This is a genomic window from Algoriphagus zhangzhouensis, assembly GCF_900148515.1.
Lineage (GTDB): Bacteria > Bacteroidota > Bacteroidia > Cytophagales > Cyclobacteriaceae > Algoriphagus > Algoriphagus zhangzhouensis.
Genome location: NZ_FRXN01000002.1, coordinates 1 through 57,671 on the forward strand (window position 1 = coordinate 1; position 57,671 = coordinate 57,671).

The window sequence follows — 57,671 nt, forward strand, 5'->3', positions numbered from 1 at the left end:
AATCTCGTTCGACTTGCATGTATTAGGCCTGCCGCTAGCGTTCATCCTGAGCCAGGATCAAACTCTCCATTGTAAATTGTCTATTTGTACACGCTTACTCATAAAGTATATAAGCAAGCATCCCTGTCTTCACTCTCAGGTTATTATTTTTTTTCGCCTTACATCACTTCAAAGAACTTGATTCCAGTCGTTCCTGGATTCTGTCAAAAAACCGCCTTCACAGCCTGCTTTTCGTGTTTTTCTGTTTTTGTTTCCCGATCTCTTTCCGATTGGGTTTGCAAAGGTAGTAGAAGTTTTTTCAATCACAAAAACTTTTTGAAATTATTTTTTTCGCCGTTTCTGGATCTTTACCGATTCACTCAAAGCCCCCCAAGACCGCTCATCAGCTCACTCCGCCTTTTCAATCTTTTTCGCCGCCGTTCGCGTCGATTGGGAGTGCAAATATCCGAGAATTATCCGACTCCACAATACCCCAGTAGAAAAATTTTGGAAGTTTTTTGTAACTCACTGAAAACGAATAAAAAAAATATCAAATTAGCCTTTTGGCTTTTTGTACAAAGGAACTGTACTACAAGGTTCGCCATACATAATCGACTTTGCATGCTTTTGAACTAAAGAAATCAATCTTCCATAAGCATACATCGGAATAGGAAAATCACTACAACCTTTGATAACTACTGGGCGGTTTTCAAATACTTCAAAGTCGATTTTTGAAATAAAATCTTCAGAAATAAAATTCTCTAAGTCTTTCAAATCTCCAATCACGTAACCTTTTGCTACATTTTCCAGATAAGTAGCCACCAACATAAATGCCCAATTAGGAATAATGGCATCTGCGGTACAAGTTATTGCAACCCATTTATTAGAATATTCATCCCAAAACAGCTCTTTTAAAGCAGCCCGAAAATCCTTCTCTTTCAATATGAGCTCCTGGAACAAAAAAGGTTTCAAATCAAAAATGATTCTATCCTCCTTTGGATATCCTTCCTCTAGGTTGATTGTTGCTATTGAACTATTTGCTACCCTATTGACGATCTCTGTCATGACAACAATGGATTCTTTTTCGAATGAAGAGCTTTAAACTCCTTTAAATAGTTTGGAACAAAATAAGCTAAGTCCACGAACTCACCTTTTTCGTATTTCTTCCAAGCAATTTCTCCAACAGATTTTGATGAAACTTGGCTCTCCAAGAATATAGCATTTGGATGAGAGATAATAGATTTTGATTTTTCTACCCCATCTCCCACAAATGACACTTTCCCTTTTTCTAAAAATTCCGAATAAAGGTCCTCAGTTAGAATCTCTGATTTAAGCTCACGGACTACTTGCCCATCTATTCCAAAGACCTGACTATAAACTTCCATTCTCCTTGCATCCATCAAGGAAATAATAATAGGCGAATCATTGACCTGCTGAAAAGCCAAAGCTTCTAACGTATTTATAGCAATAAGCGGAATGTCATTAGCAAAGCAAATCCCTTTAGCTGTAGAAACCCCAATTCGAAGCCCAGTATAAGAACCAGGCCCTTCTGAAACAGCGACAGCTTTTAAATCCCTGATCGAAACACTAGATTCAATAATAACTTCCTCAATCAAGCCCATAATCTTTTGAGAATGGGCACCTCGTTCATTCACCTCACGAATGGACAAAAGCTGACCTGACTCATGAATAGCAACCGAGCAAATATCAGTTGCAGTCTCTATCGATAAAATCGGGGTCATTTATTTTGAGGATGCAGTTAATATTTGTGTGACTTTAGAAGGAGCATTCAAGACCTCTACCGCAGCTTTGACATCTGAATCATCATTAAGACTAGCTTCCACCATGCCTTCTTGGAAATAATAACGTGAGACGATCTCTTCCGAAATCACTTTTCTCACCTCGTCGGCATATGTCACCAAGTCTTGTTCTTTGCTATGATGAACTCTTTTTTCTAATGCCTCAATCTGATCTTTGATTTCATCATAATAAGGTGCCTTTTCAGCATTCTCCTTCAACTCATCCATTGACTTTTCCAGATAGGTAGTATAATCATACTCTTTCCCGTCAAGCCAAGCCACAAATTCATCATAGTCTTGATTTGAAATCTTAAATGATCTTGGGTCTGAAATGGATGGATGCCTATAAAAATATTCTGTCGCAAAATCAAAGACATGATTTCTCGCCACCAAACTATAAGTAATCGGAGCATATCTTTTGGACTCAACCTCCTCATCTGGTTCTATCCCAGCCCCATCGAGCACTATTCTCCCATTGGAAGTTTTAAATTCTTTTCTCAAAGAATCCGGAACTGAGACAATTTCTCCATTTTCCCTGCTTTGAGCATAATCGATTGCCTGTATACATCTCCCACTTGGAATGTAATATTTCGCAGTGGTGACTTTCATCTGGGCATTGTAGGTCAAAGGAATTGTAGTTTGCACCAATCCTTTTCCAAAAGATTTTCTACCAATCAAGACCGCCCTATCATAATCTTGTAAAGAACCGGCAACAATTTCAGAGGCAGAAGCACTTCTTTCGTTAATCAATACTACCATTGGAATATCCTTGTCAACTGGAGTCTTGGTTGTTTTATAGGTGAAATTCACATTCTCCAACTTCCCAATTGTCTTCACCACCTCTTTTCCCTTTGGAATAAATAGGTTGACAATCTCAATTGCTTCATTGACCAATCCACCTGGATTATCTCTCAAGTCAAAAACCAATTTCTCGATCCCTTGACTTTTCAAATCAACCAAAGCGTTCCTAACTTCATTAGATGCATTGGTGGTAAAATCACTTAATTTGATGTATCCAGTCTTATCATCCAGCTTTCCATAATAAGGAACATTCTTCAAGAAGATCTTTTTACGCATCAGGTTAAACTCCAAGGTATCTTGATCTCTTTTCACTTTCAGATAAACAGGAGTATTCGCTGGCCCTTTCAACAAATCAGAAACATCTGAAGTGCTTTTCTTAGTCACATCAACAGTATCTACCAAAAGCAATTGGTCGGCGATTTTCAATCCTGAGTTCTGCGCAGGAAAACCAGTATATGGCATGATGATGATGTTTCCTTCACCTCTACCACCAATTAATGCTCCAATCCCAGCGTATTCACCAGTGGTCAACATTCTAAAATCAGCAGACTCTTCTTCTGGAATATACTCGGTATAAGGATCAAGCTCCTCCAGCATTGCATTGATACCAATAGTCACCAATTCATCCGGATCGACGTCATCCACATAATAGGAGTCCAACTCCCTAACTAATGTGGCAAAAATGTCAATATTCTTCGCCAAAGCGAATAGCTTATCATTCTTTTCTTTAAAGGCAAAAAAACCAGTCACTAGCAAAGTGGCTCCTACAAAAACGAGAAGACGATTCTTCATTTTTTTATTCATGACTATCTATAGGTTCGGAAATTTGAGAGTTCAATTTAGAAAGGACTTGGCTTACTTTGGATGAAATCGAAGCATAGTCCATAGGTTCAGAAGCAACATAAACCAGTCCAATGTACAGAGGACCTACGGGATTTTGAAGTGAATGTTTGTTAAGCCTATAGGCTTCACGCATCCTACGCTTTACAAAATTCCTTTTTACGGCGCTTTTGATCTTTTTCTTTGAAACTGAAAACAGTACTTGGGTGGATTCAGTTTCCTCCCCGCCCTTTTTCAGATACAAAACCTTAAAGGGATATAAAAAAAAAGAGGAACCTTCGCTAAAAAGTTCCTTGATAGATTTTTGGGCATGAAGCCGCTCTCTCTTTTGAAGTCTGTAATTCATCGCAAGGACAGGATGCTTACTGCAACTTACGAAAACTACCTCGAAGAATTACTTCTTCAAGGTCTTTTCAGAGGAAACGGACAATTTTTTTCTCCCTTTTGCTCTTCTGGCTTTCAATACTCTTCTACCATTGGCAGTTGACATTCTTTCTCTAAAGCCGTGCTTGTTTTTTCTTTTTCTGCGAGAAGGCTGAAATGTTCTTTTCATGACTTATATCTTTAACTGATTTCTTTCTTTATATACTATTTTGGAATCTGCTCTAAAGGCTTACCCTCCAAAAAGGACTGCAAAGATATGCAGCCTTTTCTGAAATACAAACTACAGCTTTACATTTGTTGAAAGTCAATTGATTAAATAATGTTCGAATTCCACATTTCCACCCCAAATCCATGCTCTCAGTTCCTAGAAATCGAGCTTTCCATTCCAATTTCCTATTCAACAAAAATTTCACTCCAACTTCCTGCTTGGAGAGCAGGACGCTATCAATTGGCAAATTACGCTCAAAATCTCCGAAATCTCACCATCCAAAACCCTCAAGGTGAAACCATTAATTCATTGAAAACAAGTAAGGATTGTTGGGAATTCGCTGCCTCCACACCAGGAACGTACAAAGTCAAGTATAAATATTATGCTGCAAAAATGGATGCGGGCTCCTGTTGGGTAGATGATCAACAGGTCTATATCAACTTTGTCAATTGCTGTTTTGAAGTAAAAGGGGCTCTCAATTTGCCTTATCAAGTTCTTTTTATAGACAAAAACTACCCTAAAACTATTTGTACTCTCGAAAAATCAGACTCAGGCTATTTAGCAAATGACTTCCAATCGCTAGCGGATTCCACATTATTGGCTGCAAAAAAACTTACCAATTGGAAATACGGTGTTAATGAAACTGACTTCCATATTTGGATTCATGGAGAGGTGGCATTTTCTAAAGGTGACTTCTTAAAGGTTTTTCAAAAGTTTACTGAAACACAAATCCGGGATTTTGGAGAATTCCCTGAGAAAGAATACCATTTCATTTTTCAGCTTCTTCCTTATAAACATTATCATGGTGTTGAGCATCGGAAAGGAACAGTCATTACCTATGGTCCTGCCGAAAAACTTTCAGACAAAGAGGCCTTAGCGGACCTAATCGGCGTGAGTTCTCACGAGCTATACCATAGCTGGAATGTCTGCAGAATCCGTCCCATTGAAATCAACCCCTATGACTTTTCCAAAGAAAACTACACAGACGCAGGTTGGATTCTAGAAGGAATCACCACTTATATGGGTGACCTTTATCTATTAAAGTCCGAGTATTTCACGCTGGAAGAATATCTACTAGAAATAGAGAAAATCATCAATCGAGTCAGTATGAATTTTGGATGGAAAAACTCATCTATCCTTGAATCTTCATTTGATCTCTGGCTGGATGGATATCAAGAGGGAATTCCAGATAGAAAACAGAACATCTATGCAAATGGATGCTTGATTGCTTTGGCTTTGGATATTTCATTACTCAACCATGGTTCTTCCCTTTCTGAAATTATGAAAATTGCTTGGTTGAAATTTGGGTTGCCTCAAAAAGGATATCGACAATATTCCTTCTGGAAACTAGTAGAAAGAGTATCCAAAAACTGGGACTCTAAAAGCTTTTTCTCGAAATACATTTCTGGAAATCATTCCATCATTGATTTATTGAAAACCATGGTTTCTGAACTCGGATTTGAATTAACCGAAAAAGAAAATGATTCTGAACTGACCAACTTACTCGGAGTCGTTGAATCCGAAAAAAAGATCAAGAAAATCCATTCAGAAAGCCCTGCTTATTACCAATTAATGGTAGGCGATCAAGTTCTCGAACATGGGGTATCAGGATCAAAAATCAATCTCTCCATCAAAAGAATTAATGGACTTGAACTCAAGCTTTCATTCCCTGTCCAAAAAGAGCGATTTTACCCAAGCTATAAACTAGTAGTTATTCAAGAAACCGAACTTCAAAAAACTTGGAGAGCATAAAAAAAGCGGAGAGTAAACCCTCCGCTTTTCACGATTGTCTTTTTCTAATTATTTAAAATCATCCTCTGTCAAAGCAGGATTGATTTCAACATTGGAAACCTTCCCTTCCAGTGGAACCGGAATCATAGATGATTTGATTGTCCAAGTCATTGGAAGCATAACTCCCCCTTTTTCCTGATAATCTTTATAAAATGTGTCACCTGTTAAAGGATTTTCATTTTTGATTTTCAGACCAGTCTCGGCATCGTAATAATTGATCAATTTTGCTCCAGCAGGAGACTCCATCACCACTTTATAACCAGGTGTTCCATCCACATCTTTCAATCCTTCCAAAGTGGCTTTAAATCCTAGATCTTCTAGCCATGCTTCCGGGAAGAGATAAGAATTTACTTTTGCCTCATTAAATTGATCAGGAGTCAAGTCCATAGATTGTCCTTGAGCACTCACAGATCCGCTTTCTTCCAAAATTGAAGAAGTCTGCATCACATTGCCTGAAACCAAAGTCTTTTGGGCATATTTCCCACCATTGAAGTCATAAACCATCTCAATTGAAAGTGGTGTCCCCATTACGTCCGCATCAATTGACATAGATGCAGTCTTCACTGCTCTTGCATTTTCTTTTCCACCGATCGCATCAAGGTATTTTGCCAAAACGGTCTCTGCAGTTGCATCGGCATCAGCTGTCAATTCCTTCGCTTGAAAGCCCATGTTATCATACATGGTCACTTCACCAAACTGAGCCAATTTATCTTTGATTTCATCGGCATTACCAACTGCGGTGATGTAGAGTTTATTAGGGTCAATCAGCTTTTTCGCTGTTGCATTTACCTCAGCTACGGTAGTTCCATTTAGCTTTTGCAGATAAGTCTTGTAGTAATCAGCAGGCAAATCATATCGTTCAATGTTCAAAGCGAAATTCGCGATGGTAGTAGGACTTTCTAAAGATCTCCCAAATGAACCTGTCAAATAGGCTTTTGCTTTATCCAATTCTTCTTGAGTTACTCCTCCATCTACGATTTTATTGAACTCGTGAATAAATTCCACAACTGCTGAGTCAGTCACCTCAGTTCTAACTGCTGCATTGGCCGAAATCTCGCCTACCAATCGATCAGCTCCGATTGAGGAGTATGCTCCATATGTATAACCTTTGTCTTCTCTCAAATTCATGAACAATCTCGAAGAAGATCCTCCACCAAATATCTGATTCAAAAGACGGCTAGAAATATATTCTCCATCCCCAATAGATAATTCTACTGGCTGAACGATATCGATTACAGTCTGAACTGCCGCGGTACTACGATCAGAAAGACCTACCTCGTTTTTTGCGGGACGAACAGGAAGTTCATATTCAAACTTTGGCACATCTCCCGGCTTCCAAGCTGAGAAATATTCTTTTACCACTTTCTCGGCTTCTTTTTTATCCATATCACCTACAATCGCCAAGTATGCAATATTTGGCTTGAAGAAAGTATTGTAATAATCCTTTACATCCTGAACTGTCACATTCTTCACAGTTGCCTCAGTTTCTACTTCTCCATATGGATGGTCCTTACCATAAACCATAGCAGCGGCCATTCTTCCCGAAATCGCATTCGGATTGTCCTTACTTTGAGCCAAACCAGTTAAAGTTTGCTTTCTCAACTTCTCCAATTCTTCCTCAGGGAAAACTGGATTGTACAGCACGTCCGTCATCAAATCCAAAATCTTGGTTTGATGTTTTTTCAATGCAGATGCAGAAATAGAAGTAGAACTTGCTCCCAAACTAGCTCCTATAAAATCAATTTCTTCATCCAATTGATCTTTGGTACGAGAAGTTGTTCCTGAAGTCATCATCTGTCCTACAAATCCGGTAAGACCGGCTTTATCTCCTTCAAACAAAGGATCCCTGTCCAAAATCAGCGTAAATGCAACTCTTGGGAGTTTGTCATTTTTCACCAAAAAGACTTTCAGACCATTATCCAAGGTGAAAGTTTCGGCATCAGAAATCTTGATCTCTGGCGCTGGACCTGGCTCTGGGAATTTGCTTCTATCAACTTGTGAAAAAGCAAGGGAGGCCACAAAAAAGGCCATGAAATAGGTTAAAATATATCTTTTCATTGATTTGCTATTTTGAAGTTGAAACAATTATTGAGCACCGTCTTTAGGCTTAGGAAGGTAATAAAGCACCACTCTCCCAGTCAGGTTCAAATACTCATTTGCAACACGCTTGATATCAGCTTGGGTTACTTTGCTATAGTTCTCCATGGTTTTGTTGATGTAATCGGTATCACCATAAATCACATGAGCTTCCGCCAAATTCTGACCAATCCCAGACATCGATGAGTTGCTACTTACGATGTTGTTTTCCATGATATTCTGAAGCTTCGCAAAATCCTGATCAGAAATCCCTTCCTCTTGAACCTGCTTAATCAACTTATCGATTTCACTTTCCAAATCTTCAGGAGCCACCCCCATATTGGTGATTCCATACATGATGAATAATCCACCATCTTCCAATTCCAAAGGAATAGCAGCCACTGCTAATGCTTTTTGCTGCTTATCCACCAACTCTTTTGTCATCAAAGAAGAATTCCCACCTGTCAAATAGGTTGAAAGCATATTCATCGCATAAGAATCCGGGCTAGTTTGCTTTGGTAAATTATAAGCTTGAATTACCGCAGGGATCTGAATATTATCATAAATCACATCTCTGATTTCCTCAGTCTTCTTAGGCTCAACAATATTCGGTCTGTAGATTTCTTTGGTTCCTTTCGGAATCTCAGAGAAATACTCTTTCACCCATTTTTCAGTCTGGCCATAATCAATGTCCCCAGCAATGGTCAACGTTGCATTATTAGGCACATAAAAATCTTTGTAAAACTGCTGAAACTCTTCAATCTGAGCAGCATTCAAATCATCTAATGAACCAATTGGAGCCCAACGGTATGGATGTGCCGAATATGCCCTTTTTAAAGTTTCAGGAAGGATGGTACCATAAGGTCTATTTTCATAACTCTGGCGATATTCTTCTTTTACCACCTCACGCTGAGTTTCTACACCTGTCAAATCAACTTTGGAATGTAGCATACGCTCACTTTCCATATAAAGAGCCAATTCCAGTTCATTAGAAGGCAAAGTCTCATAATAGAAAGTAATATCATTAGAGGTAAACGCGTTTAATGTTCCACCTCTTCCTTGGATAATATTCATGTATTGGCCTCGATCAATGTTGTCGGTTCCCTCAAACATCAAATGCTCAAAGAAGTGTGCGAAACCTGTTCTATCAGGCTGTTCATTCTTTGATCCGACATGATATAGAACTGAAGTATTGACAATCGGCGTTGAATTATCCTGATGCATGATCACATGCAATCCATTGTCCAAGGTAAATTCCTTGAACTCAATTTTGTTTTGGGCAAGCACCGGAGTACATAAAACTCCAGCAAGCAAGCCAAAAGCTGCAATTTTTCTCATGGTAAAAATTTAGGGTTTGTTTCTGTAATAGTAGATCGTAATTGGATAGAATTTGTTCAAATGTCCAGTATTGAACGAATGGAAGCAATTTCGAACATTATTGTAGGGACAAGAACAATTTTTCCCTTAAAAAATCATAAATGTCCCGAATAAAAAAATTAGTAGCTAATTTTTAGCAGAAATTATTAGTTCATGGATTGATCTCAATAACCATATTTATCCACCCATTTGGATTTCAAATACCTTCTCAGCTCGTTTTCACGGGCATTATCTCCAGGATCATAAAGTTTAAGTCCTTGGATCTCATCCGGTAGAAATTCCTGATTCACAAAATTCCCGGGGAAATCATGAGAGTATTTGTAAGCTTTTCCATAATTCAAATCCTTCATCAATTTCGTTGGAGCATTTCTCAGGTGAAGAGGAACAGATAAATCTCCAGTCTCTCGAACCAAAGCTTGAGCTTTCCCAATCGCCATATAAGCTGCATTACTTTTCGGAGAGCTCGCCAAATAGGTCACACATTGTGAAAGAATAATTCTCGATTCTGGATAGCCGATCATCTTAACTGCCTCAAAACAGTTAGTAGCCAACAATAATGCATTTGGGTTGGCATTTCCGATATCCTCAGAAGCTAAAATCACCAACCTTCTAGCTATAAACTTCACGTCCTCTCCTCCTTCGATCATTCTTGCCAGCCAATAAACTGCGGCATTTGGATCGGATCCACGAATGGATTTGATGAAAGCAGAAATGATATCGTAATGCTGTTCACCAGATTTATCATAAAGAGCCACTTTTTGCTGTGCAATTTGCATGACCTTTTCATCGGTAATCACACAGGGATTTTCATTGATCCCATCAATTACGATCTCCAGCAAATTCAAAAGCTTTCTCCCGTCCCCACCTGAAATTCTCAGCAAGGCATCGCTTTCTTTCAGTTCAACCTGAATTTTCTTCAAATCCACGTCCTTTTCCAAAGCTTGCTGAATCATAGCTTCCAATTCCGGTTTACCCAATGAATTCAGCGTAAAAACCTGACATCTTGAAAGCAATGCAGCATTAACTTCAAAAGATGGATTTTCAGTTGTAGCACCGATCAATCGGATAATACCTTTCTCTACAGCTCCTAGCAAAGCATCCTGCTGAGATTTATTGAAGCGATGGATTTCATCAATAAAAAGAACCACTCCCTGCTGGAATCGGGCTTTTTCAATTACCTCACGGATATCCTTCACCCCAGAGCTGATTGCACTCAGGGTATAAAAAGGAGCCTTAATTTCGTTGGCAATAATATTGGCAATAGTAGTTTTACCCACTCCTGGAGGTCCCCACAATATCAAGGAAGGGACATTTCCAGATTTGATAGCTTTAAAAAGAAATGAGTTAGGTGAGGACAAATGATCCTGCCCAATAAGATCTTCTAATCGAGTGGGACGCATTCGTTCTGCCAGTGGAGTTGAGTTCATCTATGAATACTCTTATTCAATGGAAATTAATTGAGATTTGCCTCTTAGAAGATACCCTTGATTCTCTTTTCAAACTCAATCAAATGCTCATCTGTGAAATCTAAATGAGTGACAAAGCGAACCAAATCCTTCCCAAATTTGACTGATTTGATATTTTGGTCTGCCAATTTACCCATAAATACTTCCGGACTCAATCCATCCAATCGGGCTATGACAATATTTGTCGTAACAGGGAAGATTTCTGAAACTACCGGTAGTTTCGATAGAATGGTTCCCAAAGTTCTAGCTCTGGTATGATCTTCTTTCAATCGATCTACGTGATGATTCAAGGCATAGATTCCTGCTGCCGCCAAAAATCCAGCTTGTCGCATACCTCCGCCAAATACCTTCCTGACCTTTCTGGCTTTTTTGATAGCAGTTTTAGATCCTAAAAGAACTGATCCAACTGGACAGCCTAAGCCTTTGCTCAAACAAATAGAAATTGTATCAAACTCAGCTCCCCAATCCGCAGGACTTTCTCCAGTCTCAACTAGCGCATTGAAAAGTCTCGCCCCATCCAAATGGAAATTGATTCCATTTTCTTGACAAAGAGCTTGAATCGGTTTGATCTCATCCAAGGTATAAATGCTACCTCCACCTTTGTTCATTGTATTTTCCAGAGAAACCAAGGTAGTCTCAGGTGCATGTACATCATCAGGATTAATTACATCAGCTACTTGAGCCGCAGTGATTTTCCCCAATTTTCCAGGCAAAAGCTTCACCGAAGCCAGTGAATTGGCCATAATCCCCCCTCCTTCATAGAGATAAATATGAGAATGTTCATGACAGACCACTTCCGTCTGAATACCGGTATGAAGACGAATTGCAATCTGATTGGTCATAGTTCCGGAAGGGCAATAAATAGCAGCATCCATACCGAACATCTTAGCAATTTTCTCCTCCAAAGCATTGACGGTCGGATCTTCGCCAAATACGTCATCTCCAATCGGAGCTGAAAACATTGCCTCTTTCATCCCCGGAGTTGGCCGGGTCACAGTATCACTTCTTAAATCAATCAACATGGGTAAAATAGGGTGATTTTGAACTATTAGATGGACTTAAACTTTTTAAAACTTTTGCAGCTTCTATAGGTCTATCGGTGGCTAGGATATCAGCTCCTTTCTGAACAAATGAAGCATAAATTTCATCTCCCCTTCGCTCGGCCATTTTATCCAAGTTACCCAAGACTCCAAGAATTGTAAAAGCTCCTTTTTCATGGATGGCTTTATTAAACTCTGGCTTTCTCTCAGCAATTCCGGTAAAAGCTATCACTCTAGTCCAGGGAATTCCAGTTTCTTCAAATCTTCGAATCTCTTCTTCATTTCGGATAGTCACAGATAGCATCAGCTCAGGAGCCAAATAATGAAGTTTTTTTGCCGCAGGAAATGTGTAAGAAATCAAAGCTGCATAAGACTCCGATTCAGTTTCCCGAACTGCATCAACAACCATTTCAAAAGGAACTGACTTTTTGATATCTACTGTCAAAAGAGCTTTCCCCTTACTCCAGTTCAAAGCTTCTTCCAAAGTCGGAACTTTGAAGCTTGTCTTTTTCCCATCATTATCTTCCAAGAAAAGCCCTTGAATATATTCATAGGTCACATTCTCAACTTTGCCTGTCCCGGTTGTCGTTCGGTCCAATTCATCATCATGCATCAAGACCAAAACAGAATCTTTGGTCATAGCCACATCCAACTCGATAATAGCCGGAGTGTATTTCAGCACATTTTCAAAGGTCTCAATAGCATTTTCTGGGAAACCAGGATAGGGCCCTCCACGATGAGCAGAAACCATCGGGATTCGATCTGAAGTCCAGGTATAAAATTGTCTAGTTTCATCCAGATTGATTAATCGGATATAATGATTTCCCTCGGCTGAAACTGAAGCACTTTCTCCAGATTTGCTTTGGCAGCCAAAGACTAGTAAAAGGGAAAGAATCCCTCCATATATTTTATTCATTCTTTTTATTCTCTTTTTTGAAAAGGAAATCCAGACTTCCCGATCTTTTTTCGAAAATCTCCTCCATATCAGCCAATTCCAGATTCAAGGCTTTGGTAGAAATCTGAATTTCTATCAAAGACAAACCCAAAGCAATCAGCAAAGAAGCCATACTTCCCACAAAGACCCAATTGGCAGCGGATGTAAATCCGTGAAACAACAAATACATACAAACAACACATAATAAGAAGCTAAATACTCCGAAAAGCTGCATGTTTTTGATCAATGAAAGTCGCTTACGGAGATTATGGATCTGCTCGACAATCATTTCCTCATCCGGGTTTTCATTGAATTTGGTATGCAAACCCCGAATCAAACTGGCGATTGCCAAAAAGCGATTGGTGAATGCCAACATCAATAAGGTGATGGCAGAAAAAAGCAAGGCTGGGGTTGAAAGTTGGAGTTCCATTCTGTTGAATTGGTTAAACTTGGTTTGAGCTCTTCTAAGTTCAGAAAAATCACGAAAAAAGCCCGCTTTTTAAAACGGGCTTTCAAATTGTATCTAATGAAGGTCTATTACAAGTGGATCACCTCATCATATGCAGCAGCCGCAGCTTCCATCACCGCTTCTGACATGGTTGGGTGAGGATGAACAGTTTTGATCAATTCATGACCAGTAGTCTCCAATTTACGAACAGCAACGATCTCAGCGATCATTTCAGTTACATTGGCACCGATCATATGAGCACCCAAAAGCTCTCCGTATTTCTTATCGAATACCAATTTCACGAAACCGTCTTTTGCGCCAGCTGCAGAGGCTTTACCTGATGCTGAGAATGGGAACTTACCGATTCTCAACTCATAGCCAGCTTCTTTTGCTTTTGCCTCAGTCATACCCACAGAAGCGATCTCTGGAGAACAGTAAGTACATCCTGGGATGTTGCCATAATCCAAAGGCTCTGGAGTATGACCTGCGATTTTTTCAACGCAAATAATTCCTTCAGCAGAAGCTACGTGTGCCAATGCTGGACCAGGAATTACATCACCAATTGCATAGTAACCTGGCATATTGGTTTTGTAGTATTCGTCTACTTTGATTTTTCCTTTGTCTACCAAAATTCCAACATCTTCCAAGCCGATGTTTTCCAAATTAGAAACAACACCTGCAGCAGAAAGAACTACATCACATTCTAAAGTTTCTTCACCTTTAGCAGTTTTCACAGTCACTTTGCAACCAGTACCTTTGGTATCTACCCCAGTAACTTCAGAAGAAGTCATGATGGTCATACCTGCTTTCTTGTAGATTTTTTCCAAAGTCTTAGAAACCTCTGCATCTTCTACAGGAACGATTCTATCCATGAATTCCACGATAGTTACTTCAGTTCCGATGGAGTTATAGAAATATGCGAATTCTACTCCGATAGCACCAGAACCTACAACCACCATTTTCTTAGGCTGCTTAGCCAAAGTCATTGCTTCACGGTATCCAATGATTTTCTTACCATCCATTTTCATAGAAGGCAATTCTCTAGATCTCGCACCTGTTGCAATGATGATATTGTCAGCGGAATAAACAGTTTTGTTACCGTCTTTATCTGCTACTTCTACCTTTTTGCCAGGCTGAACTTTACCCCAACCAGCGATGATCTCAATTTTGTTTTTCTTCATCAAGAAGTTAACACCTTTGGACATGCCATCAGCAACTCCTCGACTTCTTTTGACCATTCCATCAAAATCAGCTTTGGCATCTTTTACAGTGATTCCGTAATCCGCAGAGTGATTGATGTATTCGAATACCTGAGCACTTTTCAACAAAGCTTTGGTAGGAATACAGCCCCAGTTAAGACAGATACCTCCCAATTCAGCTGCTTCAACGATAGCAGTTTTCAAGCCCAATTGAGATGCACGGATAGCAGCTACATAGCCACCTGGTCCGCTTCCCATTACGATTAGGTCAAATTTGGTAGAAGACATATATTATTTCGGTTTTATAACGATTTGAAACTATGCAAAAATAGACCTTTTGGCTTCAGAAAAAAATTTGGAAAAAGCCCTCCAAATCATTCAAAACCTAGCTTTAATCAGCTCAAGCGAGAATTGACCAAATGAATTTTGGACAGAAATCAATTGACTTGCAAAATATTCTATAATTTCACGCAAGACCAGATTTATCCATTGAAAATCCAGACATTTTGAAATGTAATTTCTACGGAAACGATTCTTCTGGCTTTTTTTCTAATTTTGGCAAAACAAAATTTTAATAATTCATGGGTTTACTTTCAGGAAAAACCGCATTGATCACCGGAGCCTCTAAAGGAATCGGAAGAGCCATTGCTATCAAATATGCTCAGGAAGGAGCAAATGTCGCTTTTACTTATTTGTCCTCTGTTGAAAAAGGACAAGCATTGGAATCTGAATTAGCTGAATTTGGCGTGAAAGCCAAAGGCTACCGCTCCGATGCATCTGATTTCAAAGCTGCTGAAGATTTGGTAAACAGTGTAGTGGCGGACTTTGGTGGGTTGGATATTTTGATCAACAATGCAGGAATCACCCGCGACAACTTGTTGATGAGAATGACTGAAGAGTCTTGGGATGAAATCATGAATGTAAATTTGAAGTCTTGCTTCAACACCGTAAAGGCAGCGACTCGTACCATGATGAAAGCCAAAGCCGGATCTATAATCAATATGACTTCAGTAGTCGGTGCCAAAGGTAATGCCGGACAAGCAAACTATGCAGCTTCTAAAGCAGGCATCATCGGTTTCTCCAAATCCGTTGCTTTGGAATTGGGATCCAGAAACATCCGTTGCAATGCCATCGCACCGGGCTTCATCGAAACTGAAATGACTGAGGTTTTGGATGAGAAAACTGTGCAAGGATGGAGAGAAGCTATTCCAATGAAAAGAGGTGGAAAGCCTGAAGAAATCGCAGATGCATGTGTGTTCTTGGGGTCAGACATGAGTACCTATATCTCTGGTCAAGTGCTTCATGTCAATGGAGCGATGTATACTTAATGATTTGAGATTTGAAATTGAAAATTTGAGATTGGAACGGCTGGGGAAACTCAGTCGTTTTTTCGTATGGATCAAGGAAGCCTTTTCACATTTGGTATTCGCTAAAAATTAAAATGCCCGAAACCATTCGAGGCGATTTTAATTTACAACTTGTATTGGAATGTCAGATAATTTGAGATTTGAAATTGAAAATTTGAGATTGGAACGGCTGGGGAAACTCAGTCGTTTTTTCGTATGGGTCAAGGAGGCCTCTTTACTTTTGGTATTTGCTTAAAATTAAAATAGCCCCGAGATTATTCGAGGCTAATTGGATTTACAACTTGTACTGGAATGTCAGATAAAATCCCCTACCGTCAGAAGGCAGTATCCCGGGGCCAGGATATCCTGTAGCACGGCGGGTAAAATAGGCAGCGTTTGCCAAATTGTTTATGGACCCCTCCAGCTTAAACTTTGACCAGGAATAGCTGGTACTGAAGTCCAGCACTCCGTATGGCCTGATCACCCCGACCACCGCAGAGACACCTCCAGAAGTGGCATTGGTAGCATCGGTAAATTGCTCTGAAAGATAGGCATACTGCAAGGAAGACCTCCATTTTTTATACATCACCGCGGCTCCTGCTTTGAAATTGATTGTGGGTACAAATTCAACTCTATTCCCTTTCACACCAACCACTTCGCTCTTTTTATACTGCGAATCAATCAAGGCTACATTGGAGAAAATGGACATATTCCAAAAATCACTTTTTGGCAAAATCAAATCAGTAAACTTCCACTCTCCATAAAACTCCAATCCCCGAATCAATGCCTGTCCAATATTGGTTCTTTTCCGAAGAACACGATTTGATTCATCATAAAATTGAACCTCCCCGATTCGGTTGTTATAGTTGAGCAGAAATAAACTCAAATCATAATTAAAATTCCCTGCTTTCTCAGACCTGATACCCATATCGATGGAATACCCTTTTTCATCTTCCAGATTTTGATCAATGACGGAGGAAGGATTGGAAATCCTCATATCACTGAAGGTGATGGAGCGGTAGTTTTGTGAAGCATTTGCATAAGCTTCCCATTTGGTATTTGGTTTGAAACTAAACCCTATGCCTCCGATAACGAATTGTCGGGAACTGACCCTGAATTCCTCTTGTCTGTCAAATTCAATGATATTTCCAGCAAGATCCCTGTACACGTTTCCATAATATCCGTCTGCAGTAGTCTTGATTTTTTCAAAGCGCAGTCCGGGCGTAATGGAAAATTTCTCATTGACATAGAGAATATTTTCAATAAATACGGACCCATTTCTATTCGGGAAACGGTAGTCATAAAATATGTTTTCTTCTCCTGCAATATATTCGAAATCCGCATCACTTCCTGTGCTGCCGAAGCCCTGCCTGCTGTGGTTGAATCCATGATAATAGCGAGTTCCTACCAATCCAATAGACTGCATCCCTCCAATCTGGTAGCGATGTAAATAGCGGGCTTCAGCTCCCCAATTTTGAAACTCCCCCTTGATCAGATCACGTTCGCTCCCATCATCAATGGTCGCTACCCTATTGGGACGGAAACCTACCGAATACCTTTTAGCATCCAGTCCAAAAAACCTCAAATTGACAGAATTGGAGACATCAAACTGATGGTCTAAATGAAGTGCCCACAAATTCCAGTCTACATAAAACCAATTCCTTTCGCGGTTGCTTTGTCTTGGATTTTCATCAAACATGTCATCGGATAAGCCACCAGGTTGCTGGGCGAGGTAATTCATTTTCGTCACATCGATTCCAATTTTGGTCTTTTCCGAAATCTGATAGTTCAAATTCAGATAGGCATTGTGATTTTCAAATTCGGAATTCGGTCGCCACCCATCTCCTCTTTTAAATTGATAAAAGGCATAATAGCTCAACTTGTCCACCGTGCCCGATCCGCTAAAGAAACCATTATAAAAGCCAAAGGAGCCTCCAGTTTGGCGGGTTAGAAATTCGAATTTTTTATCCTCCACCGGTTGTTTCATCACAAAATTGATGAGACCTCCGAATTGGGTTCCATATTGAAGAGAAGCTGCCCCTCTGACAATTTGAATCTTTCCAATTGCTTCCATGGGAGGCGTGTAATAGCTCTCCGGATAGCCCAAAGCATCTGCGGAAATATCATATCCATTTTGTCGGGTATTGAAATTGGAGGTTCTATTGGGATCCAGCCCTCTTCCCCCGATACTCAGCTGGATTCCCGCACCGTCATTTTCCCAAATATTTAATCCGGCAACTTTGGAATAAACCTGTCGGGCATTGTTGGTGGCCAGGTTTGCAGTCATATTTTCAGGAATAATAACCTCGGACTTTTTACCCTCGTAGAGCCCCATATTTTCGATTCCCCGCATCCTAGCCAATCCAAAATCCACACCGGATTCTGTGATCACCGCCTCACCCAGCTCCTGCTCCTGAGTTTCCAGATAGATCGTAACAGATTCGTTTTTCCCATTCAGCTGAACTTCCAGATTTTTATACTTGTAAGATTCGCTTGTGAAATGAAGCGTGTATGTGCCGTTTTTCAAATTTTCAAAAACAAACTCTCCTCTGGAATTGAGATCTACCAATTGAGCTCCCTCATTGAGATAGACGATACAATTCTGAACAGGCTTTTGTGATTCTTGAGAAAGCACCTTCCCGCTAATTTTGAATTGCGCCAATAAAGCCATGGGGACAAACAGCAAAGCCAATGTATTAAAGACCTTTAATCTCATCATCTAAATTTTCAATCCAATCTTTGTGTCTCAATGACTCTTTTTCAAGGGCCAAATTGACATCTGGTTTAAGCAATCTTTTACCTCTTCTTCCATTCAGCGAAACATAGGTGTCCGCATAGACTTCTGGGTTTACCCAACCCAAGCTTTCGAAGTGATCTCTTAGAATATGTGCATATTCCAAGATCATATCCGGCTGCGTGGCCATCATTTTTTCCTGAAGGGGAGTTAGAAAATCTTTGTTATTCACCTGGGCAAGGCTGCCTTCTTGATCTTTCACCAAAAATGTCGCTTCTCCATTTTTTTCCATCAGCATGACTCGCCAGGAAAACCGATAGCCCTCCTCAGTCCAAAAGAGCTCTCCGGGATATGCCATGTATCTAAATGGCAAAAGGAATTGAACCAAAAAAAACAGTGAGAAAAGAGAAAGAATCACTTTTCGAGGGAGGCTGGAATATTGAAAAACTCCAACAAAATGATTGCCTTTTCCTCCAAACCAATGCTGGATTTTCTGCAAAACCCTCTCATGAAAACTACCTGAAAAGAAAATCAATCCTGTTCCAATCATGATATAAGGGAACATGCCGATCGGGAACAAAACCGAAGTCATCAAATGAAACAGAACGACCATTGCATAAGCCCAAACTCTTGTTTTCTTTTTCCAAAGCAAAAATCCAATACTCAAATCGTAGAGACAACCTATCCAGCTAAAAGCATAGGCTACCCAGGTTTGATTCAGCAAGGTCCCTATCCAGGGAAGGTCATTTTTGGCGGGCAACCAAATTTTCATGGGAAGTGCTTCAACAAGCCAATCAGAATTGATTTTGGCCAAGCCCGCAAAGAAATATAAAATCAGCACCATGAGCTTGATGCTGTCTGTGGTCCATTGGGGAATCCTATTCACTTGTAGATGGGGATTCCTTTTGGCATCCACTGAATACATGCAATTGGCCGGCAAGAAAATCATCAGAAAACTGATGAGACTGATAAAATAATAATGATTGAGATAAGTAGACTTATCCAATAATTCGATGTAGGTGAAAGTCAGAAAAAAACCGACACTGGCAAGCCTATACCAAAGACCTGCAGCCATCAGGACAGCAAATAGGATGGCAGCGGCAAAAAGCAAATAGGTAAATGAACCCAGGGGTTTGACCCACTCAAATCCATAAAAAGTAAAATGATAAGATGGATTGAGGTATAATTCCTCAATCCATCCCTTGGCCCAAAAGCGGGCAATACTGGCAACCATTAAAACCCCAAACATCATCCTAAAAACCACCAAAGGGGCTGCGGATGATGTTTGACCTAAATAATGGGAAATCGAACCTTTCAGGTTAGTCACCATCATTATCCGTATAGGTGATCGTAATACTCATGGCAGAACTCATATCCACTTTGAGCATTCTAACCAACTTTTGCATCTCAGTATGAACTTCGATCATCGCAGAATTATCTGTGCTAATTTGATCCTTAAGATTTGGATTCAGCGCATTCAATTTGTTTTGAACCAACTCAAATTGAGCCAAGACATCCGAAGACAGCAAAGTTCCCGTACTCGGGTCTTTTGCTTCTATTCCGTTCAAATAAGACTTGAATGATGCTCCGGTCCCGGTGGAAGATTTACCGGAAAAGAAATCCATACTTGCCCGATTGGCAGTGATCGCCAATTCTCTACTGATACTTGGGTAATAAAAGGATTCGATTTTATCAGGATTGACATTTCCGCCCGTTGCGATCGTGGCACCAGAAGGGATTCCAATTTTTCCGGTTCGGACATGTCTTTCATAATATAGGGTGAATGCATTCACCATACCTCCTGTGGAAGAACCTATATCAAGTCCGGTTTTGGAAATAAACTGTTCTCTGTAACCAGATTTCCAGGAAACCAATACCTGAGAAAGAAGCTCATTCATCCGACCCACCAGAGTCATCAGGTAATCCAACCTTTGTTGGCCTTCAGATTCATCCAAGTAAAACGCCAATACATCCCCTTCCTCAGCGGCTACTCCATTGATCAGGTAATCCAGAGCAGGGAAACCCTGTCTGGAATAGGAGGCCGGTAGATTCAAATTGTAGCTTTCCTGACTGATATTGGAAGTGATCCCTTCTATATCCGCAGGGTAAATATTAAAGAAGTTTCTTAAGGTAACTTGTTCTGCTGGTCCAACTTCAAACATTTCAACCTCTTGCCAGGAAATGTAAGCTGCTTTCAAAGCTTCTCTTAAATCCTGTAGACTTTGGGTCGTAGGTTCCTGCTGAAAGTCCCCCGCTTCGGTTTTCAGTACTTGAAATTTTTGATCAAATCTCTCATACCCCGGAATAATAAAGGAATCAGCCCAATTGGCAAGCAAGACCTCACGATCCAAATTAGAATCAGTGGGTTCATCTTTTTCTGAATCTTCCACACATCCAAAGGATAGGAATGAAAGGCTCAGAATAAACAGAAAAGGCTTTAAAATCTGATTTTTCATAAAGTAGAATCTAACGAATCTGACAAGTATGGTTCAACCGATATTCCTGGATTATTGAATATTGAATTTTGCTTTGATAGCAGTTTCTGCGGCACTGATTTTTGCAGCATCCAAATCCCAGAAGCCATTTGCACTACCGACAAGATTCAAAAGGATCAAATCAGAGAAAGTCGCATCTGCATTGAAAGTAGTGGCATAGCGAAGAGAATAAATAAACCCGATCCCTTCGGCAATGGCATGGGCTCTTCTGTCATCAGAATCGGCAGTTCTCCATTTTCCCAAATATCCCAATGCCGCATTGGCCAAAGCCTTTTCCATTTCAGCTTTGATGATGTTGGCTTGCTTTTCTACTTCTGTAAGATCATTGTTGACGATAGCAACACGCCCTCTTAAAAATGCAGGGTAGATCAGGGGATAGCCGGATTTGTTGTATTCCCAAAGGTAGGCTCCAAGACCAAACTCGCTTACTTCACCTTTTTGAGATTCGGTATAGCCGTCCAGATAAATCTCTTTTTTCGTCAGCATTCCATAGGCCACATCCCAATTATGCTCCAATGCAGTAAAATTCTCTGAAGAAACGAGAGTGCTGTTGTCAGCAGAAAGTCCCGTTGTCAACAAGACATTTCCGATATAATCCAATTGATAAGCGCCTATCAATGACTTCTGAAGAACTTGAGCCAATTCAATTCCCTGCTCATCCAATAGATAGTTTCCTAATTTCCCTGCTTGATTGATTTCTGCAGTCATCCCAAGGGACTGACTTGCTGCCTCCAATTTGGCAAACAACAATTCTAAATTCGCCTGGGCAGCCTCTATCTCAGAATTGGAACGGGAAGATGCTACTCTATCCATTATGCTAAAGTCAGCACCCGATAAAGCCGAAAGGTCATAACCGGATCCAGTCAGATCAAGGAATCCATTTCCTGTATTATAGGCAATGGAGGACGCAATGGATGCATCAATAGGCGTTCCTGTACTGACTGAATTGGTAATGTAATAGTTCAAGGCTTGGAACATTTTCAATCCAAGAGTTCCTTCTTCTTTGCTGACGGTTGTATTCCCCTCCACATCAACAAACTGCTCTGAATAGCCTTTGCTTGTCGACACGGCAGAGTACTCCATTGCCGACCTAAGGTTTGGATTTTCATCCTCAGAAGAACATGACATTGTGGTGAACAGCACAGCTGCTCCAACTAGAACTTTTGAAAAATTTAAGCTTTTCATTTAGATAGATATTGTAATTAATCAGGATTTCGGGTGGCAAATATATTTATTTAGACTTATTCAAAACAAGTTATTTAGAAAAAATCCAAATAAAATTTAACTATCAAAAAATAACCTGAACCCAAGTGAAAAAATATTTAAACTGCTGTTAATCAAAACAATCCGACACATTGACTAGTTTCGTATATACTTTTATTCATTTTATTAACCTAAATAACCATCTCATGAAAAATCCTTTTCAAAAATTAATGGGACTGTCATTTTTAGTCCTTTTTGCTTTTGCCTGTCAATCTCTTCCAGAGGAATCACCTTTGGTGAATGAAAATTCAGAGGAAGTCGCATCTGATTTAACTTCGTCTGATCCAAATGCCCGAAAAAGCAATATGCATGAATTCGGGGCATTCTTAATCGGCACTGAGGAAGTTCCCCCAGTCTCCTCCTCAGGTTCTGGAGCTATCAAAATCATGAAAGTGGATGAAAACACGTTGAGCTATGAGCTTCGAGTTGCAAACACTAGTGACATCATAGGAGCTCATTTACATTATGCCCCTTCTGGAACCAATGGGCCTGTAGTTGTTTTTCTATATATGGCCCCTCCAAATGGACTATCCAATGGATTGATAGCTGAAGGCACCATAGATGCATCCAAACTAGTAGGACCATTAGCAGGTATGTCTATTGATGATTTGGTAGAAAAAATGGAAGCTGGAGAAATCTACACAAATGTTCACACAAGCTTAAATCCGTCCGGAGAAATCAGAGGTCAAGTGAGCATGGTTGAAACGAGTGACAACAGGAATTACGGAACCAAACTGAGTGGAGCAAATGAAGTCCCAGCCGCAATAACTGATGCAACTGGAGTGGCTAAATTCCAATTTTCAAAAGATGGTGAATCAGCTTCTTTCCAAGTCAATGTGGATGATATTGAGGATGTGCGATTTGCGCATATCCACTTAGCCAAAGCTGGAAGTAATGGAGGAGTTGTTTTCACTTTGAGAATGGATAAAGTTGAAGGACCGGTTTCAGGGGTTTATGCAAAAGGAGAAATCATGGGTTCCTCCCTTTCCGGACAGATGGAAGGAGGAGATTTAGAAATTTTGAGAGAAGCTTTCCGAACTGGAAATGCATATGTTAACGTTCACTCTGATAATTTCCCTGGTGGTGAATTAAGAGGTCAGATCAATTAATACCAAGCGATTGCAATCAAGAAAGGCTGGATGTTCCAGCCTTTTGCTTTTTTTTCTGAAAATCAAATTTGATTTTAAAAACCTGTGAGAATCTGTATCTTTTTCAGTTGAAATCTGAGGGAATTTAAAAAGCCTCGGAAAAATCCGAGGCTTTTGAATATTGAATTTGTCAATTTGAAATTGATTATTTTTTATCTTCTCCCAAGAATGGGTATCTGTAATCTTTTGGCGAGACAAATGTTTCCTTGATCGTACGTGGAGAAACCCAACGCAACAAGTTGATCATAGATCCAGCTTTGTCATTGGTTCCCGAAGCTCTCGCTCCACCAAATGGCTGCTGACCTACTACTGCTCCAGTTGGCTTGTCATTGATATAGAAGTTTCCAGCTGCATTTCTCAATTTGGTTGTCGCCAATTCAATCGCATAACGATCCTGAGAGAAAATAGCACCAGTCAAGGCATATGGAGATGTCTGATCGACCAATTCTAAAGTCTGCTCAAAGTTTTCTGCATCGTAAACATAAATGGTCAATACAGGACCGAAGATTTCCTCTTGCATGGTAGTATACATTGGATCCTGAACCACTAGGACAGTCGGCTCGATGAAGTATCCTTTGGATTTATCAAAGTTACCACCAGCAATCACTTCTACTCCTTCAGCTTCTTTCGCTCTAGCAATGTAGCCGGAGATTTTATCAAATGCTTTCTCATCAATTACGGCATTGACGAAATTGGTAAAGTCCTCTGTCCCCCCCATTTTCATGGAAGCAAGATCTTCCAGCATGTATTTTTTCACATCTTCCCAAAGGTTCGATGGAATGTAAGCTCTAGATGCAGCAGAACATTTCTGACCCTGGAATTCGAAAGCTCCACGAACCAAACCAGTAGCTACAGCTTTTGCGTCAGCAGACTTATGTGCTACGACAAAGTCTTTACCACCTGTTTCACCCACAATTCTTGGATAGGACTTATAGCTATTGATATTCTCTCCGATAGTTTTCCAAATGTGCTGGAATACTCCTGTAGAACCTGTAAAGTGAATACCAGCAAAATCAGGATGTTTGAAGATCACCTCTCCAGCAACCGGACCATCCACATAGATCAAGTTGATTACTCCATCAGGAACACCCGCTTCTTTGAATACTTCCATCAATATATTTGCAGAATAAATCTGAGTATAGGCAGGCTTCCAAACGATGGTATTCCCCATCATAGCTGCAGATGCAGGTAGATTTCCAGCAATAGCAGTAAAGTTGAATGGAGTCAAAGCGAACACGAAACCTTCCAAAGGACGTTGCTCCACTCTGTTCCATACTCCTCCACCAGAAACTGGCGGTTGCTGAGAATAAATCTCAGTCATGTACTTCACATTGAAACTCAAGAAGTCAATAATTTCACAAGCAGAGTCAATTTCAGCCTGGAAAGCATTTTTTGACTGCCCCAACATGGTAGCAGCATTAATTTTCGCTCTGTAAGGACCTGCGATCAATTCAGCAGCTTTGATGAAAATAGCCGCTCTTTGCTCCCAAGCTAAGTTTTCCCAAGCCTCTTTTGCTCCTAAAGCCGCATTGATTGCCTGCTCTACGTGAGACGCATCACCTTCGTGGAAATATCCCAAAATGTGTTGATGATCATGAGGAGGAGACATCGGATGCTTATTTCCAGTACGAACTTCCTCGCTACCGATATACATTGGCACATCTACTTCTTTGGATCGAAGCTCTGCCAACATCGCCTGCAATTCTTTTCTTTCCGGGCTTCCCGGTGCATAGGACTTAACCGGCTCATTGACTGGAGCAGGTACGTTGAAGAAACCTTTTAACATTTTATCTGAGTTTATATAAATTTCTGAATGGCCAAAGATAAGTTATCCGAGGCGAATGAGCTGTGATTTCCCTTACAAAAGCGACTCTAATTCTTTAAGGTGCTTGATTTCATATGTGGGTTTGAGGGAAATTTCTTTTCCATCTGGATTGAAAAAGACCTGATCAATTTCTGCCCGTTGTGCTCCCAAAATATCCGAATCTGGATTATCCCCAATCATCAGACAATCGTCACTACTAGTCTGAAGTGTTTCCAAAGCATAGTGGAAAATCCTTGGATCTGGCTTTTTATGACCGGTTGTTTCAGAAGTCACCACTAATTCAAAATACCCATCCAAGCCAGAAGACTTCATCTTTTTAGCCTGGGATTCATTAAAACCATTGGTAATGACATGAATCCGATATTTACCTCTTAGGTATTCCAAAATCTCTTTGGAATAGGGAAAAACATGTGGTTTTGATGAAGTTCTATGCATAAAGTCCTCTTCAAAACCAGCTGGAATAGCTTCTGCTACTCCACCTGCATGAGAGAAAATTCTTGGAAAACGTTCTTTTCGAAGATTGTCCTTATCGATTTTTCCTACATTGTACCAATCCCAAAGTTGGAAATTGACAGCATGAAATGACTCGAAAAACTTTTCGAATGAAGGGATTCCCATTTCTACCAAGGAATAAATTTCATACAATTCGGAAAGGGACTCGCTTACATTCCGATCATAATCCCACAAGGTATGGTCTAGATCGAAGAATAAATGTTTGTACTTTTTCAATTGAAATTATCGCCTGTATTGATTGTTCTGGATTTTATTGATTGCCAACTCTCGGTTGGACTTGAGGACTTCAAATGTTTCCTGATCCCGAATCAGATTTGGGTCCTTTTGAATAAACTTAAAAATTGCCTGAAAGATTTCCAGGTACTCCTCCAAAATGTAATAAAACATCCACTGATCCACTCTCCGGCTCCCTAGGAGACCTGCATTTTTCAAATAAATCAAATGCCGACTAGTTTTTGTCTGAGTAAAATCAAGGATATGTTCCAGGTCAGAAATCGTCAGTTCTTTATTCAGCATCAGCAAGTGGATAATCCTCACCCGAGGCTCCTCTCCCAGTGCTTTAAAGATTCTCAGACCATAATTTAAACTGATGTTTTTGAGACGCATTAGTAAGTTTTAACGCTGTTTTCTGGGTGAATTTAAAAAATCACCCGAAATTAGGGTATTATCGCAGATTCAAAGCCAAATTTGGCAAGCCAATAAGATATTTATTTGTGAAGAAATCAATTCTACTCCCATATCTAATCCTATTCATCGGATTCTTTTTTTCAACTCAGCTAGCTCAAGCCCAAGATGAAAAGAAAGTAATTCAGCTTTCTGGTATCATCTTGAATGCAGATAGTACAGATGCCGTTGCTGGTGTGAACGTCTACGTCCCACAAAAAGGTAGAGGTACAAGTAGTGGACGCTTTGGTTACTTTTCTATGCCGGTACTTGAAGGAGACAGTGTTGTTTTCAGTTTCATTGGATTGAAAAAACAAACATTCAAGGTTCCTGAAAAAGTTGACAATGACAAAATCAGCTTGATCTTGACCATGGAAGTGGATGAAATCGCTTTGGCGGAAATCGAAGTAATGCCTTATCCAACCGAAGAGGAGTTCAAGGACGCAGTTCTTGCAATGACTGTCGTAGACCCTATGTCTATAAGCCGTGCCAATATGAGTCCTGAGATGCTATTGAGATGGGCTGAATCCATGCCTGCTTCAGGAAATGAAAATTTCCGAACTTTCCAGCAGGGCATGATGCTACAAAATCAAGATTTGTATGGACCTAGACCATTGAGATTGTTAGATCCATTTGCTTGGTCTCAATTCATTAGATCTATTAAAAGAGGGGACTTAAAGAGTAAGTAAACTCCAACTTGATAAAACAAAAAACACTCGCTGCGTCGTTTCAGCGAGTGTTTTTTTTTGTTACATGCTATTTGCTAAACCCTCTCCCGCAAAGGAGCAAAGAAAATAAGACTTGTTTCAAAGGTTATTGACAACCCTTTCTATATAATAGGTTAGCTTAGACTCTATGAAATTGATGTTTCTCACAGCGTCGCTGTGACGCCGCGAGAAATACTAAATCTTAATGAATTTCAGGCAGAACCCAGTTTTCAAGAACACTAGGTATCTTCATCATTGCCTCGATATCAGCCACCTTTCTTGGAGCGTCCCCAGAAAGATTCACTGGATCTTTGGAAGTAATCAAGATATCATCTTCAATTCTTACCGCAATTCCCCACCATTTTGGATCACAATCGCTTCCCTCTGGGATATAGATTCCTGGCTCGACAGTAATTACAACACCTTCTTTCAGTGCTCCTCTTGTTCCTCTATCATGAACATCAAGACCTAGATGATGACTTGGGCCATGAGGATAGTAACTATGTCTTTGTCCTTCTTTGATTATACCTAATTCCACCAAACCTTCATCGATAATCTTTCTTGTAATTTGAGAGATTTCAGAAAACTCAGTTCCTGGCTTACATAGAGCAATTCCAGCATCCTGTGCTTTTAAAACCAATTCATAGATCACTTTTTCCTCAGAGTTAAATTGGCCTGATACAGGAATAGTTCGAGTGACATCAGCTGTATAGCCTCTCCATTCAGCGCCCAAATCCATTAATAAAAGTCGGTCATTTACATGCTTCATGTCATTCTCAATGTAATGAAGGATACATCCATTATTTCCTCCACCAACAATCGATGGGTATCCTAAATCTTCCGCACCATATCTTTTGTAGATAAACTCGTGAATCCCCTGAATTTCTCTTTCAGACATCCCAACTTTGGCAGCCTTCATCACTTCTATCTGACCGATTGCTGAAATTTTAGCCGCAGAGGCAAGAAGTGCAATTTCTTCTTCAGTTTTCACCTCACGTAAAACATCCATCATTTTATCCAAAGAAAAAATATCAGTTTTGGACTCAGGCATTTGATCTTTCACCTGCATTCTTTTTTCAGGTGAATCCGCGACAAGGAAATCCTTGATAATTGGATCGTTTGCAATCTCAGGATTTCTGTCTGTAAAGCGAGAAATCATTTGTGCTACATTTTCTGAATTGGCCGCATCGGTAGCTCGGATCATATCATAAAGCTGCATCTGAGTGTCTGATACCTCCATTGGATACCCTGAAGCTTTCTTGAATTTCTTCACCATGTTTTTCAATGGAGCATTGCTGCTACTGCTCTCGATGTCTGCACCCAAGTTGAAGGAAAGCACCTTTTCAAAATCTGAAAAATTCACAGATGGTTCTTTACCGAAATCATCATAAACGTAGGCCAGATCAAATCCAAGCTTTTCTTTAACACCATCAGTCCCCAATCTCTTCCCGTTCCACATTTCAGATCTTGGGTCGCGAGGCTGGACATAGATAATTTCATCTGTCTCCACTCCATCAATCATCCTTTTTTCAGAAAAAATAATTAAGGCCGCATTGGGTTCTCTCAATCCAGTCAAGTAGTAAAAATCAGTGTCTGGATGATAAATATAATCCACATCGTTGGTTCTGTTTTTCACGGGATTATTGAACAATACTGCCACAGAATTAGGCGGCATCATCTCCCGAATAGCATCTCTTCTCTTTCTGTGCCAATCCGCAGAAAGGCCATCCTCAAAGTAAGATTGAGCAAATGCACTTTGCAAAACGCAAAACAATAGGGATAAAATGGTTAGCTTTTTCATTTTAGGTAATTTTTCTAAACCCCAAGATCAACTCTTTGGCCCATTTAACAAAGTCTTAATCCATCAATAGTATCATATCCTTATCTTTGGAGCCTAAACATTTCATGTAATGAAGAAAATTTCTCTACTCCTATTACTTTCCATTTTTATGGGAACAGGGGTGTCCGCTCAGGAAACCGCTGAAAAACCTAAGCTAGTTGTTGGAATCATCGTCGATCAGATGAGGCAAGAGTACCTCTACAGGTTTGCTGACAGGTATTCTGACGGCGGATTCAAAAGGCTGATTGGAGAAGGATTTATGATGAAAAACGGGCATTATAATTACATCCCTACCTATACCGGGCCAGGCCACGCTTCTGTATATACGGGAACAACCCCCGCCACTCATGGTATCATCGGCAACAACTGGTATGTAAGAAGTCTTGATAAGTCAATTTATTGCGCTGAAGACAGCACTGTTTACAACATAGGAGGAACTCCAGCTTCTGGACAGATATCACCAAGAAACCTATTGACTACAACCATCACAGATGAGTTGAGATTTTCTACGAATAAAAGGTCAAAAGTCGTTGGGCTAGCGATAAAAGATCGTGGCGCAAGTTTACCTGCGGGTCACCTAGGTGATGCTTATTGGTATGACAGCAACAATGGAGAGTTTATGACTTCTTCTTACTACAAAGAGGATCTTCCTGCATGGGTCAAAGATTTCAATGGTCAAAAAAATCCAGATAAATACCTCTCCCAAACTTGGGAAACCCTTTATTCAATTGATACTTATATCAACAGTATCGATGACAACAATGACTTCGAAGCTCCATTCATAGGAAAAGACACCCCAACATTCCCTTATGATTTAAAGGAATTGAGAGAGAATAATGGTGGATATGGATTGATAGCCTCCACACCTTTTGGAAATCAATTGACTTTGGATTTTGCTTTAGCAGCTTTGGAAGGAGAAAAACTAGGTGAAAGTGATGTCACTGATTTCCTTGCTGTCAGCTTTTCTTCCACAGATTATGTTGGCCATAGGTTTGGGCCGACTTCCAAAGAATTGGAGGACATCTATTTGAGATTGGACTTACAAATTGAAAGCCTTTTGAATCACTTGGATGAAAAATTAGGAGAAGGAAACTATGTGGTATTCCTTTCTGCGGACCATGGCGTTGCAGATGTGGCCACATATATGGAAAGCCAAAATGTACCAGCTGGCAACTTGAATGTTGGCTATGTAGTAAGTCAGGTGAAAGGCTATATGAATACCGTTTATGGAGAAGGTGACTGGGTATTGAATGCTTCCAATGAGCAAATCTTCCTAAACCATAAATTAATCAGAGACAACAAATTGAATTTGGCTGATATCGAAGAGGAATTGGCAACTTTCCTTTTGAGATTCAGAGGAATCAAAGAGGTGTACACCGCCCATACTTTGAAAACAAATTCCTTTACCGAATTAAGACCTCATCTTCTTCAGATGGGCTACAATCATAAGGCCTCGGGAGATATTTTGATCATTTTAGAACCTTCTTGGTTGACTGGTGGAGCTAGAGGTACTTCTCATGGAACCGGTTTCTCCTATGACACCAATGTCCCTATTTTATTCTATGGATGGAATATTCCACATGGAAGTTCAACTCGCTATGCGACTATTACAGACATCGCTCCGACCCTTTCCATGCTTCTTGAAATTAGACTTCCAAACGGCGCCACAGGCCAACCGATTCAGGAAATCGTTCATTGATAAACAGCTATCAATAAGAAAAACCAGAATGAAATCATTCTGGTTTTTTTATGTCCTTTCGGTATTTATTTAATCTTCAGTCCAACTCATTGGGTAACCCTTATCCACAAATTCCAAAGCATCAGTAGTAATCTGCAAAGGTCTAAAGGTATCCAACATCACAGCGTATTCCTCTGTTGATTTTGCTCCGATTGATTTTTCAACTGTACCTGGGTGTGGCCCGTGAGGAAGTCCTCCCATATGAATAGTGAATGAACCTCGATCGATCCCTTTTCGACTCATAAACTCGCCTTCTGCATAATACAACACCTCATCCGAATCGATATTACTATGATTGTATGGCGCTGGAATCGCTAAAGGATGATAATCAAACAAGCGAGGCACGAATGAACAAATCACAAAACCCCAAGCCTGAAAAGTCTGATGAACTGGTGGCGGCTGATGGATTCTTCCCGTAATCGGTTCAAAATCATAAATCGACAAGGCGTAAGGATACAAATAGCCATCCCAACCCACGATATCCAAAGGGCTATGATCATAGGTATATTGATGCAACATTCCTTGTTTTTTGATCTGAACCAGATACTCTCCCTTTTCCTCTTCAATGTGCAATTCATGAGGCGGACGAATATCTCTTTCGCAATAAGGAGAATGCTCCAATAACTGCCCTACTTCATTTCGATACCGTTTCACCGTTTCGATTGGACCATGAGATTCTATAATCAAAAGGCGCAAAGGACCTTCCTCATCAAATTCAAATCGGTATATAGTGGTTCTTGGGATCACTACATAATCTCCTTTTCCCACTTCAAGTTTCCCAAACTGAGAATAAAGAACACCTTTTCCATCATGAATGTAAATCAACTCATCCCCATCCGCATTTTTGAAATAAGAATCCATCTTCCTTTGCTTCGGAGCACAGATCCCCATCATTACATCATTGTTTTTCATCAACATTCTGCGAGCTGACAAATAATCCTCACCAGTAGTTTCTACTCCAGATGTTTTTAAATGAGTTTGGTTCAATCCATGCTGATCAGCGACTTTCCAATCATAAGGAATTGGCTTACCAATGGAACGAACCGAGTTGGGATTATAAATGTGATAGAGATTTGAATAAATGCCAGAAAAGCCTTTGGAACTTACGAGCTCTTCCTTATAAAGGCTTCCGTCAGGCTGCCTGAACTGGGTATGCCTTTTAGGCGGAATCTTGCCTAACCTGTGATAGTATGCCATGATTAATTTGGGTTTATAGGAGCAATTTACAATTCTCCTTTTAGGGTAAAAAATAGGAACTTAAAAAGTCCCTTAAATCACTCGAACCCTTTTGTTCAAAAACATTTTCTTTTCGGAATAGATTAATCTAGCTTAAGATCACAATCCCAAAATACCATGAAAAGACATTTAACCTTGCTAGCAATTCCTTGCCTTCTTTTCTCGATAGAGTCATTTTCCCAAAAACTCATCTGGTCAGATGAATTCGATACGAATGGACTTCCGGATCAAACCAAGTGGACTTATGATGTCGGGGATTCTGGATGGGGGAATAATGAACTTCAATTTTATACCGAAAAAGACTTAAAAAACGCCAGAGTTGAAAATGGAATTTTGATCATTGAAGCAAGAAAAGATGAGTCGAAGCCCGAAGGATATACTTCAGCAAGAATGCTTACTCGTGGAAAAGCCTCTTGGGAATATGGCTACTTTGAAATCAAAGCCAAATTACCGGAAGGCATTGGAACTTGGCCTGCCATCTGGATGCTTCCAGAAGAAAATAAATATGGGGGCTGGCCCAAAAATGGAGAGATCGACATCATGGAACATGTCGGTTATGACCCTGGTACTGTTCATGGGACTGTTCATACAGAAGCTTTCAACCATGTCAAGGGAACTCAAAAAGGAAAGCAAATACAAGTCCCAAGCTTTCATGATGAATTCCATATTTATGCTATCCACTGGACAGAAAAGAAAATCGACTTTTATCTGGATGGTGAAAAGTACTTCACTTCTGAAAATACTGGAGGGGATTATCAAGAATGGCCCTTTGATCAACCATTCCATATGATCCTCAATATTGCTGTTGGTGGAAACTGGGGAGGGCAAAAAGGTGTGGATCCTGATATTTGGCCGCAAAAGATGGAAATAGACTATGTTAGGGTCTATGATGGCATTCCTTCTAAGGAAGACTAATTATCTTTGCCTTGGGAATCTCTGGAAGTTTTCCTATACTAAGTAAAATAGCTTGTTAGTAATACTAATTATATGCCTGACACGAGACTGAGAAAGAAAAAAATTCGAGCCCTTTTGATTATCAGCGTATTGCTTTTGTTGATATATGCAAAAAACCTAATTGAGCGTCAATCATTTAGAAGCATCAGCTCCACTTTTACAGAGGTTTACAACGACCGACTGGTAGTCGTCGGCTATATCTTTGAGATTTCAGAGAGTCTTTTTCAGATCCAAAAACTGGTAGATCACTGCAACTTGGATTATGATTATTCTAAAGTGCTAAATGAAATCCAAGGTCAAGAGGCAGCTATTTTGACCATCATAGAAGATTTCGAAAAAACGAAACTTACTCCAAAAGAGGAAGAATATCTGGGTGAGTTCAAGAAGATAATTGTAAACGACCTCAATATCAAATCCTACGATTTACTATACAGTGACTCGAATGGAGTGAATATCAATCAGGTCAAATTGTATGATCAAAAAATCTCTTTAGCGAGAAAAGACTTGGACAATCTCAACAACATTCAGCTGGAAGAAGGTGAAAAATTAATCAGCAAAGCCAAAGTCTTGATTAACAGATCTCAGATCTGGGCTCAATTTGAAGTGGCTCTACTGATTATTTTGATTATCGTAATGTTCCTATTGGTATTCCGAAAATCAGAGGAAACCAAAGGAATGATTTAATATTCCAATTTGCTTAAGTAGGCTGCATTTTTCTCTGCTGCCTGCATTGGAGTTACTCCATCGAATTGTTCTTGCTCCACGATGTAATATTTCATTCCCAAAGATTGAGATTCCTTAATCAGCTTGGCGAATGGAATTTCTCCTTGGCCTAATAGTACGCCTCTTTCGTGAGGATTTTCAATCCCTGCTGCAGCATCCTTCACATGGCATAAACGGAAACGATCTTTATACTTTTTCATGTACGCTTCTGGATCTACTCCTGCCACATACACCCAATAGATATCCATTTCGAAATCCACCAACGCAGGATCCGTATTATCCATCAATACATCTTGAGGCAATTGACCTTCTTGCTCCACGAAAGTATAGTCATGGTTATGGTAAGCGAACTTTAATCCGTAGCCTTTTAACGTCTCTCCGATTTGATTGAATTGCTCAGCAATTGCCTTGTATTTATCCAAAGAGTCTTGACCGCCAATCCAAGGACAGATCAAATATTTAATACCTACTTCTGCGGCCTGCTCTGCTTGAGCTTCTAGGTTTTTGAATACATCGCAGTGAGTAGCAACGAAGTCAACGCCAATCTCGGAATTCAAAGATTTAAATTCAGCAGTTTCCATTCCCCAAAGGATTCCTTTTCCTCCATCAAAACCTTCAAACTGCTTGTATCCATAAGAAGCCAATGCTCTCATAGTTTCTTGAGGATTTTCAGCCATTTGATCTTTTACAGAGTAAAGCTGAATCCCAAATGCTTTCAAGGTTTGAGCTACAGTCTCAGGATCTGTCATTAAAGTTTCGCCCTCTTTCTTAGCTGGCGAGCAAAACTGCATCGGCATCAAAGCAGCTCCAAGGCCCATCAAAGAGCCCATTTGGATAAATTTTCTTCTACTAGGTTTGTTCATAATCGAAAAAGCCTGCCCCATTGGAGCAGGCTTTGTATTTATAGGTTAAAATTATATTGCATAAGTCTTGTCACCTGGTTTCAAATCGATGCATCCATCGTATCTGCCTGGAACTTCTACATAATTCAAAGCTTGTGTAGCTCCGATTTCAGAAGTAAAGTAACCCAATACAGTCAAATCTCTCAACATATTTATGATGGCTGGCTCAGTTCTTCCAGAGCTCTTGAACTGTTCATAAAGTCCATTCAAGTAATCCAAACGAACTTCATGAGAAGCAGCTTCAAACTCCTCACCATTCTCCTGCTTGAATTCCTTTCGGATTTTATTCAAACCATCCACAAATGTCTTTTGAGCATCGGCGTCATAAGTATCTTTCACCATCATTACCATAAAGGAACCAATACCCACCGCAGCTGCACCTGGAGTGTCAGTTTCCGGAATAATGGTATCTCCAAGCAAATCCATGAAAGCAATATCTTCAGGGCTGAAGTTCAATCCTTCGATTTGCTTATCCGGAGCACAACCAGTTAGGATTGCTGTAGCACCTACCATGGTTCCTCCCATCATTAGGACGACGCTTTTCAATGCGTCTCTTCTATTCATAGTCATAGCTTTTTCTTTTTTAGATTAGAGATTACGCTTTTTCAACTCTTCCACTGCAAAGTTTGCAGCTCTTGCTGTAAGCGCCATATAGGTAAGTGATGGGTTTTGAGCAGCAGCAGAGGTCATACATGCACCGTCTGTTACAAACACGTTTTTAGCTTCCCACACTTGGTTGTTTCCATTCAATACAGAAGTTTTTGGGTCCCTACCCATTCTTGCTGTACCCATTTCATGAATGCCTTGACCGAAAGTATAGCCATTATCATAGGTATTGATGTTTTTCACACCAGCGATTTCCAACATTTCGGCTGCATCAGCCATCATGTCTTTTCTCATTTTGATCTCATTCTCCTTGATCTCAGCATTCATCACCAACGCTTCCATACCCCACTTATCTTTCACAGTATCACTTAGTTTGATAGTGTTTTCATGATAAGGAAGAATTTCTCCAAATGCCGTAAATCCAATACTCCAAGGTCCTGGTTTAGTCAAAGCATTTTTCATAGGTGCCCCGAAATTCAATTCAGCAACATCTCGAGTCCAGCCACTTCTACTTGCACCACCTTGGTATCCAAAACCTCTGACATAATCCCTCTTTTCACCATTTAGATTTCTAAATCTTGGGATGTAAAGTCCAGTTGGTCTTCTACCGAAATAATATTTGTCCTCGTAGCCTTCTACAGTACCTCCAGCTCCCAAACGGAAGTGGTGATCCATTACGTTGTGTCCTAATTCGCCAGAACTAGAACCCAAACCACCTGGCCAAATATCGGTAGCAGTACGCATCAAAATAGCCGTCGAGTTAAATGCAGACGCACATAGGAAGATGATTTTCGCATCATATTCTATGGTCTGATTTGTTTCAGCATCTACTACTTCTACACCGGTAGCTTTTTGAGTGTCTTTGTCATAGATCAATCTTCTTACAATTGACCAAGGTCTCAAAGTCAAATTACCTGTAGCTTTTGCAGCTGGCAAGGTAGAAGCCTGAGTACTGAAGTATCCTCCAAAAGGGCAACCCAAAGAACATTTACTTCTATATTGACAGCCTGGGCGACCTGGCAAAGGTTGAGTGATATTAGCAGGACGACCCATGATCCAGTTTCTAGCACCTTTATAATGATCCTTGATTTTTTGGACAGCATCGGTTTCCACACAATTCATCGGCATTGGAGGCATAAATTCCCCGTCAGGAAGAATTGGCAATCCATCTTTATTTCCTGAAATCCCAGCAAATTTTTCAACATAAGAATACCAAGGCGCGATATCCTTGTATCTGATTGGCCAATCAACAGCAATCCCTTCTTTTCCATTTGCCTCAAAATCTACATCGGCCCATCTGTAAGACTGTCTACCCCAAAGAAGAGAACGACCACCCACTTGATATCCACGGAACCAGGTAAATGGTTTTTCTTCCACATAAGGAGAATCATCTTCATGAGCCCACCAGTCAAGGTTACGCTCATCCAACACATAATCTCTACGTAAGTTCGGGTGATTTTCTAGCATTTCTTGGGTTCTTCTTCCTCTGTGAGGAATTTCCCAAGGCGGTAATGTGGCAGATTTGTAGTCTTTGATATGCTCCACATCTGGACCTCTTTCTAGCAAAAGTACTTTCAGACCTTTTTCGGTCAACTCTTTTGCGGCCCATCCTCCACTGATCCCTGACCCAACTACAATTGCATCATACGATTCATTAGCCATAATTTGGTATTTAAGGTTATTAGTAATTTAAACGTCGCATACTTGAACTGCTTGTGCTAAAGCAGCAAGTTTATCTTTTGATTTTGGAATGAATTCATGGGAGACATATCCTTTGAAACCTGAATCTACAATCGCTTTCATGATAGCGGGATAATAGATTTCCTGATTTTCATCCAGCTCATTTCTCCCTGGATTTCCTGCAGTATGATAGTGTCCGAAGTATTGGTGATTATTCTGAATCGAGCGGATAATATCACCTTCGTCAATCTGCATATGATAGATATCAAACAATAATTTGAAGTTCTCACTTCCAATCATTTTGCATAACTCGACTCCCCAAGGAGACTTATCACACATGTAGTCTTTGTGATTTACTTTGCTATTCAAAAGCTCCATTTGGATGATCACTCCATGCTTTTCTGCCAAAGGAAGGATCTTTTTCAAACCCTCTGCACAGTTTTTCATTCCTACTTCATCATCCATTCCTCTTCTATTTCCAGAAAAACAGATCAAATTTTTATAGCCATTTTTGGCTACCAAAGGAATCACTTCCTCATATCGCTTGATCAATTCTGAATGATTTTGAGGATCGTTCCAGCCATCTGGAATTCCTAATTCGGCACCGTTACACATAGAGCAGTCCACTCCATGCTTTTGAAGAATATGCCAATTATCTGGCCCTATCAGATCTATCGCATTAAATCCAATTTCTTTTACTCCGATACAAAGTTCTTCGATTGTCAGGGGATTCATGGACCAATGGCAAACACCATGGTTAATATTTCCTTTGAGTTTATAGGGCTGTTCTTCTTTCATATCAAATGAAGATAGGCCTCCTAGGGCTGCTCCGCCCAACAAAACTTTCTTGAAGCTTTCTCTTCTTCCTTTGTTAATAGGTTTGGTCATTTGGGATCACTTTAATGTTTAATTTTATCATCTCTGAAAAGAGTCATGAAAAATAGTAAAACCAAAACGGAAATACCAGAAGGAATTAACCAAATAGATTTCCATTGGTGATTCCCATGCATATCTGAGTAAAAATCAGAGATCATTCCAGCAATCCAAAACCCAATCAACATCCCAACTCCATAGGTTGCCAAAGTAATAAGTCCCTGAGCCGAGGATTTATATTTTTCTCCAGCGTGGGCATCGGTGTATATCTGACCTGTCACAAAGAAAAAATCATAGCAAACACCATGTAATGCAATTCCTATTAACAGAAGCCATACTCCGCTTTCTGCATCTCCCAAAGCAAAAAACAGATACCTGAAAGCCCAGGCAAGCATTGCAACAATTAATGTCTTTTTGACTCCAAATCGTGAAAAGAAGATGGGTAGAGCCAACATGAATAGCACTTCTGACATTTGCCCAATAGCCATCTTTCCTGTAGAATTTTCAACGCCGATTTCGGTTAGAAAAGGACTTGCGTTCTGATAATAGAAGGCCAAAGGAATACAGATCAAAATCGAGCTCAGGAAAAATATGGCGAAGTTTTTATCTTTCAATAAAGACAAAGCATCCAGCCCTATGGCTTCGGACAATTTAAATTTATCAGCTCTCCCCGCTCTCGGAGGTGTATTGGGAAGTGTCATACTAAAAATCCCCAAAGCCAATGACAAGTAGGATGCCATCAGCCAGGTGTTTTTCAACATGCCCGATTCCAATCCTGCCTTGCTATCCCAAGCAAATGCACTGATCAAAAAACCTGCTGCGATCCATCCGATTGTTCCCCAAACACGAACTACAGAGAATTCCTTTTCAGGATTATTCATCTGGTTAAAGGAAATTGAATTGACCAAAGCCAGAGTCGGCATAAACAAAATCATATACCCTAATATCAGCGGAAAGAAAGTAGCGAAATCCTCACTTTGATACAATTGGTACATCAACCAAGCTCCAATCAAATGGATAATCCCTAAAATTCGTTGTGCCGGAAAATATCTATCTGCTATAAGCCCGACAAGAAAGGGTGCTATGATTGCTCCAATAGATTGGGTTGTAAAAGCCAACGAAATCTCCTGATCAGAGGCCCCGAGGTTAGATCCTAAATAAGTTCCCATCGTCACATACCAAGCACTCCAAACAAAAAACTCCAAAAACATCATCGTGGATAAGCGGACTCGGATGTTTAGCTTCATAAAATCTCAGGCTTTCAATTGGTGAATGAATTGGATAGTTTAGAATTCGGTCTTTTTGCCTTATTTTAAGCTCATCCTTTGACAATTGAAAATAAGGTAGCTAAAAGTTTTCTCAACACCATTCATAACTGGATGGAACAATTGGTCAACTTATGCTCTGAGTCAATCTAAGTTCAGAGGTTTTTTTGATTCAGAATCAATTATTTCACTAAACAAAAAACCAGAAAATTACATACTGACCTATGTCAAAAACCAAGAAACTCAAAATCGGATTAGTCGGTGGTGGGCCAGGTTCTTTTATCGGTGCAATCCACCTAAATGGCGCTTTGATGGATGGCTTATTCGAGCTAGCCGCAGGTGCTTTTTCTTCCAATCCTGAAAAATCAAAAATCAGAGGCGAGGAATTGATGCTGGATCCTTCTAGAGTGTATGCCAGCTACGACGAAATGTTTGAAAAAGAGCTGGAGCTTCCGGAGGATGTACGTATTGACGTGGTGGTGATTGTTACTCCAAACAATTTACATTTTGATCCAACGGTGAAAGCCCTAAAAGCTGGTTTTCATGTGGCTTTGGACAAACCGCTTACCCTAAATTATCAAGAAGCCAAAGACCTATACCACATCGTAAAAGCGAGTGATAAAAGATTCTTATTGACCCATACCTATTCTGGATACCCGATGATCAAGCAAGCCAAGCAAATGATCGCTGAAGGTAAAATCGGAAAAGTTTGGAAAATCTATGTCGAGTATCCTCAAGGCTGGCTTTACAAGCTTTTGGAAAATGAAGACAATAAACAAGCGGCTTGGAGAACCGACCCTAAAATCAACGGTCTAGCAGGATGCATGGGAGACATTGGAACGCATGCCTTCCATCTTTCCGAATATGTCTCAGGATTGAAAATGGAAAAACTTTGCGCTGATCTACATATCAAAGTGGAAGGAAGACCCATAGATGATGACGGAGTTGTCTTGATGAATTTTGACAATGGAGCTACGGGAATCCTAATGGCTTCTCAAACAGACACAGGACTTGAAAACAATCTTCGTATCCGAATTTTTGGAGATAAAGGTGGAATTGAATGGCAACAAGAGGACAATAACTCCTTGACAGTTCGTTATCCAAATCAGCCTGCTCAGATTTACAGAGCAGGAACAGGCTACCTCGGTTCTTTAGCCAATGAAAATACCAGAACTCCTGCAGGCCATCCTGAGGGATATATTGAGGCATTTGCTAACTTGTACAGAAATTTTGCGCGATGCATCTATGCTGAACGAGCTGGTGAAACGCCAAAACCTGAATGGGAGGATTATCCGGGAATTGAAGATGGTATTCGAGGAATGGCATTTATCGACCACGTGCTAAAAAGCACCGAATCCGATCAAAAATGGACTCCATTCATTGTAGAAAAATAAAATCAAACCAATAAATAACCTTTTAGTATGAAGACGATTAAAGGACCTGCTATATTCTTAGCACAGTTTGCCGACGATGTGGCTCCTTTCAATAACCTAAAGAACATCTGTGAATACATGGCCGATTTAGGTTATAAAGGTGTTCAGATTCCGTCATGGGATGGTAGATTAATTGATTTGCAAAAAGCTGCAGAAAGCAAAACCTATGCAGACGAAATCGCTGGAATTGTAGCTGAAACAGGAATGCAGATCACTGAACTTTCCACTCACCTTCAAGGTCAGTTGGTAGCGGTTCACCCTGCATACAATGAATTATTCGATGGTTTTGCTCCGGCAAACCTAAAAGGTGACCTGAAAGGAAAAACCGAATGGGCTACCCAACAATTGAAATATGCGGCTAAAGCATCTTCTAATTTAGGACTGACAGCACATGCTACTTTCTCAGGAGCATTGATGTGGCACACAGTATATCCTTGGCCTCAAAGACCAGCTGGATTAGTCGAGACAGGTTTTACTGAATTGGCAAAAAGATGGACTCCCATTCTAGATGAATTCGACCAATACGGAATTGATGTTTGTTATGAGCTTCACCCAGGAGAAGATCTACACGATGGGGTTACATTTGAAATGTTTCTTGAAAAAGTAAACAATCACAAAAGAGCGAACATCCTTTACGATCCAAGTCACTTTGTGCTTCAATGCCTTGACTACTTGCAATTCATTGATTTTTACCACGATAGAATCAAAATGTTCCACGTTAAGGATGCAGAATTCAACCCGACTGGAAAACAGGGAGTTTACGGCGGTTTCCAAGGATGGGTAGAGCGTGCAGGTAGATTTAGATCATTAGGAGACGGACAAGTTGATTTTAGCGGAATTTTTAGCAAACTTTCGCAGTACGATTACGATGGATGGGCTGTATTGGAATGGGAATGTGCCATCAAGCATCCTGAACAAGGAGCTGCAGAAGGTGCTCCATTTATCGATTCACATATTATCCGTGTAACGGAAAAAGCATTTGATGACTTCGCTGGCGTTGGCGCTGACGAGGAATTCAACAAGAAGATTTTAGGAATTTAAGAAAACCTTTTATTAATCAGTTTAACATGAAAATTACAAAACCATTAAACCTTGGATTGGTTGCATTGGCTGGATTGGCTTTTGCATGTGGAGGGGGTGAAAAATCCTCAGAAACCACCAGTACTCCTGAGCCAGTAGCAGCTGCGCCTGCTCCAGCTCAAGAAATTAGCTTAGAAGACAAGTACAAAGACGATCCTATCTACATCAAAGGATTGGAAAAAATCAAAGGATCTGACTGTATGTCTTGCCACATGGTAGAGCGCAAGATCGTTGGACCATCTTATGCTGATGTAGCAGCAAAATATGAGTCTACAGACGAAAACATCACTAAGCTTGCCACTAAAGTAATCGAAGGTGGAGTTGGCGTTTGGGGTGAAGTTCCAATGACTCCACATCCAGGCTTGAGCCTTGATGACGCGAAAGACATGGTTGCATACGTGCTTCTTTTGAAGAAATAAGATGAAAAAAACTTATTGGATAATGACAATGGCAGCCGGTCTTATGATCGGCTGTTCTGGTCAAAAAACAGAAGAGACTACCGTAGAAGAGGTAGTTGTAGAAGAAACTCCAAAAGATGAGTGGATCAAACTTTTCGATGGAGAAAGCCTTGCTGGCTGGCACAAGTATAATGACGGAGCCCCTGGCAAATCCTGGAAGGCTGAAAATGGCGAATTGATCTTTGACCCAAGTGGCGAAGATGGAGGAGACATTGTTACTGACGAAGAGTATGACAATTTCCATTTGAAATACGAGTGGAAAATCTCTCAAAACGGAAATAGCGGATTGATCTTTTTCATCCACGAATCTCCAGAGATCCAAAGAACCTATCAGACAGGTCCAGAGATGCAAGTTTTGGACAATGATGGCCATCCAGATGCAAAAATCATCAGCCACAGAGCCGGAGACTTGTATGACCTAATCGTAAGTAGCGAGGAAACCGTAAAGCCTGCTGGCGAATGGAATCAAGCTGAAATCATTGCTGATAATGGGAAGCTTACTCTTGTTCTTAATGGTGTCAATGTAGTAGAAACTACTATGTGGACTCCAGAATGGGAAGCTATGATTGCTGACAGCAAGTTTAAAGACATGGAAGCTTGGGGAACCTACAAGAAAGGTAGAATCGGACTCCAAGATCATGGAGACGAAGTTCACTTCAGAAATATCCTTTTGAAAAAATTATAAAAAAATGGTCCCGGAAATTCCGGGACCATTTTTTTTAGAGTCTGGTGATATTGTCTTTCCTGATAAAGGCAGATTTATTTTTCCATTCGATCTCATACCAGATATCTTTTCCTGACTTGATCTTCACGCGATGACCAGGCTCAACTTGATCGATCAATTCTCCACCCGCAGAAGGCTTAGAAACGATGAATGCAGGGCTATGAGTAATCAATCCAGCTTTAGGTCCCTGGAGGAAGTTATTAACCACAAAGATCACTACAATCAAAAAGACTGTTGGCCAATAGGAAGCCGACTTATCAATCTTCCTTCCCATCCACCAATTGGAAATAAGAGAAATCATCAGAAACAAAGTAAGAAGCCCTACAATGATTTCTTTGTACTCCACAAGGAACAACAAGAATCTCCCTCCATCACTGACATCATACCCATAAAGATTTGCCTGACCGGTCAAAGTTTTGATTTTGGAAATCGTCTGAGCGTTTGGGTTCAGGTCATAATATTTGCTGAGATATAAAGTCGCCTGCTCCTTGTCTCCCATACCTTCAGCAATGAATGCCATTTTGAGCAACATTGCCGGTGAGTAGAGGCCATTTTGGTAGTTCGGAGCATAAATTTCCATGGCTTCTTTATAACTTCGCAGATCAAACAAAGAATCTGCTTTTTGAAGGTCATTTACATCTGCCTGACAATGAATACTTTGCAGAACAAATGAAAAAAATAATAAAAGTTTTGTGAGAAAGTTTGATTTGGTGTTTGGCATTTCGAAAACAGAGTCATAAATTTGCAGTCCAATTACGGCAATGATCTGACAAAAAGCAAGGTTAGAGAGCCACTTTGAAAAGATAAAATTTAAGGTTGAGGCGTTAAAAAACGTCAATTCCAAAATCAATGATTCCGTAGCTCAGCTGGTAGAGCATAACACTTTTAATGTTAGGGTCCTGGGTTCGAGCCCCAGCGGGATCACAAAAATTTTAACTTGCAAGGAGTTAAAAAAGATAGTCGAAAATTAAAGTCATCGGGGTGTAGCGTAGCCCGGTATCGCGCCACATTTGGGATGTGGAGGTCGTAGGTTCGAATCCTGCCACCCCGACTCTTCCTTTTTCTAAAAGGAGGTCGAAGGTTCTCCCGATATTTATCGGGATGCCCCCTGACTTTATTTATTCAGGTCCGCTAGCTCAGCTGGATAGAGCAACTGCCTTCTAAGCAGTAGGTCTTAGGTTCGAATCCTAAGCGGATCACTTTCTACGAGCGGAATTCTGTTCCGCTTTTTCTTTGATTCCGTAGCTCAGCTGGTAGAGCATAACACTTTTAATGTTAGGGTCCTGGGTTCGAGCCCCAGCGGGATCACAAAAAGCAAGTCTTTGGGCTTGCTTTTTTGTTTTAAAGCGAGTCAATCATTTATCGAATCTTTTCAACTCTACGAAGAAAGGATTTTGAAGAGCAGGTCAATTGGACCTGCTTTTTTTTGTTTTTAGACTTGCCATTTCTCCACTGCTTAATTTTTCATTTGGGAATCACCTGCTTTTTCGCAAATTTTCCACATGAGAAAAACCACCCTATCCATATTCTTAGCCATCTCACTTTTTGGCTGTGCAAAAAAACTTGATGACAGTCATTTTTTAGACGCAGGAATATCGATTCAGCTCGCAGACTTTAGGAAGGAACAAATCTCCGACATTCATTATCAACTGGACTTTTCTTTACCAGAAAAGCTAGAAGATCCAATACCTTCCAACCTAAATTTGGAATTAAACTTAAGTAGGATTGATCAACCACTTATTCTGGACTTCAATGAAAAGAGCTCTCATCTCCTTTCTTTAAAAGTGAATGGAATGGATTCTGAAATCCATCATGAACAAGAACACCTCATCATTTCATCTGATTTACTTAAAGAAGGAGCAAACCAAATCGAAATCGAATTCCTCGCAGGCGAGCTTTCTCTCAATAGAAATCAAGACTTTCTCTACACGCTACTGGTTCCTGATAGAGCAAGCACGCTTTTCCCTTGTTTTGACCAGCCAAATTTGAAAGCAAACTACAGCTTGACTTTGACTACTCCAGAAGACTGGAAAGTCCTTGCAGGAGGGCCAGAAATTAGCCAGGAAAATAAAGGAGAGTTCACCAAGCACATCTTTGCAAAATCTGACTTGATGAGCACTTACTTATTCTCTTTTGTGGCGGGAAAATTTGATGAGGCTATCAATACCGAAACGCTACCCCAAAAAGTTCTTTACAGAGAAACCAATGCTGATAAAATCGAAGAGAGCATTCCTGAGCAATTCAAGCTACATCAACAAGCAGTCAATTTCTTGGAATCCTATACGGACTATCCATTTCCCTTTCAAAAAATCGACTTCGCCACAATCCCTATTTTCCAATATGGAGGAATGGAACATGTAGGAGCAATCCAATATCGTGAAAGCGCTCTTTTCTATGATGAAAATGCAACTGAATCAGAATTACTGGGAAGAGCGAAATTAATCGGGCATGAAACTGCTCATATGTGGTTTGGTGACTTAGTCACTATGAGATGGTTCAATGACGTCTGGATGAAAGAGGTCTTTGCCAATTTTATGGCAGGAAAAATCGTTAACCCAAACTTCCCGAACATCAATCATGTTTTGCTCTTTTTGACCAGCAATTACCCTTCAGCTTACGCAGAGGACAGAACTTGGGGCACCAACCCTATCCGTCAGGAGTTGGCTAATTTGAAAAATGCAGGCTCTCTCTATGGAAATATTATCTACAGCAAAGCGCCTATCATGATGAGACAGCTGGAGACTACCATTGGGGAAGAAGCATTTCAAAAGGGAATTCAGGAATATATCCGAGACTTAGCCAATACCAATGCTGATTGGAATGATTTGGTAACCAGACTGGACAAGCAAAGTAAAATTGACCTTAAAAAATGGAGCGAAGTCTGGGTCAATCAATCCAGCAGACCCATTTTCGAAGAGAATCTTCAAGTAGATGAAAATGGTAAAATCACCGAGTTCTCCATCAAGCAAACTGCTGAAGATGGAACGGGTAAAATTTGGCCACAGCTATTCGAAATTACTTTCCTTTACCCTGAGGGCTCCAAATCATTTGCTATTGACATTCAAGATCAAACTCTCGAAATCAAAGAAGCCATTGGGATGGATCAACCGTTAGCAATCCTATATAATAGCAATGGAATGGGCTACGGTGTTTTCCCGATTAATGAAAAAAGCATAGATCAATTGACACAATTCGATGGAGAGGTCGGTAGGGCTCAAACTATCATTAACCTATACGAAAACACCTTAGCCGGTAAATTAAGTCCTGAGAAAGCCCTTGAAAGCTTTCTTCCAGCTTTGGAAAGAGAAGAAAATGAAATTCTTTTCCGTTTAATTTCAGGCTATACTTCGTCAATTTTCTGGGATTTCTTGAATGAGGATCAACGAGAAACAATGCTTCCTGTACTGGAGAAATCTATCTGGGACCAGCTCCAAACTACCAAGTCAGCTAATATCAAAAAAGGTCTTTATTCACTTTATTCAGGTATTGCTTACAACTCCACTGGTCTTAAAAAGCTTTATCAAATCTGGGATGAAAAACTGGCTATCCCAAACTTGAAACTAAATCAAGATGACTATACAGGGCTGGCCATGAAATTGGCCCTTTTCGGACATCCAGATTCAGAAACAATTTTGGAGAAAGAAAGAGCAAAATTGGAAAATCCAGACAAGATCAAACGATTTGATTTTCTTTTACCTTCCTTGTCTCAAGATGCATCAGTTCGAGACTCTCTTTTTGTTTCTTTCAAGGATGCTAAAAACCGCGAAAAAGAATCCTGGGTGCTTACGGCATGTGACTATATCAATCATCCTTTGAGACAAGCAGAAAGTATCAAGCATGTTCCATTGGCGCTTGACTTAATTCAAGAAATTCAATTGACAGGAGACATCTTCTTCCCAAAAAGATGGGCTGTTTCGACATTTGGTCAATACCAAGATCCTCGCGCTTGGAAAGAGGTTCAAGCTTATTTGGAAAGACACCCTGAATTAGACAGAAACCTGAAAAATAAAATCCTTCAGGCCAGCGACAATTTAAGAAGAGCTCAAGACATTATTAAAAATTAAGCGGATCTAAGTGTTTAAAGTGCCCGTTTTGTTTGATTTTGTCTTTCGCTCGCTCGATAGCTTTGATCGCAGGAATCATCCTTTTAAAGTAAGAAATCAAATATTCCATCCTTTTGGATTCCTCAGGGATTTTCAGGAGTTCTAATTCTTCCTCTAGCTTTAATCCCACTTTGTGGGCATAGGTAAAGGACTGTACAGTTTTAGTATTGATTTCGGATGGATAATTCAAGAGGTACAGAATTTCTTTCAGATAAAAGATAAACTCATAATTCTGAACCTCGGTAACAACGGGAATATTGGCTAAAAATTCAACTTCGCCTCCTGAATATAATTTACCTGGAGAAGGATTGTCAAAAGACTTCAATTTAAAAACTCGAACACCTTTGGTTTTGATATCTAATCTCCCGTCGTCGTAACGTTTGTAAACTTGATCCAAAACCACTTCTGTTCCATATTCTGCCATTTTCCCCAAATATGGACAAATCCCAAAAGAGAGGTTTTCGTTTTCTACGTCTTTTAAAAGTTCTCTATATCTAGGTTCGAAAATATGAAGATTGAGATTCTCTCCTGGAAACGCGACAAGCTTTAATGGGAATAATGGAAGATACATAGCGATACTTTATACCTTATTGAAAACGAAACATTTCATCCATTAGTTTTTAGTCAAAAAAAAGCCCCGAAATCGGGGCTTAAATTTTATTTGCTTGCGATGAATGTCAAAAGGTCAACAACCTTGTTGGAATACCCCCACTCGTTGTCATACCAAGAAACAACTTTCACGAAAGTTTCAGAAAGCTGGATACCAGCTCCTGCATCGAAAATAGAAGTTCTAGCATCACCAATGAAGTCGTTAGAAACTACTGCATCTTCAGTGTACCCTAAGACACCTTTCATAGAAGTTTCAGAAACTTCCTTCATTTTAGCACAAATCTCTTCGTAAGTAGCACCTTTCTTCAATCTTACTGTCAAGTCAACTACAGAAACATCTGGAGTTGGAACTCTGAAAGCCATACCAGTCAATTTACCATTCAACTCAGGAATAACTTTTCCTACAGCTTTAGCAGCACCAGTAGATGAAGGAATGATGTTTTGACCAGCACCACGTCCACCTCTCCAGTCTTTAGCAGAAGGACCATCAACAGTTTTCTGAGTAGCAGTAGTAGCGTGAACAGTAGTCATCAAACCTTCTTCGATACCCCAGTTGTCGTTTAACACCTTAGCGATAGGCGCCAAACAGTTGGTAGTACAAGAAGCGTTAGAAACGAATACCATATCATCAGTATAAGTATCCTCGTTCACACCCATTACAAACATAGGAGTGTCATCCTTAGAAGGAGCTGACATGATTACTTTCTTAGCACCCGCATCTATGTGTCCTTGAGCTTTTTCTTTTGTCAAGAAAATACCAGTTGATTCGATAACGTACTCAGCACCAACAGCAGCCCAGTTTAGGTCAGCTGGATTCTTTTCAGAAGTTACACGGATAGCATTTCCGTTAACCACCAATTGTCCGTCTTTCACTTCCACAGTCCCTTTGAATTGACCGTGAGTGGAATCATACTTCAGCATGTAGGCCATGTAATCTACATCAATCAGGTCATTGATTCCTACTACCTGAATATCTTCGCGCTCTTGAGCCACTCTAAAGGCCAAGCGTCCGATTCTTCCGAATCCGTTGATTCCAACTTTAATCTTGCTCATAATTATTTTGATTATTGTATATAGGTTTGGATCTAAAATCTTTCCCCAAAAAGCCTCTTTTGGCTAAAAATCTTTGGGTCCGGCTAAGTTATTACAATTTTTCCGCTAGCCAAAACCCCGAAATAGGCTTTCCTGTTACTTCTTTGATACAATCGATTTCGAGAATTAAAAAAAAACTTAAAATTTTGAAATTCACGGGAATTCCTAGCCTTTTGGCTATTTTCAAAGAAATCAATTCATCAAAAATGTTTGTAAAAGCCATTCAAGAAGTATCTGGGTTTACTCGTGCAGTTCATTCAATTTCAAGGAGTTTTGGAAGTAATCAAATTCAAAGAGGCTCAGCAACGCTCTTTTTTATTAATAACGATGGCTGGGCACTTACCTGTAAACATGTAGCTCAATGGATATCTCAGGCTGAAAAAATCAATCAACGTTTTACTTCTTTTCAGCAACAGAGCCATGAAATGAATGGGAAGCAACAAAATAATCTTGCAAAATCCTTAGGCTTAACTCCTCAAAGTACTGCAGAAATGAGGATCACTTTCGTGGACTGTATAGATAAAATGAGTAACCTTAAATTCATTTCTCATCCCGATTATGATCTAGCATTAATTCAGTTTGCAGGTTTTGACAAGCTTTTGATCAATAACACCCCCAAATTTCTTGAAAATGATCAGGCCGTTCAACCTGGCGCTATGCTTTGCAGATTAGGGTTTCCTTTTCCAGAATTTTCAAACTTCAAATTCAATCCAGAAAAACAAGTACTTGAATGGACCCAAGAAGGAGCTGCCAGATCACCTAGATTCCCAATCGAAGGAATGGTGACTCGTTTTTTGGGAGGAAAAGGCGGGAAAGTTTATGGAATAGAAATGAGTACTCCAGGATTGAGAGGGCAAAGCGGTGGACCACTATTTGATACAGAAGGTAGAATCATCGGGATGCAAAGCCGAACTAAGCATCTTCACTTGGGATTTGATATCGAGGATAAAGAAATTGTTGCCCATGGCAAAAGCAAAAAAATCAATGACTACGCTTTTATCCATTTAGGGGAATGTATTCACGTCAGCGTGATCAAAGAATTCCTGAATCAGCATCAGATCAATTTCGAAAAGGCATAAAAAAACCGGGATCAAATCCCGGTTTTCAATTTATTAAGCTAGCTCAGCTAAAATCTCATTCAAAGTTGCACTTGGCCTCATCGCTGTGGAAGCTTTCGCTTCATCAGGTCTGTAATATCCTCCGATATCTACAGGTGTTCCTTGCGAACCATTCAATTCAGCCTCGATTTGAGCAGCCTTTTCTTCCAAAGCTTTTGCAATCGGAGCAAACTTAGCTTGAAGTCCAGCGTCTTTACTTTGTGCAGCCAAAGCCTCAGCCCAATACATTGCTAAGTAGAAGTGGCTACCTCTGTTATCCAATTTACCTACAACACGCGCAGGAGATTTATCATTTTCCAACCACTTTCCTGTTGCTGCATCAAGAGTCTCTGCCAAAAGCAATGCTTTTTCATTATGGAAGGTTTGACCCAAATGCTCCAGGGAAACTGCCAATGCTAAGAATTCACCCAACGAATCCCATCTCAAATGACCCTCGGAAGTGAACTGCTCCACGTGCTTAGGCGCTGATCCACCAGCACCAGTTTCAAACAATCCTCCACCATTCATCAATGGAACGATAGAGAGCATTTTCGCACTTGTACCAAGTTCCAAAATAGGAAACAAGTCAGTCAAGTAATCTCTCAATACGTTACCAGTAACCGAGATGGTATCCAATCCTTCTTTGATTCTAGCCAAAGAGAAATTAGTCGCCTCAATCGGAGACATGATATGAATTTCCAAACCATCAGTATCGTGCTCTGGAAGATAGGTATTTACTTTTTTGATCAACTCAGCATCGTGAGCTCTTTGTGGATCCAACCAGAATACAGCAGGCGTATTAGAAAGTCTAGCTCTTGTAACAGCCAATTTCACCCAATCTTGGATAGGAGCATCTTTGGTCTGGCACATTCTCCAGATATCGCCTTTCTCTACAGAATGACTCAACAAATCTGATCCATCCTCTGCCTTTACCTCAACAGTTCCGTCAAATGGAATTTCAAAGGTCTTGTCATGGGAACCATATTCTTCAGCCTTTTGAGCCATCAAACCTACATTAGGAACAGAGCCCATGGTAGATGGATCAAAAGCACCATGTTTTTTACAGAAATCTATGGTTGCTTGATAAACTCCAGCATAACTTCTGTCTGGAATAACAGCGATTGTATCTTGAAGCTTTCCAGCTTTGTTCCACATTTGGCCAGAGCTTCTGATCATCGCAGGCATGGATGCATCGATGATCACATCGGAAGGCACGTGAAGGTTGGTAATTCCTTTATCAGAATTCACCATTGCCAAATCCGGGCTGTCAGAATAGCAGGCATCGATATCGGCAAGAATAGCAGCTTTTTGATCAGCTGGAAGCTTTTCAATGCTCGCCAACAAATCTCCAAAACCATTGTTTACATCCACACCCGCAGCCTCTAGAGCAGCAGCGTGCTTGGTGAAAACCGGCTCAAAGAAAACTTTCACAGCATGACCAAAGATGATAGGGTCAGAAACCTTCATCATGGTTGCTTTCATATGCAGGGAGAAAAGAACTCCAGCAGTTTTTGCTTCTGCCTTCGCTTTCTTCAAGAAAGACTTCAAAGCAGCAATGCTCATTGTTGAAGCATCGATCACTTCACCTTTTTGAAGTTTCAATCCTGACTTCAAAACTTCTTTTTGACCGTCTGCTCCTACCAATTCGATAGAAACCGTGGTCGCTTCTGCAAGAGTTGCAGATTTTTCACTTCCATAGAAATCTCCTTCGGTCATACTAGCAACCTCAGACTTGGAGTCCGGAGACCACTTACCCATGGAATGTGGATGCTTTTTAGCATAAGCTTTTACCGCTTGAGGAGCTCTTCTATCAGAGTTACCCTCTCTCAAAACCGGGTTAACAGCCGAGCCTTTGATTTTATCATATTTTGCTTTGATTGATTTCTCCTCGTCGGTTTTTGGTTCCTCCGGATAATCTGGCAAAGCATAGCCTTTTGCTTGCAATTCTTTGATCGCCGCCTTCAATTGTGGAACTGAAGCAGAGATATTTGGAAGCTTTACAATATTTGCTTCAGGAGTTTTTGCGATTTCACCCAATTCAGCCAAGGCGTCACCGATTTGCTGCTCTGGCTTTAAGAATTCAGGGAAATTGGAGATGATTCTTCCAGAAAGGGAGATATCTCTGGTTTCAACAACTACATCAGCAGACTTGGTGAAAGCCTGTACAATAGGAAGTAAGGAATAGGTCGCTAACGCTGGCGCCTCATCCGTTAAGGTGTAAAGAATTTTAGGGGTCTGATTGCTCATGATTAAAACTATACGAAATAGGTATTAAATGTCATTTTTCTCAATTCAGTGATTCCATTCGAATCATCCTCTGAAATTTCCATAGAAAAAGGAGAAAAAGAGCTAGAAAATTGCGGGGCTAAAATACGGAAAATATCCTTGTATCAAATTCCATTAATGGATTTGAAAAACCGAGTGTCAACTCGTATATCAGTTTCTTGCTTTGATCTCGAAACTATCAGAATCCATCCAAGCTGGAAACTTCTCACGATACGCTAAAAGCTCCTCCTTATTTAAGGTGACCACTCCGATGGATTCATTTTCTCCCAAATGAAGTAAAGTGTTGCCTTTGAAATCAAAAGCAGATGAATGGCCGACGTATGGAATCTGATTTCCATCAGTTCCAACTCGATTGATACCTATAGAATATGAGAGATTCTCAACAGCTCTGGCTGGCAACAAAATGTCCCATGCCGATGCTCTTGGCGCTGGCCATGATGCCACATATATCATCAGGTCGAAAGCCATGCCTTCAGGATCATGATGATTCCGAGACCAAACAGGGAATCTTAAGTCGTAGCAAACCTGTGGAAGTATCTTCCAGCCTTTCCATTCAAAAACTGGTTGTAATTTCCCAGAAGAAAAATGTTCATGTTCTTTTGCCATTCTGAACAAATGGCGTTTATCGTAAGACTGGATTTTGCCATCCGGCTCCACCCAAAGGAAGCGATTGAAGTATTCGCCCCCATCCACAATGATGGCACTTCCGCAAATGATCGCTTTTTTTTGAGCTGCCATTTGCTTCATCCATTTGCAAACTGTCAAGTTCATTGGCTCAGCAAGCTCTTCGGCATCCATGCTAAAACCCGTCGGGAACATTTCAGGTAGAATAATTAAATCGACTTCTTCCTCAATCCCCCAGATTTTCTCCTCTAGCATTGCCAAATTGGCCACTTTATCTTTCCAATAAAGATCTGTCTGGACAATCGCTATGTTAAGAGGAGAATTCAAATTATTTGACTGGATAGATCATTCTATAATCCGTAGACACTTTTCCTTTGCTCACTTCGATCAGCTTGGACTGCACCAATCTTTTCTTCAAGCCTTTGAGATAATCTACAAAAAGGATTCCTTCCAAATGATCGTACTCATGCTGGATCACGCGGGCAGTCATGCCAGAGAATTCCTCCTCTTTCAGATTCCAGTTTTCATCAAAATACTCAATGGTCAAGGTCTCAGGACGGATAATTTCCGCTCTTACATCCGGAATACTCAAACAACCTTCCTCAAAAGAGAATTTGTCTCCATACTCATCCAAGATGATCGGATTGATAAATGCTCTTCGGACTCCCTTTTCTTCATCATCTTCATCCAGCATCAAGGTACTATCGATGACAAATAGACGAACTCCCTGATTGATCTGAGGGGCAGCCAATCCCACACCACTTGCATGGTCCATGGTGGCGAACATATCCTCAATCAAGTTGTTCAGCTCTTTTCCTTCTTCAATTTCTTCTGCTTCCCGCTTCAAAATCGGGTTTCCGTAAGCAACAATTGGATATATCATTTTCTATCTAAATACGACTGTAATATGATTGCGGCACTTACCTTATCGAGATTTCCTGACTTCTCTTTGCGGTCTTTCTTTTTACTCCCCATGGCGATCATAGACTGCATGGCCATTTTGGAGGTAAAGCGCTCATCAATCAATTCAATTTTCTTTTCAGGAAAGGCAGCTTCCAGCTTTTCCTTCATCGCAAACACTTTCGGAGTCATTTCCGTTTCCTCCCCATTCAATTTCCTAGGATAACCCAAGACGATTGCTTCTACCTCTTCTCTTTCGAAATATTTTTTCAAATATTCCAGCAAAGTAGAAGTCTCAATGGTTTCTAGGGGATTGGCAAGCATTTGCAAAGGATCGGTAACGGCCAAACCTGTGCGTTTGGTTCCCAGATCAATAGCTATAACTCTGGGCATTAGTTTATTTTGATTTTGTTTGTGATTTTTCTGACTGCTTCTTTTTCCAGTTCTATGGCTTTAGGAAAAAGCAATTCATCCTCAATTTGGGCATGAATAATTAGTTCTTGCTCGAAGTTTTGCAACTCGTGGTACAGAACTTTCATAGTCAATGGTGCATCTTCAGAAAGGGTGTAATCAGAAGTCAACTTTCGGATTCCTTGCATTTCATCATCATGGATCTCATGTTCGTCAGCCAGAGATTTGATCGGATCTTTTTTCAGAATGGTCAAAGCATCATGCAGTGCAAAATTCCCATCCTCGATATCCTGAAGCAATTCAATCCTTTTGAACAGCCTACTTTCCTCCTCATGAATATGGTGAATAAAATCCTCCACGAATAGCGGAAACATGATTCTCAAGTCATTCATCAGACCTTGAAATTCCTTTTCTGGAGAAATCCCTGAAATCAAATTGGATAAAAAGGGGAGCTCTTGGCGAACGAAATAATAGTGCTTCTTTTTCAAGTAAGCCACCAACACTTCAATGGGATTCAAGTAAAGCTCTTCAGTGGTCGGTTCCTTTCTGGCTGCCCAAGATTCCAATTCAGAAATCAACTGATTCGGCCTTACCCGATGCTTTTTACAGACCTGCTCCAAAGAATGCGTTGGATACTGATAAAAGCTGATTCCGAAATAATGCAGAACAGAAGCAAAAACATAGTTTTCTGACACAAGGTCGCCGACTAATAGTTTATTAAAATTTTGCTCTGTTTGCATTTCACAAAAATAATTTATTTTAACAGATAATTGGGGATTTTATCCGACCTTTATCTGATCCCATCGTATAAACTTTTACCAAGTTTATCACAAACATCTTTTAAACACTCCTTTTTGGCAGTAGTTTATCGATAAGAAAATAACCAACGAAAGTTTAAAATCGTGAGCGAGACAAAGAATTCAAAATCACAAATAAGGCTTCCTATCATCCTAGCTTTGGCTATTTCGGCCGGTATTTGGATCGGAGCCACATTTGCAGAACCCAAAAGTAATCAAAATGACCTAAGAGCTGCTCTATATAAGCTTCAGGAAATTATGACTTATATCAACAGGGACTATGTGGATAGTGTCAACACCAATGATTTGGTAGAATATGGCATTACCAAAATGCTCGAAAACCTAGATCCACACTCCAGTTACATTCCAGCCAGAGACGCTTCATTGGCACAATCGCAATTGGATGGAGAGTTTGATGGAATCGGGGTGGAGTTCGGGATTATCCGAGACACCATATATGTGGTAGCACCTTTGACAGGCGGACCATCGGAAGCACTGGGAATCCAATCTGGAGACCAAATTATCAATGTAGACGGTAAAACGGTAGCAGGAACAGGCATCACCAATAGAGATGTATTTGATTTACTTCGCGGACCTAAAGGTTCTCAAGTAATCGTAGATATCAAGAGAAAAAATCAGCCTGAACTGATCACTTTTGATATCACTAGGGACAAAATCCCTCAGTACAGCATCAATGCTTCCTATATGGTCAATAATGAAATCGGGTACATCAAAATCACTCGATTTGCAGCCACAACTTTTGACGAGTTCAAAGAGTCTGTAGCTGAATTGAAGGAAAAAGGCATGAAGAAATTGATCATTGACCTTCAAGGAAATCCAGGCGGATACATGGGAGCTGCAATCAACATTGCCGATGAAATCTTGGCAGATAGAGCTTTGATTGTATCTCAGGAAGGAAAAGTTGATCAGTACAGCCAAAAAGCATTTGCTTTCAGACCGGGTACATTTGAAGAAGGATCTGTGATCGTTTTGGTCAATGAAGGATCGGCTTCTGCGTCAGAAATCCTTGCCGGTGCCATTCAGGATAACGACCGTGGATTGATCGTAGGTAGAAGATCTTTCGGTAAAGGTTTGGTTCAAATGCCAATCGACCTTTCCGATGGAGCTGAATTAAGATTGACCATTGCTAGATATTACACTCCTTCCGGCAGATCTATTCAGAAGCCTTACGAGGCAAATCATGAAGAATATGAAAGAGATTTCATTGAGCGTTATGAGCATGGAGAATTCTTCTCTGCTGACAGCATCAAGTTCAATGACAGCTTGAAATATCACACAAGCAAGGGCCGTATCGTTTATGGAGGCGGAGGAATCATGCCTGACTACTTCGTTCCTTTAGATACAGCTTTGAGTTCTGCCTATGTAAACAGACTTTTCAATTCAGACACTCCAAGGGAATATGTTTTGGATTATACTGAAAAGAACAAAGACAAATTTGCTGGCATCAGTGTCGAGGAATACTACAAAGACTTCAAGTTCACAGATGCCATGCTACAAGACGTGGTGAAAGTTGGTGAAAAGAACAAAGTGAAGTATGATGCTGCAGACTTCAACAAGTCCAAAGAATACTTGAGAACTTTGATGAAAGCCCATTTGGGAAGACAACTTTATGACGATGATGCTTTCTATATGGTAGTCAATGACATCAATGAGGTTTACCTACAAGCACTCAAACTATTTGATGAGGCACAGCGGATAGCCATGGCGACAGATCTTAGCCCTACTCACGAAGAGGAAGAAGAATAAGATTGAAATAATTTCAAAAAGAGGCTTTCCGGATTTCGGGAAGCCTCTTTTTTTGCTTTTGGTTGAGAAACTTTTCGAAAAAGCTTTAGATTGAAAACCTCAAATCCAAAATTTCAAAACCTATGAAGAAGCTTTTAGCGGCAATTGCCATTTTGCTTTTTGCACAAAGTTCATTTGCTCAGATCAAAACAAACCACATTGCAGTTCATGTTTCCAACTTAAAGGAAAGCATGGCCTTTTATCAGTCTATGTTGAATCTGCAGGAAATCGAGGAGCCATTTAAAGATGGAATCCATGCTTGGTATGACATAGGAGGAGGAACTGCTCTCCACTTGATTGAAAGAGTGGATACTCCAACAGAAATATCCAAAACAAATCACCTATGCTTTAGCATGAAGGATATGGACAGCTTTATTGAAAGACTTAGAAAGGCAAATTACCCATTTGAGGACTGGCCAGGAGAAAAAGGAAAAATAACTACGAGAGTAGATGGGATCCGTCAAATTTACATTCAAGATCCAGATGGATATTGGCTAGAAATCAACGACGATTACTAAAAAATTGAAAGCCCGATCAGAATTGATCGGGCTTTTCTTTACTTAATCCTCATAAATTTTTTGAGGCCAAGAATCATTCGAAATATTAATATCTGGAACAATCTTGTGTGGATCGATAGTTACACCAACCACCTTTTTATCGGAATCGATGATGTGAGCCCAAGTATTACCTCTTTGCCAGATTTCTACAGGAAGAGTTTCAAGCTTTTTGCTTCCATCTTCAAATTCAACTTCTAAAACAACTGGCATTGGGATATCTCCTTTATTAGAAACTACAACCAAAGACTTGCCTGCATAAGGATAAACTCCATCAATTGCTAAGTCGATATTTCCATTCCCATAGAACCACCCTTTCCAGAACCAGGAAAGATTTTCACCAGAAACATTCTCCATATGGTTAAAGAAATCAGATGGTTGAGGATGTTTGAATGCCCAAGTCTTGATATAGGATCTGAATGCATTATCAAATCTCTCATGACCCAAGATGTATTCTCTCAAAACAACCATTCCCATTCCAGGCTTTCTATAAGCAGTCATACCTAAGTTCGAAATATTCACCACATCAGGATAAGTATCAATTCCTTCACGATCCTCCTTCAAAAAGTAATTATTAAACTTTCTGGTTTCATTCAAGGTAGAAGGATATTCTCCATCATTGAAAGCCAAAGTGCTATAATGGTTAATAAAAGTATTGAATCCTTCATCCATCCAAGGATAACGTCTCTCGTTTGAACCCACAATCATCGGGAACCAGTTGTGACCAAACTCATGGTCCGTCACCCCCCAAAGTCCACGACCTTTAGAATTATAATGACAGAAATTCAAACCAGGATATTCCATTCCTCCGATCGCTGCAGCCACGTTTGTTGCAGACGCATAA

50 protein-coding genes, 4 tRNA genes and 1 rRNA gene (1 of these 55 running past the window's edge) are annotated in these 57,671 nt (G+C 40.2%); 19 read left to right on the forward strand and 36 right to left on the reverse strand.

The features are described from left to right. The 6 genes from BUF13_RS05925 to rpmH form a co-directional block, all read right to left on the reverse strand. Nucleotides 1-73 (reverse strand): 16S ribosomal RNA (locus BUF13_RS05925); the annotation flags it as partial. 461 nt (nucleotides 74-534) lie between these two features. Beyond that, nucleotides 535-1,044, reverse strand: a complete 510-nt coding sequence (locus tag BUF13_RS05930) for a DUF2480 family protein (protein WP_073570879.1) — start codon at nucleotides 1,042-1,044, stop codon at nucleotides 535-537. Next, nucleotides 1,041-1,721 (reverse strand): tRNA (adenosine(37)-N6)-threonylcarbamoyltransferase complex dimerization subunit type 1 TsaB, encoded by a 681-nt coding sequence (gene tsaB, locus BUF13_RS05935; RefSeq protein WP_073570880.1) that lies wholly within the window; start codon nucleotides 1,719-1,721, stop codon nucleotides 1,041-1,043. The genes BUF13_RS05930 and tsaB overlap by 4 nt, the downstream gene beginning before the upstream one ends. Continuing rightward, nucleotides 1,722-3,383 carry a S41 family peptidase gene (locus BUF13_RS05940; RefSeq protein WP_073570881.1) on the reverse strand — a complete coding sequence of 554 codons (1,662 nt, stop codon included), beginning with the start codon at nucleotides 3,381-3,383 and terminating at the stop codon, nucleotides 1,722-1,724. It lies immediately after the preceding gene. After that, complete coding sequence (gene rnpA, locus BUF13_RS05945) at nucleotides 3,376-3,765, reverse strand: ribonuclease P protein component (protein ID WP_073570882.1); 390 nt, start codon at nucleotides 3,763-3,765, stop codon at nucleotides 3,376-3,378. The genes BUF13_RS05940 and rnpA overlap by 8 nt, the downstream gene beginning before the upstream one ends. A 48-nt stretch (nucleotides 3,766-3,813) precedes the next feature. Further along, complete coding sequence (rpmH, locus tag BUF13_RS05950) at nucleotides 3,814-3,972, reverse strand: 50S ribosomal protein L34 (RefSeq protein ID WP_073570883.1); 159 nt, start codon at nucleotides 3,970-3,972, stop codon at nucleotides 3,814-3,816. Nucleotides 3,973-4,122: 150 nt separating this feature from the next. On the opposite strand from rpmH, the gene BUF13_RS05955 reads away from it, so the two are divergent. Then, entirely contained in the window at nucleotides 4,123-5,763 is a 1,641-nt protein-coding gene (locus BUF13_RS05955; RefSeq protein WP_073570884.1) for a M61 family metallopeptidase, read from the forward strand. A 48-nt stretch (nucleotides 5,764-5,811) separates the two neighbouring features. Here the strand turns inward: BUF13_RS05955 and BUF13_RS05960 are convergent, their stop codons facing one another. The 7 genes from BUF13_RS05960 to lpdA all read right to left on the reverse strand — a co-directional run bounded on the left by BUF13_RS05960 (nucleotide 5,812) and on the right by lpdA (nucleotide 14,630). Then, nucleotides 5,812-7,860, reverse strand: a complete 2,049-nt coding sequence (locus BUF13_RS05960) for a M16 family metallopeptidase (protein ID WP_073571686.1) — start codon at nucleotides 7,858-7,860, stop codon at nucleotides 5,812-5,814. 27 nt (nucleotides 7,861-7,887) lie between these two features. Then, a complete protein-coding gene (locus BUF13_RS05965; protein ID WP_073570885.1) occupies nucleotides 7,888-9,216 on the reverse strand; it encodes a M16 family metallopeptidase in 1,329 nt (442 codons plus the stop codon). A 203-nt stretch (nucleotides 9,217-9,419) separates the two neighbouring features. Further along, the gene (locus BUF13_RS05970; protein ID WP_073570886.1) at nucleotides 9,420-10,682 is read right to left on the reverse strand and encodes a replication-associated recombination protein A; all 1,263 of its coding nucleotides are present in this window, start codon (nucleotides 10,680-10,682) and stop codon (nucleotides 9,420-9,422) included. Between the two features lie 44 nt (nucleotides 10,683-10,726). After that, a complete protein-coding gene (locus tag BUF13_RS05975) occupies nucleotides 10,727-11,743 on the reverse strand; it encodes a threonine aldolase family protein (RefSeq protein WP_073570887.1) in 1,017 nt (338 codons plus the stop codon). After that, the gene (locus BUF13_RS05980) at nucleotides 11,733-12,677 is read right to left on the reverse strand and encodes a glycerophosphodiester phosphodiesterase family protein (protein WP_073570888.1); all 945 of its coding nucleotides are present in this window, start codon (nucleotides 12,675-12,677) and stop codon (nucleotides 11,733-11,735) included. The genes BUF13_RS05975 and BUF13_RS05980 overlap by 11 nt, the downstream gene beginning before the upstream one ends. Beyond that, complete coding sequence (locus BUF13_RS05985) at nucleotides 12,670-13,125, reverse strand: DUF2721 domain-containing protein (RefSeq protein ID WP_073570889.1); 456 nt, start codon at nucleotides 13,123-13,125, stop codon at nucleotides 12,670-12,672. Before BUF13_RS05985 ends, BUF13_RS05980 begins: the two co-directional genes overlap by 8 nt. Nucleotides 13,126-13,232: 107 nt before the next feature. Next, nucleotides 13,233-14,630: a dihydrolipoyl dehydrogenase gene (gene lpdA, locus BUF13_RS05990; protein WP_073570890.1), complete on the reverse strand. Its 1,398-nt coding sequence runs from the start codon at nucleotides 14,628-14,630 to the stop codon at nucleotides 13,233-13,235. A 293-nt stretch (nucleotides 14,631-14,923) separates the two neighbouring features. Here lpdA and fabG point away from each other — a divergent pair, with 293 nt between their 5' ends. Beyond that, nucleotides 14,924-15,670, forward strand: a complete 747-nt coding sequence (fabG, locus tag BUF13_RS05995) for a 3-oxoacyl-[acyl-carrier-protein] reductase (RefSeq protein WP_073570891.1) — start codon at nucleotides 14,924-14,926, stop codon at nucleotides 15,668-15,670. Between the two features lie 313 nt (nucleotides 15,671-15,983). On the opposite strand, the gene BUF13_RS06000 is transcribed toward fabG, so the two are convergent. The 4 genes from BUF13_RS06000 to BUF13_RS06015 are packed head-to-tail and all read right to left on the reverse strand — an operon-like array spanning nucleotide 15,984 to nucleotide 22,000. Beyond that, a complete protein-coding gene (locus BUF13_RS06000; RefSeq protein WP_073570892.1) occupies nucleotides 15,984-18,407 on the reverse strand; it encodes a TonB-dependent receptor domain-containing protein in 2,424 nt (807 codons plus the stop codon). Then, a complete protein-coding gene (locus BUF13_RS06005; protein WP_243839727.1) occupies nucleotides 18,385-19,755 on the reverse strand; it encodes an HTTM domain-containing protein in 1,371 nt (456 codons plus the stop codon). The genes BUF13_RS06000 and BUF13_RS06005 overlap by 23 nt, the downstream gene beginning before the upstream one ends. Then, the gene (locus tag BUF13_RS06010; protein ID WP_073570893.1) at nucleotides 19,742-20,878 is read right to left on the reverse strand and encodes an imelysin family protein; all 1,137 of its coding nucleotides are present in this window, start codon (nucleotides 20,876-20,878) and stop codon (nucleotides 19,742-19,744) included. The genes BUF13_RS06005 and BUF13_RS06010 overlap by 14 nt, the downstream gene beginning before the upstream one ends. Before the next feature lie 51 nt (nucleotides 20,879-20,929). Next, nucleotides 20,930-22,000, reverse strand: a complete 1,071-nt coding sequence (locus BUF13_RS06015; protein WP_211483460.1) for a DUF4856 domain-containing protein — start codon at nucleotides 21,998-22,000, stop codon at nucleotides 20,930-20,932. Between the two features lie 326 nt (nucleotides 22,001-22,326). Here BUF13_RS06015 and BUF13_RS20595 point away from each other — a divergent pair, with 326 nt between their 5' ends. Continuing rightward, entirely contained in the window at nucleotides 22,327-23,289 is a 963-nt protein-coding gene (locus BUF13_RS20595; RefSeq protein WP_134204410.1) for a CHRD domain-containing protein, read from the forward strand. Between the two features lie 184 nt (nucleotides 23,290-23,473). Here the strand turns inward: BUF13_RS20595 and pruA are convergent, their stop codons facing one another. The 3 genes from pruA to BUF13_RS06040 form a co-directional block, all read right to left on the reverse strand. Then, nucleotides 23,474-25,114, reverse strand: a complete 1,641-nt coding sequence (gene pruA, locus BUF13_RS06030) for an L-glutamate gamma-semialdehyde dehydrogenase (RefSeq protein ID WP_073570895.1) — start codon at nucleotides 25,112-25,114, stop codon at nucleotides 23,474-23,476. A 72-nt stretch (nucleotides 25,115-25,186) separates the two neighbouring features. Beyond that, nucleotides 25,187-25,882 (reverse strand): YjjG family noncanonical pyrimidine nucleotidase, encoded by a 696-nt coding sequence (locus BUF13_RS06035; RefSeq protein ID WP_073570896.1) that lies wholly within the window; start codon nucleotides 25,880-25,882, stop codon nucleotides 25,187-25,189. Nucleotides 25,883-25,888: 6 nt separating this feature from the next. Further along, nucleotides 25,889-26,272: an ArsR/SmtB family transcription factor gene (locus BUF13_RS06040; protein WP_073570897.1), complete on the reverse strand. Its 384-nt coding sequence runs from the start codon at nucleotides 26,270-26,272 to the stop codon at nucleotides 25,889-25,891. 137 nt (nucleotides 26,273-26,409) lie between these two features. Here BUF13_RS06040 and BUF13_RS06045 point away from each other — a divergent pair, with 137 nt between their 5' ends. Further along, nucleotides 26,410-27,018, forward strand: coding sequence for a carboxypeptidase-like regulatory domain-containing protein (locus BUF13_RS06045; protein WP_394345361.1), 609 nt, complete (start codon nucleotides 26,410-26,412; stop codon nucleotides 27,016-27,018). 220 nt (nucleotides 27,019-27,238) lie between these two features. On the opposite strand, the gene BUF13_RS06050 is transcribed toward BUF13_RS06045, so the two are convergent. Next, the gene (locus BUF13_RS06050; RefSeq protein ID WP_073570898.1) at nucleotides 27,239-28,837 is read right to left on the reverse strand and encodes an aminopeptidase P family protein; all 1,599 of its coding nucleotides are present in this window, start codon (nucleotides 28,835-28,837) and stop codon (nucleotides 27,239-27,241) included. Between the two features lie 109 nt (nucleotides 28,838-28,946). Here BUF13_RS06050 and pafA point away from each other — a divergent pair, with 109 nt between their 5' ends. Next, nucleotides 28,947-30,575: an alkaline phosphatase PafA gene (pafA, locus tag BUF13_RS06055; protein ID WP_073570899.1), complete on the forward strand. Its 1,629-nt coding sequence runs from the start codon at nucleotides 28,947-28,949 to the stop codon at nucleotides 30,573-30,575. A 69-nt stretch (nucleotides 30,576-30,644) separates the two neighbouring features. Here pafA and BUF13_RS06060 read toward each other — a convergent pair whose 3' ends face one another. Further along, nucleotides 30,645-31,811, reverse strand: coding sequence for a homogentisate 1,2-dioxygenase (locus tag BUF13_RS06060; protein ID WP_073570900.1), 1,167 nt, complete (start codon nucleotides 31,809-31,811; stop codon nucleotides 30,645-30,647). A gap of 156 nt (nucleotides 31,812-31,967) precedes the next feature. Between BUF13_RS06060 and BUF13_RS06065 the strand changes: the two genes are divergently transcribed. Further along, nucleotides 31,968-32,765, forward strand: a complete 798-nt coding sequence (locus BUF13_RS06065; protein ID WP_073570901.1) for a glycoside hydrolase family 16 protein — start codon at nucleotides 31,968-31,970, stop codon at nucleotides 32,763-32,765. 72 nt (nucleotides 32,766-32,837) lie between these two features. Then, nucleotides 32,838-33,488 carry an MCP four helix bundle domain-containing protein gene (locus BUF13_RS06070; RefSeq protein WP_073570902.1) on the forward strand — a complete coding sequence of 217 codons (651 nt, stop codon included), beginning with the start codon at nucleotides 32,838-32,840 and terminating at the stop codon, nucleotides 33,486-33,488. Here the strand turns inward: BUF13_RS06070 and BUF13_RS06075 are convergent. From BUF13_RS06075 to BUF13_RS06095, 5 genes are read right to left on the reverse strand one after another with little or no spacing between them, the layout of a single operon-like run. After that, on the reverse strand, nucleotides 33,485-34,390 hold the full coding sequence (locus BUF13_RS06075) for a sugar phosphate isomerase/epimerase family protein (protein WP_073571690.1): 906 nt from the start codon (nucleotides 34,388-34,390) through the stop codon (nucleotides 33,485-33,487). The two genes, BUF13_RS06070 and BUF13_RS06075, sit on opposite strands and share 4 nt — an antisense overlap. A 51-nt stretch (nucleotides 34,391-34,441) precedes the next feature. Continuing rightward, nucleotides 34,442-34,999, reverse strand: coding sequence for a gluconate 2-dehydrogenase subunit 3 family protein (locus tag BUF13_RS06080; protein WP_073570903.1), 558 nt, complete (start codon nucleotides 34,997-34,999; stop codon nucleotides 34,442-34,444). An 18-nt stretch (nucleotides 35,000-35,017) separates the two neighbouring features. Continuing rightward, on the reverse strand, nucleotides 35,018-36,697 hold the full coding sequence (locus tag BUF13_RS06085) for a GMC oxidoreductase (protein ID WP_073570904.1): 1,680 nt from the start codon (nucleotides 36,695-36,697) through the stop codon (nucleotides 35,018-35,020). Between the two features lie 27 nt (nucleotides 36,698-36,724). Further along, on the reverse strand, nucleotides 36,725-37,603 hold the full coding sequence (locus tag BUF13_RS06090) for a hydroxypyruvate isomerase family protein (protein ID WP_073570905.1): 879 nt from the start codon (nucleotides 37,601-37,603) through the stop codon (nucleotides 36,725-36,727). Nucleotides 37,604-37,614: 11 nt separating this feature from the next. Beyond that, nucleotides 37,615-38,835, reverse strand: a complete 1,221-nt coding sequence (locus BUF13_RS06095; RefSeq protein WP_073570906.1) for a nucleoside permease — start codon at nucleotides 38,833-38,835, stop codon at nucleotides 37,615-37,617. A 242-nt stretch (nucleotides 38,836-39,077) separates the two neighbouring features. Here BUF13_RS06095 and BUF13_RS06100 point away from each other — a divergent pair, with 242 nt between their 5' ends. The 4 genes from BUF13_RS06100 to BUF13_RS06115 are packed head-to-tail and all read left to right on the forward strand — an operon-like array spanning nucleotide 39,078 to nucleotide 42,509. Further along, nucleotides 39,078-40,247 carry a Gfo/Idh/MocA family protein gene (locus tag BUF13_RS06100; protein WP_073570907.1) on the forward strand — a complete coding sequence of 390 codons (1,170 nt, stop codon included), beginning with the start codon at nucleotides 39,078-39,080 and terminating at the stop codon, nucleotides 40,245-40,247. A 27-nt stretch (nucleotides 40,248-40,274) separates the two neighbouring features. Further along, nucleotides 40,275-41,327, forward strand: a complete 1,053-nt coding sequence (locus BUF13_RS06105) for a sugar phosphate isomerase/epimerase family protein (protein WP_073570908.1) — start codon at nucleotides 40,275-40,277, stop codon at nucleotides 41,325-41,327. A 26-nt stretch (nucleotides 41,328-41,353) separates the two neighbouring features. Next, nucleotides 41,354-41,785 carry a c-type cytochrome gene (locus tag BUF13_RS06110; protein ID WP_073570909.1) on the forward strand — a complete coding sequence of 144 codons (432 nt, stop codon included), beginning with the start codon at nucleotides 41,354-41,356 and terminating at the stop codon, nucleotides 41,783-41,785. A gap of 22 nt (nucleotides 41,786-41,807) precedes the next feature. Further along, nucleotides 41,808-42,509, forward strand: coding sequence for a 3-keto-disaccharide hydrolase (locus BUF13_RS06115; RefSeq protein WP_243839726.1), 702 nt, complete (start codon nucleotides 41,808-41,810; stop codon nucleotides 42,507-42,509). 34 nt (nucleotides 42,510-42,543) lie between these two features. Here the strand turns inward: BUF13_RS06115 and BUF13_RS06120 are convergent, their stop codons facing one another. Beyond that, nucleotides 42,544-43,158, reverse strand: a complete 615-nt coding sequence (locus BUF13_RS06120; protein WP_243839725.1) for an SH3 domain-containing protein — start codon at nucleotides 43,156-43,158, stop codon at nucleotides 42,544-42,546. A gap of 241 nt (nucleotides 43,159-43,399) precedes the next feature. Between BUF13_RS06120 and BUF13_RS06125 the strand changes: the two genes are divergently transcribed. The 5 genes from BUF13_RS06125 (at nucleotide 43,400) to BUF13_RS06145 (ending at nucleotide 46,612) form a co-directional block, all read left to right on the forward strand. Next, nucleotides 43,400-43,472 (forward strand) — tRNA-Lys (locus tag BUF13_RS06125). Between the two features lie 53 nt (nucleotides 43,473-43,525). Next, nucleotides 43,526-43,599: transfer RNA gene (locus BUF13_RS06130), tRNA-Pro, on the forward strand. Nucleotides 43,600-43,673: 74 nt separating this feature from the next. Continuing rightward, nucleotides 43,674-43,747 (forward strand) — tRNA-Arg (locus BUF13_RS06135). A 36-nt stretch (nucleotides 43,748-43,783) separates the two neighbouring features. Further along, nucleotides 43,784-43,856: transfer RNA gene (locus BUF13_RS06140), tRNA-Lys, on the forward strand. A gap of 194 nt (nucleotides 43,857-44,050) precedes the next feature. After that, nucleotides 44,051-46,612 carry a M1 family metallopeptidase gene (locus tag BUF13_RS06145; protein ID WP_073570912.1) on the forward strand — a complete coding sequence of 854 codons (2,562 nt, stop codon included), beginning with the start codon at nucleotides 44,051-44,053 and terminating at the stop codon, nucleotides 46,610-46,612. Here the strand turns inward: BUF13_RS06145 and BUF13_RS06150 are convergent. Together BUF13_RS06150 and gap are read right to left on the reverse strand one after the other, a co-directional pair. Then, on the reverse strand, nucleotides 46,602-47,222 hold the full coding sequence (locus BUF13_RS06150) for an LON peptidase substrate-binding domain-containing protein (RefSeq protein WP_073570913.1): 621 nt from the start codon (nucleotides 47,220-47,222) through the stop codon (nucleotides 46,602-46,604). The two genes, BUF13_RS06145 and BUF13_RS06150, sit on opposite strands and share 11 nt — an antisense overlap. Before the next feature lie 86 nt (nucleotides 47,223-47,308). Continuing rightward, nucleotides 47,309-48,313 (reverse strand): type I glyceraldehyde-3-phosphate dehydrogenase, encoded by a 1,005-nt coding sequence (gap, locus tag BUF13_RS06155; RefSeq protein ID WP_073570914.1) that lies wholly within the window; start codon nucleotides 48,311-48,313, stop codon nucleotides 47,309-47,311. Between the two features lie 185 nt (nucleotides 48,314-48,498). Here gap and BUF13_RS06160 point away from each other — a divergent pair, with 185 nt between their 5' ends. Continuing rightward, nucleotides 48,499-49,431 (forward strand): S1 family peptidase, encoded by a 933-nt coding sequence (locus tag BUF13_RS06160; protein WP_243839724.1) that lies wholly within the window; start codon nucleotides 48,499-48,501, stop codon nucleotides 49,429-49,431. Between the two features lie 33 nt (nucleotides 49,432-49,464). Here the strand turns inward: BUF13_RS06160 and BUF13_RS06165 are convergent, their stop codons facing one another. The 5 genes from BUF13_RS06165 to BUF13_RS06185 form a co-directional block, all read right to left on the reverse strand. Beyond that, the gene (locus BUF13_RS06165; protein ID WP_073570915.1) at nucleotides 49,465-51,696 is read right to left on the reverse strand and encodes an NADP-dependent isocitrate dehydrogenase; all 2,232 of its coding nucleotides are present in this window, start codon (nucleotides 51,694-51,696) and stop codon (nucleotides 49,465-49,467) included. 189 nt (nucleotides 51,697-51,885) lie between these two features. Beyond that, complete coding sequence (locus BUF13_RS06170) at nucleotides 51,886-52,686, reverse strand: amidohydrolase (RefSeq protein ID WP_073570916.1); 801 nt, start codon at nucleotides 52,684-52,686, stop codon at nucleotides 51,886-51,888. 1 nt (nucleotide 52,687) lies between these two features. Further along, on the reverse strand, nucleotides 52,688-53,242 hold the full coding sequence (gene def, locus BUF13_RS06175; protein WP_073570917.1) for a peptide deformylase: 555 nt from the start codon (nucleotides 53,240-53,242) through the stop codon (nucleotides 52,688-52,690). Continuing rightward, the gene (gene ruvX, locus BUF13_RS06180; RefSeq protein ID WP_073570918.1) at nucleotides 53,239-53,652 is read right to left on the reverse strand and encodes a Holliday junction resolvase RuvX; all 414 of its coding nucleotides are present in this window, start codon (nucleotides 53,650-53,652) and stop codon (nucleotides 53,239-53,241) included. The genes def and ruvX overlap by 4 nt, the downstream gene beginning before the upstream one ends. After that, nucleotides 53,652-54,410: a hemerythrin domain-containing protein gene (locus tag BUF13_RS06185; RefSeq protein ID WP_073570919.1), complete on the reverse strand. Its 759-nt coding sequence runs from the start codon at nucleotides 54,408-54,410 to the stop codon at nucleotides 53,652-53,654. Before BUF13_RS06185 ends, ruvX begins: the two co-directional genes overlap by 1 nt. Before the next feature lie 162 nt (nucleotides 54,411-54,572). Between BUF13_RS06185 and BUF13_RS06190 the strand changes: the two genes are divergently transcribed. After that, nucleotides 54,573-56,234, forward strand: coding sequence for a S41 family peptidase (locus BUF13_RS06190; RefSeq protein WP_073570920.1), 1,662 nt, complete (start codon nucleotides 54,573-54,575; stop codon nucleotides 56,232-56,234). A 122-nt stretch (nucleotides 56,235-56,356) separates the two neighbouring features. Then, entirely contained in the window at nucleotides 56,357-56,791 is a 435-nt protein-coding gene (locus tag BUF13_RS06195; protein WP_073570921.1) for a VOC family protein, read from the forward strand. Nucleotides 56,792-56,833: 42 nt separating this feature from the next. Here BUF13_RS06195 and BUF13_RS06200 read toward each other — a convergent pair whose 3' ends face one another. Beyond that, nucleotides 56,834-57,671 carry the end of a M1 family metallopeptidase gene (locus BUF13_RS06200; protein WP_083586398.1) on the reverse strand. 1,115 nt of this gene lie beyond the right edge of the window, so 838 of the gene's 1,953 nt are visible here — the last part of the coding sequence; the start codon falls outside the window, past its right edge; its stop codon occupies nucleotides 56,834-56,836.

Excerpts from the sequence above, each read along its gene's own strand:
- BUF13_RS06060 (WP_073570900.1), bottom strand. The coding sequence starts at position 31,811 with ATGGCATACTATCACAGGTTAGGCAAGATTCCGCCTAAAAGGCATACC.
- BUF13_RS06105 (WP_073570908.1), top strand. The coding sequence starts at position 40,275 with ATGAAGACGATTAAAGGACCTGCTATATTCTTAGCACAGTTTGCCGAC.
- BUF13_RS05975 (WP_073570887.1), bottom strand. The coding sequence starts at position 11,743 with ATGTTGATTGATTTAAGAAGTGATACTGTGACCCGGCCAACTCCGGGG.
- pruA (WP_073570895.1), bottom strand. The coding sequence starts at position 25,114 with ATGTTAAAAGGTTTCTTCAACGTACCTGCTCCAGTCAATGAGCCGGTT.
- BUF13_RS06000 (WP_073570892.1), bottom strand. The coding sequence starts at position 18,407 with ATGATGAGATTAAAGGTCTTTAATACATTGGCTTTGCTGTTTGTCCCC.
- rpmH (WP_073570883.1), bottom strand. The coding sequence starts at position 3,972 with ATGAAAAGAACATTTCAGCCTTCTCGCAGAAAAAGAAAAAACAAGCAC.
- BUF13_RS05985 (WP_073570889.1), bottom strand. The coding sequence starts at position 13,125 with ATGGAACTCCAACTTTCAACCCCAGCCTTGCTTTTTTCTGCCATCACC.
- BUF13_RS06065 (WP_073570901.1), top strand. The coding sequence starts at position 31,968 with ATGAAAAGACATTTAACCTTGCTAGCAATTCCTTGCCTTCTTTTCTCG.
- BUF13_RS20595 (WP_134204410.1), top strand. The coding sequence starts at position 22,327 with ATGAAAAATCCTTTTCAAAAATTAATGGGACTGTCATTTTTAGTCCTT.
- BUF13_RS06115 (WP_243839726.1), top strand. The coding sequence starts at position 41,808 with ATGACAATGGCAGCCGGTCTTATGATCGGCTGTTCTGGTCAAAAAACA.
- BUF13_RS06145 (WP_073570912.1), top strand. The coding sequence starts at position 44,051 with ATGAGAAAAACCACCCTATCCATATTCTTAGCCATCTCACTTTTTGGC.
- tsaB (WP_073570880.1), bottom strand. The coding sequence starts at position 1,721 with ATGACCCCGATTTTATCGATAGAGACTGCAACTGATATTTGCTCGGTT.
- BUF13_RS06085 (WP_073570904.1), bottom strand. The coding sequence starts at position 36,697 with ATGGCTAATGAATCGTATGATGCAATTGTAGTTGGGTCAGGGATCAGT.
- BUF13_RS06015 (WP_211483460.1), bottom strand. The coding sequence starts at position 22,000 with ATGGAGTACTCTGCCGTGTCGACAAGCAAAGGCTATTCAGAGCAGTTT.
- BUF13_RS06040 (WP_073570897.1), bottom strand. The coding sequence starts at position 26,272 with ATGCGTCTCAAAAACATCAGTTTAAATTATGGTCTGAGAATCTTTAAA.
- BUF13_RS05930 (WP_073570879.1), bottom strand. The coding sequence starts at position 1,044 with ATGACAGAGATCGTCAATAGGGTAGCAAATAGTTCAATAGCAACAATC.
- BUF13_RS05955 (WP_073570884.1), top strand. The coding sequence starts at position 4,123 with ATGTTCGAATTCCACATTTCCACCCCAAATCCATGCTCTCAGTTCCTA.
- lpdA (WP_073570890.1), bottom strand. The coding sequence starts at position 14,630 with ATGTCTTCTACCAAATTTGACCTAATCGTAATGGGAAGCGGACCAGGT.
- ruvX (WP_073570918.1), bottom strand. The coding sequence starts at position 53,652 with ATGCCCAGAGTTATAGCTATTGATCTGGGAACCAAACGCACAGGTTTG.
- BUF13_RS06010 (WP_073570893.1), bottom strand. The coding sequence starts at position 20,878 with ATGAAAAATCAGATTTTAAAGCCTTTTCTGTTTATTCTGAGCCTTTCA.
- BUF13_RS05980 (WP_073570888.1), bottom strand. The coding sequence starts at position 12,677 with ATGAATAAAATATATGGAGGGATTCTTTCCCTTTTACTAGTCTTTGGC.
- BUF13_RS06075 (WP_073571690.1), bottom strand. The coding sequence starts at position 34,390 with ATGAACAAACCTAGTAGAAGAAAATTTATCCAAATGGGCTCTTTGATG.
- BUF13_RS06195 (WP_073570921.1), top strand. The coding sequence starts at position 56,357 with ATGAAGAAGCTTTTAGCGGCAATTGCCATTTTGCTTTTTGCACAAAGT.
- rnpA (WP_073570882.1), bottom strand. The coding sequence starts at position 3,765 with ATGAATTACAGACTTCAAAAGAGAGAGCGGCTTCATGCCCAAAAATCT.
- BUF13_RS06110 (WP_073570909.1), top strand. The coding sequence starts at position 41,354 with ATGAAAATTACAAAACCATTAAACCTTGGATTGGTTGCATTGGCTGGA.
- BUF13_RS06070 (WP_073570902.1), top strand. The coding sequence starts at position 32,838 with ATGCCTGACACGAGACTGAGAAAGAAAAAAATTCGAGCCCTTTTGATT.
- BUF13_RS06090 (WP_073570905.1), bottom strand. The coding sequence starts at position 37,603 with ATGACCAAACCTATTAACAAAGGAAGAAGAGAAAGCTTCAAGAAAGTT.
- BUF13_RS06185 (WP_073570919.1), bottom strand. The coding sequence starts at position 54,410 with ATGCAAACAGAGCAAAATTTTAATAAACTATTAGTCGGCGACCTTGTG.
- BUF13_RS06050 (WP_073570898.1), bottom strand. The coding sequence starts at position 28,837 with ATGAAAAAGCTAACCATTTTATCCCTATTGTTTTGCGTTTTGCAAAGT.
- BUF13_RS05970 (WP_073570886.1), bottom strand. The coding sequence starts at position 10,682 with ATGAACTCAACTCCACTGGCAGAACGAATGCGTCCCACTCGATTAGAA.
- BUF13_RS05940 (WP_073570881.1), bottom strand. The coding sequence starts at position 3,383 with ATGAATAAAAAAATGAAGAATCGTCTTCTCGTTTTTGTAGGAGCCACT.
- fabG (WP_073570891.1), top strand. The coding sequence starts at position 14,924 with ATGGGTTTACTTTCAGGAAAAACCGCATTGATCACCGGAGCCTCTAAA.
- BUF13_RS05965 (WP_073570885.1), bottom strand. The coding sequence starts at position 9,216 with ATGAGAAAAATTGCAGCTTTTGGCTTGCTTGCTGGAGTTTTATGTACT.
- pafA (WP_073570899.1), top strand. The coding sequence starts at position 28,947 with ATGAAGAAAATTTCTCTACTCCTATTACTTTCCATTTTTATGGGAACA.
- BUF13_RS06150 (WP_073570913.1), bottom strand. The coding sequence starts at position 47,222 with ATGTATCTTCCATTATTCCCATTAAAGCTTGTCGCGTTTCCAGGAGAG.
- BUF13_RS06165 (WP_073570915.1), bottom strand. The coding sequence starts at position 51,696 with ATGAGCAATCAGACCCCTAAAATTCTTTACACCTTAACGGATGAGGCG.
- BUF13_RS06100 (WP_073570907.1), top strand. The coding sequence starts at position 39,078 with ATGTCAAAAACCAAGAAACTCAAAATCGGATTAGTCGGTGGTGGGCCA.
- BUF13_RS06095 (WP_073570906.1), bottom strand. The coding sequence starts at position 38,835 with ATGAAGCTAAACATCCGAGTCCGCTTATCCACGATGATGTTTTTGGAG.
- BUF13_RS06080 (WP_073570903.1), bottom strand. The coding sequence starts at position 34,999 with ATGACTATGAATAGAAGAGACGCATTGAAAAGCGTCGTCCTAATGATG.
- def (WP_073570917.1), bottom strand. The coding sequence starts at position 53,242 with ATGATATATCCAATTGTTGCTTACGGAAACCCGATTTTGAAGCGGGAA.
- gap (WP_073570914.1), bottom strand. The coding sequence starts at position 48,313 with ATGAGCAAGATTAAAGTTGGAATCAACGGATTCGGAAGAATCGGACGC.
- BUF13_RS05960 (WP_073571686.1), bottom strand. The coding sequence starts at position 7,860 with ATGAAAAGATATATTTTAACCTATTTCATGGCCTTTTTTGTGGCCTCC.
- BUF13_RS06005 (WP_243839727.1), bottom strand. The coding sequence starts at position 19,755 with ATGATGGTGACTAACCTGAAAGGTTCGATTTCCCATTATTTAGGTCAA.